This window comes from Bradyrhizobium sp. NBAIM01 (genome assembly GCF_020194115.1).
Taxonomy (GTDB): Bacteria; Pseudomonadota; Alphaproteobacteria; order Rhizobiales; family Xanthobacteraceae; genus Bradyrhizobium; species Bradyrhizobium yuanmingense.
Window position 1 is genome coordinate 57,672 of sequence record NZ_JADYVU010000017.1, and the last position, 57,671, is coordinate 115,342.

The following is a 57,671-nucleotide window of genomic DNA, read 5'->3' on the forward strand; positions in this document are numbered from 1 at the left end:
TACGCGGTGTGATATCCGATTGGGTCAGCGCTCTGGTCACTTCACGCCCAGCCGAGATGAAGCGCGGCGCCGTCGAGGGCGAAAGACGGCTCCCGCGTGACCGGACGGATGGGATCGCCCTGAGGAGGCCCCGCGTGTAATCATGTCTCGGATCGCCAAAAATCTGTTCTGTCGAGCCATGCTCGACGATTTCGCCATGGCGCATCACGATAACTTCGTGTGCCATTTGAGATACCACAGCAAGATTGTGGCTGATGAGGATCATGGCCTGCCCGCGCTCGCGGGTTTCGCTCAGCAGATCCAGGATTTGCGCCTGGATCGTAACGTCCAGCGCCGTCGTGGGCTCATCTGCGATCAAGAGAGCTGGATCGAGTGCGATCGCCGTCGCAACCAAGGCTCTTTGCCGCTGCCCGCCTGAAAGCTCATGTGGAAGCTGCCGCGCCTTGACCGCCGGCTCGGGCACGCCCACGAGCTTGAGAAGCTCAACCACCCGTTCGGTCAAGTCTGCACGTGTCCTGATTGCAGAGTGAACACGCAGCGCTTCACCGATCTCCTTGCCAACCGGTCTCAGCGGATCGAGCGACACCAGCGCGTCCTGTAACACGAAACCGATGCGCTTGCCGCGCAAGGCTCTCCATTCCCTGTCACCGAGTCGATCGATATTCTTCCCCTGAAAAGTCAGGCGGTCAGCTCGGACATGAGAACGCGCCCCGGTCAGACCAACCAACGTCCGGGCCGTAACGCTTTTGCCTGATCCCGATTCACCGACGATCGCGACGCATTGGCCTTCCTCAACCGTGAAAGAGACCCCCTTGACCACAGCTCGCCGCGAATGCGCCGGCGCGAAGGAAACGTTGAGGTTTTGTACGGTGAGCAACGGGTCGCTAGCCAGTGGGGTTGTGGCATTTTGCCGGAAGGAGGCTGCGGGATAGGTCACGTTCATGGAAGCTCGATCCTTCCTTCCAAGCGTTGCTGCACGTACTGGCCGAGAACAGTCACTGAGAGCGCGAAGACAGCGATGGCAATACCGGGCATGACCTCAAGCCACCATGCAAAGATCACGTAGTTGCGCCCAGCATTGAGCAATGCGCCCCATTCTGATGACGGGGGTGCAACTCCCAAGCCGAGAAACGAAAGGCCGGATGCCCAAATGATGGCTTGCCCGATCCCGAGCGTGAACATTGTCGCAAGTGGGCTGATTGCGTTGGGAAGGATATGCTTGAACAGGATGTCCTTAGGCGAGTGGCCCAACGCCTTGGCGGCCTCAACATAACCGGTCGCTTTGACCCTCAGAACCTGCACCCGCACCATGCGTGCATATCCTGGCGATGTTCCAAGGCCGACGGCGATAATCAGCGTCGAGACCGAGGTGCCCAACAACGAAACGAAGAGAAGCGCAAGGAACAGTGTGGGGAGAGCGAACAAGGCGTCGAACAACCGGCTAAGCACATTGTCGATCCACCCCCCAGACAGGCCCGCCGTCACGCCGAGTATAAGCGCGATGGCGAGGCTCAGCGCAGTCGCACCCAGCCCAATGGAGAGAGACTGACCTGTCCCCGCCACGATGCGGGAATAGAGATCCCGCCCGGACTGGTCCGTTCCCAGCCAATGCGTCAATGAAGGGGCCTTGAGGGGTGACATCAAGCTCAGCGTCAAAGGATCATGCGTCTGAAGCAGTTTCGGCGCAATCGCTGCGATGAGGAAGAACGCGATGAAGAAAGCCGCGACATAGACCGCAACCGGAAACCTACGGGCGCCCGTCAGCACTCTTCCAATGATGAACGCTTTTGCATGTCCGGCGGAGCTTGTGGCGAAACTCATGCCTCTTTCATCCTGGGATCGATGAGCTGCACCGTGAGATCCACGATCAAGCTGGCAGCGACAAACAGCGCAGCTGAAACCAAAATCACCCCCGATACGACCGGGACATCGCGCGTGGACGTTGCTGCGACAAGGACGCCGCCCAGCCCCTGGCGGCCGAAGACCGCTTCGATCAATACCGCGCCGGACAGCAGCCTGCCTACAATCCAGCCCGAAAGGGTGATCCCGGGCAAGGCCGCATGGCGCAGAGCGTGACGCAGACGGACACTGAAATCGCCTGTGCCGCGCATTCTCGATGAGGTGATGAAAGGCTGATCAAGAACCCGCGTGAATTCACTCAAGACCGCTTGACCAAGGAAGCCGTAGATTTCCAAGGCCAAGGCCATCGTCGGCAGAACGAGTCCCATGAAGGTGTTGCCGCCCACCACAGGAAACAAGCGAAGCTGGATCGCGAAGACGACCAGGAGGATTGTCGCCAACCAATAGGGCGGAAGGGTTGCCAGCAAGACCTGAAAGCCCCCTAACGCCTTGGACCATATGTCGTTACGCCCGGCGAAACGAACCGTGGTTGTGATGGTGATGATCCAGGCCGTCAGCATGGCGGCGAAGGCGAGCGCAATCGTCGGTCCGATCTGGCGCACAATCAGGTCCGTGACAGGTTGATATTGAACGTAAGACTGCCCAAGGTCACCGTGCATCACATCCCATATATACTTTCCGTATTGCACGACGACGGGTTGATCGAAGCCATATTTGGCATTGATGGCGAGCAGTTGGCCCCGAGGAATCTCTCCCACGTTTCCGGTATTTGCATTGAAGATGATCTGTGCGCGTTCTCCGGGCATGAGAAACTGCACAAAGAAGGTGAATGTCGCCGCGGCCCAGACCACAATCAGGCCGGACAAGAGCCGCCGCACCAGCCAAAAGCTTCGATCGCCCATCGTCCTCACCGCATTCATCTCTTGCCGGTGAAATATGCGTCCGAGAAAACGGGCTCGCCCACCGACCCGCTGTCGAGCCAGATGTCCTTCAAATTATCGGCTACAGCGAGGGTGACGTCCAAAACCGTGTAACTCAGAGACGGCGCGTTCTCGACGATCCGCCGTTCCGCCTGCTGATAAAGGGCGGTGCGTTGCGCCCTGTCAGTGGCCTGTTCGGCCTTCTGGATGATGTCCCACAGGGACAGATCCTGATAGCGGGATGGGTTGAAGGGATTGCGTACACCATTCAGGTCAGGCTTGTACGAAATGCGATAGATCTCGGCGCCTGGCGCAACCCAGTACAGTGGAACGACCTCATAGTCATTTGGACCAAGATTCTTTCCTGCCCAGAAATCAGCCTGGTTGGTCGGCTGGAGCCGCACGTCGAAGCCTGCAGCCATCGCTTGCTGCTGGATGATCTGCAGGACCTGATCCCCGTCGGGGGGCGAAAAGGCGTTGGTGTAGGTGATGCGTATGATGAGCGCATTGCCGTTCTTGTTGCGAATGCCGTTTGCATCGCGCTCCGTCCACCCAGCTTCATCGAGCAGTTTGTTCGCCTTCTCGACGTCATAGGAATAGTACTTTGAGAGCTCGCCGACATATTCCGGAGAACTCTGGCTCAAAGCGAAATTGCCCTCATAGGGCAGCGAGCCAAGGAACGCCGCCTGCACGGCAGCACGCCGGTCGGAGGCATAGGCAAAAGCCTGTCGGACACGCGCGTCGTCGAACGGCGGTCTTTCGGAGAACAACGCAAGCCGAAGCGGCGTTCCACCCGTGAGATGACGCACGATCTTGAAGCGGGAATTGGCGGCCTGCCAGTTGACGGCCGGGATATGATAGACAACGTCGGATTCGCCGGTCAGAAGCGAGCCGTAGCGTATCGTGGGATCAGCGAGAAAACGCCACTCAATCCCTTCGACATAGGCTGGGCCTTGATGCTTAGCATTGGCCGGCGCCGAATTGTAGTTTGGGTTTCGACGAAATATGACGTTCTTGCCGCGATTCCATTTCTCCACGATGAATGGACCCGAACCAACCGGGGTTTCGCAGTTCACGGCCTTGCCACGCTTAAGCGCCGTCGGCGACAAGATACCTTGCGAGGACTGCGCAAAGACATTCAATAGCGGCTCGAAGGGCGTCTTTAGCGTGATCTTAAGCGTCAGCGGGCCAGTTGCCGCGGCGGATTCGAAGACGCCGCTGAGATAAGGACTGGCTGTGGGATTCTGCAGCTCCGGATTGTCGCTTAGCCATCCATTGATGTTATCGACGACCGCCTGGGCCTCCAGAGGCGTCCCGTCCGTGAATTTGACATCGGGCTTGATCTGGAAGGTGTAAGTTTTGCGGTTATCCGAAATGGTCCACGCGGTCGCAAGCCAAGGTAGGATCCTTCCGTCTTCAGCCCTGGCGACCAGATTGTCGCTGAATTGACGCTGAAGGTACCATTGCTGCACCCAACCGCCGTAAAGGCACGGCGGCTCCTGGAAGTGTCCGTACCGGATAATTCCGCCGGATCGCGGCTTGCCAGCCGAAGCGTCCTCCGCCTGCACTGGATCCGCTATTGAAAGGCTAGACATCGCGATCGCGATGATTGCGGTATGCGAAGTCAGGCGACGATTCAGAATTTTGAGAAGAAACGCCGAACGAACGGCAGCCGGCTTAGACATGACAAGCTCCGAATCTGAAGGGAGAAGAACTCAGGCGGCGGAGACCTGCTCGGTGCGCTCGCCTGGCAGAGGAATGCCAAGATGCTCGCGCAGCGTTTCGCCGCGATAATCCGAGCGGAACGAGCCGCGCCGCTGGAGAACGGGAACAACATGATCGACGAACGCAGGCGTGCCATCGGACAGAACATCCGGTATGACGTTGAACCCGTCGACTGCGCCAGCCCGGAACCACTCTTCGAAGGAAGAGGCAATCTGTTCCGGTGATCCAACCAGCACCCGGTGACCGTAAGCAGGCGCCTCTACGATGATCTGGCGGACTGTTTTGCCGGAGCGCACGAGAGCTTCCACAGTACGATACTGGCCGATGGAAAAAGCCGCGTCCGCATGCCGCGGTAGTAAGTTGGGGTCGATTGGTTCGTCGATCTTCAGGCTTTCGGCAGGAATACCGAAACGACCGGACAACGCATCAAGGGCAACGTCAAAGTTGATAAGCGCGTCAAGCTCTGCCTTGCGTTTGATTGCTTCCTCTTCGGTTCCGCCGACGAACGTGACGATACCCGGCAGGACAAGGGGTGCCCGTCGTCCATGTTGAGAAGCAAACGACCTGAGGCGATCGGCCACGCCCAAGGCGATTTCCAAATTGCCTGTCGATGAGAACACGGCATCGGCGCTTCGGGCCGCGAACTGAAGCCCTTGATCCGATCCGCCGGCCTGGAAAATAACCGGCTGTCCCTGTCTCGAGCCCGGATGCGTTAGAGGCCCGCTGATGTCGAAGAATTCGCCGGCATGTCTCGTTGTCTGCAGACTGCTCGGATCACCAAACCGCCCCGACGCCTGGTCCAGAATAAGGGCGCCTTCTCCCCAGCTCTGCCAAAGGGTTCGCACGGCCTCCACGAATTCTTCAGCGCGGCGATAACGGTCATCACGTGATTGCTCGTGGCCGCCAAAGCTCTTGGCCGTATAGACATTGGATGTCGTAACTGCATTCCAGGCCGCACGGCCACCACTGACAACGTCAAGCGACTGGAATCGGCGCGCGAGGTTATAAGGTTCGTTGTAGGTGGTGGATGCCGAGCCGATCAGGCCGATAAATTTTGTTTCTCGTGCAATGCTGGCAAGCGTGATCGTCGGCTCGATACCATTGAGCGGCGGATGGTTGTCGATTGCCGGATTGAGCGCTGGCGTGTCGGCGAGGAAAACCGCGTCGAGCTTTCCACGCTCGGCCAGCTTTGCGGCTCGTACGTAATGCTCGATATCGTAGAATGCCCCGGGAGGATTTCCGGGCCACCGCCACGCGGCTGCATGCCCCCCAGCGCCATGCAGGTTCAGGCCAAGGTGAAGCTCACGTTCAAACGCTGACGTCATCACGCGGCACATGCGGCTCGTGTGGAGGTGCACCGGAAGGTCAAAAATGTCATCGCCCTCTTCTCAATTTTCGGTAGCCATGAACGCGTCACGGCACTCCAACATTGTTGAGTAGTCGATCAGCGTCAACCAGGAAGGGAAAATAAGAATGCCTGTTTCAATTCGTGCCGCGGGATAATTGATTCCTGTTAGGAATGCCACACAGCGCGGAACGAATAAACTGCATGGTTGAGAAGCCCCATCTATCTGGGTTTTCGTGGCACCCGCGGGAGCGTGAGCATAGCAACGCGAAGGGCACGCGGGTCCGAGTGAAGCGACGATACCGGTTCGATAGCGGCACCCGGAACTGGGCAGTGAGAGCGACACGGCCATCCTTCACGACGGCTAGCCCCTTTCCCAAGTGCCCCCGGCGAGGAGCGCGCTCCCTGAGGCACCGGAGCTGCGATTAACAATCGCCCCCTTACTCAACTTGGGTAACGCTATGCGAGCGAAGAAGGCTTACCCGACCGTCAGCTTTCCCTATTTGCGCGTAAAGATGAGGTCTGCAGGCGTTTGATGACAATCTCGGGCATAGGGCCCGATCGTAAGCCTGTCTTTCAAGGCGACGATTGACAACCCTGGTTCAAGGACTCAACGGCTGTGGCGGCGCACTTGAGACTAACGCCTCGGCTGACGGCAGGCCGAAACGGAACTCCCTACCAGCCACCCACATACGGTGCATGATCGTCGGGATCGGAATCGAGCCGTCTCTGGACCTCCTCGACCACATGCTCATGCTCCCGGCGCGTGATGCGGCGCTCCTTGGATGGCGTACATGGGCTCTTGATCGCGCAGCCTTGGCACGCGGCTGTCGACCAGTAACAGCGCAGCGTCATTCCATGCTCGATGTTGGTGTAGTGATAGGGCAGCAGCTGGCCGGATGGGCAGCGGTAGACGTCCTCATCGGGCAGGTAGGCGAAGTCCTGTTTGCCGAACCGGCCCTCCGCCTTGGCGTTCGACGTCATGGGCTTGGGCAAGGTGACTGCAACGCCAGCCTCTGCGTAGGCCAGTATCTCCCCTCCATCGAAGTAGCCACGGTCGGCGACCGCCTCGAGTTTGTCCAGCTCGAGTACTTCTTCAGCTTGCTTCGACATCCGAGCAAGCTGCCCACGGTCGTTGCCGACGTTTATGACCTCGTAACGATCAGATGGTGTTCGGTGTCCACCGCGACCTGGACATTGTAGCCGACGACACCCGATCCGCGTCCGCTAGTGGCCATCGAACGGGCGTCCGGATCGGTGAGCGATATCTGTTGATCCGGCGTGTTGCGCATCTGCTCATCAAGCACCTCCAGACGGCTCATCTCCTGCTTCAGCCGAGCAGTCTTTTTCCTTGATCCTCATCGACTTGATGCTGATGGCTTCCGATTGCTCCTGCCGATCAGCGCTGTCGAGTTGATGCAGATATGGACCGACGCTTTGCTCGATGTGCGCCATCCGCCTCGCCATCTTGGCATGCGTGAAGTTGCGGTCGCGGTTGTTCACCGCCTTAAACTTGCTGCCGTCAATCGCGACGCTCGGGGTCTGCAACAGGCCCATTTGCCGGCATAGCGCACCGAACTTCGCACAAACCTTCCGAATCGCCGCGCCATTGTCCTTCCGGAAATCGGCTATCGTCTTGTGATCAGGAGCCAGGCGGCCGATCCGCCACTCACCTCGATATTGCGCCACGCCTGACCCGATTGAGATAGCCGTAGATGTAAAGCTTCAGAAGGACTGTCGGGTGATACGCCGGGCGGCCCGTGTCCCTGGCGATCACACGCTCAACCCCAAGTCCACGCAGGTCGAGCGGCTCGACGAACACATCGATCACATGGACCGCGTTGGCCTCGCTTACCCAATCCTCCAGACATTTCCGGCAAGAGCGTCAGCTGGGATCTGTCCGCGCCTTCAATGAAGCGTCCCATCCATATCCCCCTCGGAAACGGAAGAATCCTAGCCGAGTTGCGGCTTTTCACACAGCTAGGGTCAAACGCTGCCCTCGGCAGCCTGCACTACCTTGTCGGCTCACCTCCCGGAGGCAGATGCCGCCGCGCTCTGAGCGTAGGTCATCAACAGGCCACTTGCTGCCATTCAATCTGCAGCGATACTGTCGATCTTAGAACATATGCGGCCGGAGCCTCAATCATGAGACTGCCTTTCAAAACCGTGGACGTCTTCACGGGAACTCGTTTCCAGGGCAACCCCCTTGCTGTGGTGCTGGATGCCGGATCGCTGTCCGCCGCTCAGATGCAGTCCATTGCGCGCGAATTTAACTACTCTGAGACCGCGTTCGTGTGTCCGCCGCAGGATCTACATAACACCGCCGAGGTGCGGATATTCACGCCCACAATTGAAGTGCCGTTCGCCGGTCACCCAAATATCGGCACAGCCTTCGTATTGGGGTCATTTCCTGAATACGCGGACAGGGACGTACTTCACTTCGAAGAGCGCGCCGGACTTGTTGAGACTCGCATAGTTCGTGACCAGAAAGGCGTTGTCCGCACAGAGCTTACAGCTCCGCAAACCCTTTCCGTCTCATTGAAGTTCGAGGCTAACACAATCGCAGACTGCGTGGGGCTTGATGCGACAGATATTTGCGTCGAGCGCCATAGTCCAGTCATCGCATCTGTCGGGCTACCCTTTCTGATCGCGGAGGTACGGTCCCGCGCTGCATTGGCTAACGCCACCCCCAACGCGGTCGCATTTGCTCGGTGCGTTCCGAGCGACCGTGCTGACGCGATTTACATCTATACCCACGATGTCGCGCCGAAGGATGGGCAAGGCGTCAATCTATCCGCACGCATGTTCGCACCAGGGGACGGTCTGCCAGAAGACCCGGCAACTGGTAGCGCTACGGCGGCTGCGGTCGTTCTGGCCATCCTTGCAGGAGCAAAGTTTCCCCGCAACGGCACGGTACGTGTCGCGCAAGGCGTCGATATGGGACGACCGTGCTTGCTCGAGGTCGTGGTGGACATGCAAACGAGCGACGATCCTATCGTGCGGCTCGGCGGCCGCTGCGTCGACGTGATGGAAGGAACTATCAAACTCTAGCGAAAGACTTTCCATGTCGCGACTACGTGCCACAACCTCTTTCATCAGGAGAGTGACAGCCTAGGTGGCGTTAGCCGCGATCAAGGCCGAGATAACGCTGGCCCAGTTGGCTGAGCATTTGGAGGTGCAGACGAACCAGGTTACGCAGGGACCTCCACGAAACGAATTTGCAAGGTGTGGACGCTCAAGCCATAAATCCCACCTATCTTGAACGCCTTCAAATACAAGAAGCAGACACTAACTCGCTTAGAGGCTTGTTTACGGCCAATCACGCTTAACAGGGCACCCTAGACCACAAGGCCTTCCGCAACATCCGGCGAATGCAATAGACCTGCAACCTGCCCGGGTAGATCAGTTTTCACCCGGCATGTGATGATTGCGCAGTGGACCGTTGACCAAACTGCAATCCGAGGAGAAATGATGTCAACGGAAGCACGACACGCCAGCGGCTGAACCAGAGTACGGCGAGGCATAAGAGCAGAGAGATGAGCGCCGCCCACCATACAACCCCCTCCTTCGAAAAGCGCTTAACGGCTGCGGCCATAGTCAGCGCATACGCGAAAACAAACACCGTGCTTGGCCATTTGATCAACTCACCAATTTCGATTCCGCTGATTCCGATGAATAAATAGGTCGCACCGAATAGCACCTGAACTAATAAGAGCGCATTGAGTGGCGTCTTGCTTCTAGCGCTCAGTTTCCCTACAGATTTTGGCAGCGAACCATTTCGCGCCTGTGCGTAGAGCATGCGCGAGTACCCGGCGATATTGATGTGGAGAGCGGCAAAGGCGACAAGACACGCCAGTGTGGTTATCACTGCTAGGCCGGGCTTTCCAATCGTCCTTTCAACAAGCAGTGGAAATGCCATCACGCCGTCACCTTGCTGATATGCGCCTGTACCGATAGTCACGTACGCGAACGCGCCGTATATGATTGACACAACGACTGCGGCGATGAACATGCTCACGCGCACGTCGCGGCGTGGATTCTTAAATTCTTCAACCAGAGGCGCGATCATTTCCCAGCCCACGAAGGAAAAGAAAATGGGCACCATCGCCTCTCCCACCGCTTCCCAACCGCGCGGCGCAAACGGTGTTAGCGAATCGTGGTGTAGTAATGGCCAGGCGGCGATCACTGTCAAAACCATCAGCGCAACGACAACTCCAACGATGGCCATTTGCAAACGGCTCGCCGCGGCAAGACCGAGACCGTTCAAAAGCACCGAAAACGTGGTTGCGCCGACGGCTAGCCACAGGGGAGCATGACCGCTCCAACCGCCGAGGTGTGCAGCGTACTGCGTGCCTATTACCGCAACTATCGGAATGCCGATTGGGATAGCCCCCAGAAAGGTCCAACCCAGAGCCGTACCGCAGCGGGTCCCAAACGCACTTGAGACATAGTCGATAACGCCCCCGGCCGTTGGATTTCGTATCGCGAATTCGCTTAGCGTCCACACGATCGGAAACGAAAGCATGCCGACAAGCGCCCAGGAGACTAGGGCTGCTGGGCCCGCCTCTTGGGCGGTTACGGCCGGAAGGGCCAGTACACTGATCCCGACCACCGCGCTGACTGCTAAGATAGTCCCCTGGGCGCGGCCGATTGTACGCTCTAGCTGGGGTACTTTTTCCATCCCGGTCGCCTTGGCACCACGTTTCTCCAGATCAACACAAGCGAGGGAGCTCGGCACCCTCTAGTTCATCTAGAACCTTGATGGCGCCCATCGCATCTGCCAACCTTACTTGAGCTCCTCGAGGACTACTGAATATTTCTCCCACGATTGCCGCGTGTCGGCCGTATTTGTTTCTCCTCAGATGCTGACAAACTTCGCCGGCTCTAGCTGGCTCGACGAAAATTGCAAGGCACCCTTCATTGGCGAGATGTAGAGGGTTAACGCCTAGCATGTCAGTAGCCATCACGGTCTCATGCTGAAGGGGTAGGTCAGCTTCGTTTAGGCGAACCTCGAAACCACCGTGAAACGCATACTCGTGCATCACGGCTGCGAGCCCTCCCCGGGTTGCATCTCGGATTGAGCGCACCGTTCCAGCAGGGAACGCTTCCAACAACTCTGATACCATCCCACTTAGCGGCGCACAGTCGCTCAGAACGCGGTTCTCGAAGCCCAACCCCTCCCGCAAGGATAACAGGTGCACAGCGTGATTCCCGAGTCGGCCAGTCACGATTATTCGGTCACCTGCGCGCACTGAGGCCATACGCAGCGGCGCGCGTCGGAACACACCCAAGCCCGTTGTATTAAGGAACACGCCATCGGCCTCTCCGCGCCGGACCACCTTCGTATCACCGGCAACGATGCGCACGCCTGCCTCCCTCGCCGCATCGCGTACCGATGCGAATATCTTCTTCAGCTTTGCACGCGGGAATCCTTCTTCAACAATTGTCGCCAATGTGAGAGCTAGTGGAATGGCTCCGACAACGGCAAGATCATTGACCGTTCCGCACACAGCAATTCTGCCAATATCACCATTTCCAAAGATAACGGGATCGACCACAAACGAATCTGTCGTCATTGCGAGTTCTTGACCATCGACCGTCAAGAGTGCGCTATCCTCAAGTTCGCCGACATATGTTTCCTGGAGCGTGCCGATGATATCCCCGATCAACAATCGGCTCAGCTTCGCCCCCGTACCGTGATCAAGAACCACGACATCATCTGGATTCGGATTCAAGACGCATCCTTTCGTGCCGGGGCAAGTGTCAGCAGACAGAGTAGCTCAAAAAGCAAATGTGCCGCTACCAAGCTAGTCTGTTGGCCGACATCAAACGGCGGGCTCACTTCGACTACGTCGGCTCCCACGATCGTCAGTCCACGTAATTCGCGCAGCAGACGAAGGCAAAATTTCACGTCCAATCCTCCGATTTCCGGAGTGCCGGTGCCAGGACAGTATGTGGCATCGATGCCATCAATATCGAATGACACATATACCGGCAAATCGCCGACAACCTTCCGGATGTGCCTTGCCACAGCTTCCGCACCGATCGCTTCCGCTTCCTCGGAGAAGAACAGAGTGAGCCCCTGCTCACGAGCAAAATCGTATTCCTGAACGCCATAGGTTGTACCTCGAAGGCCTATCTGGAAAAACGCTGTGGGTGAGACGAGTCGCTCCTCAATGGCGCGCCTGAATACCGTGCCATGGTTGTAGCGCGAACCAAAGAATTCGTCTTCCGTGTCCGAATGTGCATCTAGATGCACTACGGCATAGGGGACCGAGTCAGATTTTCCACGTAGCACTGCAAGAGAAATTAGGTGGTCTCCGCCGATGGCGAGCACGCGCGAGCCGCGGCGCCTCCAGCGGCTCACCTCATTTTCAATGGCGCTCATCGAGGCGGTGAAATCAAGAGGATTCACGGCAACGTCGCCGCCATCGGCCACGAGGATCTGCGAAAATGGGGATATGCCATACGCTGGGTGAAATGGCCGCAGCATCGTCGAGGCGTCGCGTATAGCGCGCGGGCCAAAGCGGCTGCCCGGCCGAACCGTTGATCCGTTGTCGAACGGCACGCCAATAATCACAACATCAGGCGGAGCAGTTGCGCTGGCCTGTTCAAGCTTCATGAACGTGGGCAACCCTGCATACTTTGGCACTACATTGCCGGAAGGTGGGAGCGCGTGGGACATGAGCTAATTCTTCATGCAACCTTGATGACCTTACGTGTGAACGACTCCCCCCTATTCAATTGATCAATGATATCCTTCATTGGCTGAATGGTTGCGCAGTAGGAGCCGAGCCAAGCAATCGCCCGTTCAACATCTTCCTGACGCGTCGAAACAACTCCATCTGGAGGGACGATTACGTTGTAACCGCGAAAGAACGCGTCAGCAGCTGTCGTTTGCACGCAAATTTGCGCCTGCATACCAGTAAGGATCAATGTGCCGACACCATGCCGCCGCAGCTGATCGTCAAGATCTGTTTCGAAAAACCCGCTGTCGCGGGGCTTTGGGACCACAATATCGCTAGGATCGAGTACGTCTGCTAGAATATCAGCGCCAGGAGTGCCTTTCCGCGCGGGAAGGAATTCTCCAAACCATTCGACGTTTGGATCGGCAGGATCGCAGACAAGCTGAAGGTGGAAGACGTGAACGCCATATGACCTGACGCTGCGCAAGAACTGTACCATACACGGCAAGAACTCATGCACGGCACGCTCCCGCGCTTCATGTTTGCGAACGAGATCATACTGGAGGTCGTTTGTGAGCACAGCGACGTTTTGCATTTGACTGCTCCGTTACACGTGTCGGATATCCATTGTTTGGCCGAGATAGTTGGTCACTCGATAGCCGTTATCGTTGGAGCTCACGTACTCTTCGGTCAACGGAATCTTTCCGAGACGCGTCGTCAGAACGTACTTAGGTGAAGAAAATCCTGTAGAGTACCCAAGCAGGCCACGCAGGATTTCGCGACCTTTCGCTATCGTCGTCATGAAATGCGAGACCCCCACTACATTGTCACAGTGGAATAAGTAGTACGGCAGCACACGAATTCTTTGAAGCCCAGTCATCAGCGCGCGCAGCGTGTCCATGTTGTCGTTGACGCCCTTCAGCAAGACGGCTTGATTCTGAACTGGAATACCGTGTGATAAAAGTCGATCACATGCAGCTGCAGCGTCCTGGGTGATTTCCTTCGGGTGGTTGAAATGGGTCTGGAACCATATGGGGTGATAACGTGAGAGCATTTCACAAAGCTCTTTAGTGATACGCATTGGCAGAAACACCGGGCACCGACTTCCGACGCGAATAATTTCGACGTGACGTATGGACCTTAGCCGTTTGAGGATCTTTTCAAGCCGGCGATCTCCATAAGTTAACGGATCGCCGCCAGAAAGAATAATGTCACGGATTTCAGTATGCGATTCGATGTAGGCGTAGTCCTTTTCGAATGACGCGCCCTCCGCTTCCCCAAAATACGATCCTTCGAGATGGCTAGTGTGGTACTTCCGGGTGCAGTGCCGACAATATACCGGGCAAATTGAGGTGATGAGAAATAGTGCTCTATCAGGATACTTGTGAATGATCCGGTTTGTTTTTCGGTAATAGGTGTCGCCGACTGGATCAACTTCAGCATCCGGGAATGGAGCCATCTCAGCGCCAGCCGGAACGGCCTGTAAGCGAATGGGGCACCTAGGATCCACTGGATCCATCAGAGATGCGTAATACGGTGTAATGCGCCATTGATATTTTCCCTTTATGTTGTCGATGGCCTTTCTCTCATCGGGTGTTATCTTAATCCAGGACTCAAGCTGGTTCGCTGACTTAATGCAGCGCTGCATCTGCCAAGTCCAATCGTTCCATTCCAGGCGATGCCGGTACACGTCGGCATCTATGCTCTCATCATTGAGCATTGCTCGTCCTTTCCGAGCACCACGATGGCTCTGCAAACCGGTATCGCACCGGTGACAATTCCATTGACCACTTGGTGCTTATTATTGAGCGCAATGCATAGGAGAGAGACGCAATTGCTCGCGCAAGTTTCTCACGGATTCTTTGCGCTTTTTCTGAGGTATAGTCTTGGAATTCGGTCGTCATAGGAGAACTCCTGGAGATGGCTCACGTCACATTGACGGCAGCATTAGCCGACACCTCGAACCTCAAGTAACGTCGCAACGCGACAGCCACCTGCCCTACCGCAATCCCCCCATCATTCGGTGGAAACACACTGTGCCGATAGACAGCAAATCCGGCGTCACGCAAGGCGTGGAGTACATTCACCGTCAGGAATTCATTGCAGAAAACGCCACCACTAAGGACGATTGCGCTGAACGCATGCAGTTGCCTTAGCAATTGGCACATCTGGGCCACCATTTCTACCAGCGTGGAATGGAATCGCCTCGAGATATCGGCAGCCGGCCGGCGCCCCAACACCTCATGTGTGATGGCGCGTATCATCGCGCGGTAGTCAAATCGGGGGACCCCTGCGGTATGCTCGAATACTACAGGATATGGCTCTGTCATCTCAAAATTGCGACGCAGGAGTCCCTCGAGCTCGATCGGCCCCTGCGCTTCATACTCCGCGCGATATGCCATACCGCCGAGTGCGGCGACACCATCGAACAGACGCCCCATGCTCGTACACAATGGAGAATTGACATCTTTGCAGTACATCGCTGTCAACACCCGGAGTTCATCTGGCGTGAACTCAGCGATAACTGGCAACGTGGCGCAGGCAGTCAGATCGCCTTCGTACGCGTCGAGCAATAGTGCAAGCGCGGTGCGCCGCGGCTCTCGTACCGCTTGGTCGCCTCCGAGCAAGCGGAGGGACCGAATTGATCCGACTTGTCTAACTGCGCACAGATCTCCCACCAAAAATTCTGCGCCCCAGATGCTACCGTCTTCGCCGAGACCTGCGCCGTCGAAGATCACGCCGAGCGCAGGTCCCTCGAGTTGGTTTTCAGTCATGCAGGACGCCATATGCGCGTGATGATGTTGAACTTGAACCAGGGCGCGCCCAGCTTCTTGCAAAGCCATTTGCGTCGAACGAAAATTTGGATGTAGATCGCACGCAATTACTTGTGGCGGTGACTTTAGCAACCGAGTTAGATGCTTTTGAAGCGTATAGTGGCTTCCGAGGGTCTCGTCGTTTTTCAGATCGCCGATGTGTTGGCTGACAATGATTTGGCCGCGCGCATATATCGCAATCGCGGTTTTGAGCTCCGCCCCCAGGGCTAAGACCGTCGGCGCAGTGTCGGTCACACCATGCAGGTCGAATGCATAGGGGGCGTAACCGCGCCCGCGCCGGAGGAATAATAGCTCGTTCTGATTGCCGTTATCGACTGGAAGTCTACGCAACACCGAGTCGTCCACGCGAACTTCGATATCACGATTGTGCATAAGAATTAGGTCGGCGACTACCGGCAACTCTGCCAGAGCGGTCGCGTTGTCAATAACAATTGGGCGACCAGAGATATTCCCGCTCGTAGCCACGACTATTGGCGGCGCACCACGATCAAACATAAGATGATGCAACGGCGTGGAAGGCAGCATGATGCCAAGCGTTGGGTTATTCGGCGCAATGTTACCAGGAAGTGGACAACTTGGATGCCTGGGCATCAGTACAACCGGACTGGCCCAGTGGCCTAACAGTCTGGCCTCGTCAGGCGCGATGATAGCGTGGCGCCTTGCAGTTTCGAGATCGGCCGCCATTAGTGCAAACGGCTTTGAATCGCGGCGCTTGCGGCGTCGAAGTTCGGCCACAGCCGTCGCGCTGCCTGCGTCCACGAGCAGATGGAATCCTCCTAGCCCTTTGACTGCTACGATCCTTCCAGCGTGGAGGGCATCTACAACGGCCACCAATGGATCACCAGCGACGACCTGACCTCCTCGGTCGTACAAGGAGAGCCTTGGACCGCATTTCGCACATGCGTTCGGCTGCGCGTGGTAGCGACGATCTGCTACGAGTTCATACTCCGCGCGGCACTGCGGACACTGTTCAAACCCGGACATGGTAGTGACGCGCCGATCGTACGGCAGGTCACGAATGATCGAAAAGCGCGGCCCGCAGTTCACGCAATTAATGAAGGGATATCCGTAACGCCGATCGCCAGGAGTGCGCATCTCTGAGAGACACTCTTTGCATGGCGCGACATCAGGGGAGATCGTGAGACGGCGCTCGTCCAACTGCTCGCTATGGGCCACCTCGAAACTGTCGCAACTCGGATCCGGGGTAGACGCCGTCACCGAAACGCGATCAATTCTAGCCAGATTCGGTGCTTTGTCCTGCAAAGCAGCAACGAATTGCGCAACAACCGCATGGGAACAACCATGCAGCAGAATGTCGACTGAAGCGCCGCAGTTTCGGACAAAGCCCCGCAGACCCAGACTCCGCGCTTGGCGAACGACGAAGGGACGAAACCCCACGCCCTGTACCAAGCCAAAGACCTGCAGTTGCCAGCTAAGCGGCGGATCTACGTTATCCTCGGACCTGATGTGAACGCTCTTCCGGTCGAGGGGGGTGGTCTCTTCGATAGAACGTGGTGTTACCATCCGCCGCCCCTAGCACCACGAGTAAGAAAGTCATCAGCTACGTGACCGAGGCTCGGATGCATCGATATTGCACGCATGAAGATACCGAACCGGTAGTGTGTGCAGCTGTGTTGCTGTCTTCTTTTTGATTGTTGTTCATCGGGAGTCCTGGTTTACCCGCCTGCGAAGTGGAGTTGAACGGCGAATATTCGCGCAACATACCGCGTGCAGTGTGGACACTGACGGCACACCTGACCTTTACCCGACTGAATTGCTATCAGGTAAGTCGACCGGGCCGCACCTACCGGGATCGGTAGGCTCGGCCATTCACATGCTGTTGGCAGGTATCCGACTCGCTGCCAAGGCTACGATGTCGGCTCCGCTAGTTTGGTCGACCAAGGAAGGCCGCTGCGTGTATTGGGACCGCGTGGCAGCAGCGTCAGATTCGTGACCGTGCAGGCTGCTGCCCTTAAGTCTCAGGTTGCGCGGCCGGAAGATCTATCAGGTCGGCCAGTGAGCTCTGGCCCGGCGCGTAAACTTCTAGACCGCTACCTGCGCTCGCATCCTCCAAAAAATGCTTCATCAGAACTGGCGTCCACCGTCGGCGTACATCTCCTCGATCTTGAGGCCGCTATTCTCCGGCCGACTGCGGAAGCTGCAAACATTATTACCGAACGTGGTGTGGAGGCAGCCAGGATGCAGGCGATACTGGCGGAGGTCGCGCAACGCTTCAGCGACCCAATCTCGATCTGGACAATGTCGCCAGGACACTCGGAATGTCGCGGCGATACGTGAAAAACTGCTTGAGGGGACCGGAAGTCGTTCACCGAGCACCTTACAGGACGCCGACTGGAGCGCGCCCTCGCGATGTTGATGGACCCGCACCGCTTGCATTTGCCGATCCTCGAGTTGCGTTCGAAGTCGGCTTTGACGATGTTTCCCATTTGAATCGCATGTTCCGCCTGCGGTTCGGCGAGACGCCATCAGGCGTACGTGCCGGATCCACCGTGCGGGAGTAGTATCCCGCACTCCTCCCAATCCGCGGGCGATGCCGCTAAAAGCCGGGCATTCGTGGGCTTTGCGAACACCTTTGAGCAGGATGATCGTTTTCGGTCAGAAACAGCGATTGACGGTGAGCGCCGGGTCTATCAAGCATAGCTCCGTCAGCTGGCAGGCTGAGACCTGAGCCGCGGTTCGGCTGACGGCCAGGAGGCAAGATCCCTGCTGCGGTGCTATGGGTTATGGCTATGGGCCAAGGGCTCCCTCCGCGCTCCCTCCGCGCTCCCTTCGCGCTCCCTCCGCGCTCCCTCCCGACCTGCCAGTTCGAGAATGCCGGTGCATTCCCCCCCTGTCGATTGCGTCGACCGAGGCTGAAGCGCGCGCTTATTAGTCGCGTTTAAAAGCCTCCCTACGATTACCATTACTAGGATTCCGGCAAGACTGAACGCAATCTGCAGAACCGCCAGATCTGAGATGAGGAGGGGAGTAAGATGGCTGGCGAGCGCCAGGACAACGCCAAGACAATAGATCGGAAGCGAGTTCTCCCCACACAACTTTGCACAGTGCAGCACCGGGCTCGACAGTCCTTTCCAACTCCGAGGAACGAGCCATAACACCACCGTTGCAAGAGCCAGAAAATGGAGCAGCCGCAACGGACTCAGATTCGATTTATCTAGTGGAAATACCGAGTCAGCCAAAGTTTGGAAAACCAGCGGCTTGATCTCCCAACTCAGTGAGAGCATCAGGCTGAAAACTAGATAAAGAGCGGCAACAACAAGGGCCGTCCGCGACGTCAGCCACGGTCGGCACTTCCCCCCATCGATGACGCACCACCCGCCTAGCACGATCAGAAGCTGCCAAGCCAACGGATTGAAGAACCAAACGCCGTTGGGCCAGGCCGGAACGCTCCAGCCGAAGACGTGCACGAACGCATAAAGCAACAACGAAAGGCCAAGCGTCACGTTTGGCGCTCGCATCAACAGCCACAACAACGGCGCGAACAATACGTGGAAGATCGCAAAAATCGGCAGGACATCCGTGTTGACAGGGCGATATTGCAGGATGGCGGCGTGGGCAATCGTTGCGCCCGGACGTTCGAACAGAATTCTGGTGTTGCTCACATCTGCTAGGTGGTCGGTACCTGAGAGGTAAACCAAGATGGTACAAGCGAGCGTAAGCAGTAGAAACGCGGCATAGATATCCCATCCCCGCCTCAGCGAACGGCCGATCATCCCGTTCCAGCCTTCGCGCCGACACGCCCTCCCGTAAGCCAGGGTGCAGGTCACGCCCGAGATGAACATGAATATCTCGGCGGCATCGCAGAAGCCGTAGTTGCGCGGAGTTAGCCAGCTCCCGAGGTTATTGGGAACATGATCAAGAAAGATCCACCACAGGGCGATCCCGCGACAGACATCGATGCGCAGGTCACGGGGAGCTCCATTCACTTCGGGCGCTGTGTCGCCGATCAATCTCTTCGAGGCGTGAGTTCGATCAAGCATTTGTTCTGCCGCATCTGCCGTGCAGAGGCCCTTCTATGCTCGGTGACTCGGGGCGGCGAGCGCTCTTCAAGAACCCGCTGCCGTTATTAGCCGACCCACTTCTGGTTGGGGCTCATTCATCCCCCGGCTGTTGTCGTGATGACCTCGCGCGGAAGCATCGTCGCTCTGCCAACAAACCTGCGGTATGTCATTGCCAGCAACCGGTACCAAAAACTGCTTCCGCATCTCGGCGAGCCAGGCGCGGCAGTACTCACAGTAAAGCATGTCGAGTAGTGTGGACATGATCGAACCCTCACTTGATCGTCACCGTCGATGACAGATTTCGACCATTTCGACCGGCGGTAAAAGCCAACAGTACCGGAGCAGTTTCTGTCCGACGAACTCAGATAACGATCTGGCCGACGAACGACCCAAAATCGGTATCAGAGGAAGTCTACTCCTGCAGGACAGTCTACCCGCGGATCGTTGAGTTCGACCAATCGCGAGAACCACAGTCATAAAAGCATGCTGGCCAGCATGGTAAAATTGAATGCGATAGCAGCAATTTGAAATTGAGCCATCATGACTACCTCCTCTTAAAGGAGATTTTCGGTGCACGGCCTTCGTAATCACTCTAGACGCAATTTTCTGGCTGTTACGTGAACACGTTCACATCAAGATCGAACATAGGTGAATGAGATTAGCAGGCCCGTGGTTAAGCTTCTTGGACTCTTGCGTACAGCTTAAGACGAGGTCGGTGCGCGAACTGCAAAGTTCAGATACCGGTGAATTTTATCGCATTGGTCCTGACGTCAAGAAAGGCTGGAGGTCCCCATGTCTGTGGACGCGGCCGAATTCCTATCGCATCGATTCTCGACACGCGAGCTTCCGGAACGGATGCGAATCCCGCTGTGGCGTGAGGACTTTGGGAGAGCCATAGTCCATGCGGATATTGAGCCTCTATCGAACGTTCCCTTCCAGGTTGACGCAACACTGCAAGCGATTCAAGGTTTGCGCCGGCTCGCGCTGAAAGGCTCCACCATGCGTTTCAAGCGCTTGCAAGCAAGTATCGCTGATGGTGATGACTCGATCGGAATTATCGTCTGCTCTCCCGGTAGAAGCCATCTGTCGCAGCGCTGCCTGGATATCGAGCTTCGCGCCGGCGATGCCACCGCACTTTTGCATTCCGAGCCCGCCACTGTCACCTATATCGACGGCTTGTTATGCGGCCTGGCCGTGCCGCGCGATGCGCTGGCACAGCGCATGACGAACGTCGAAAGCGTCGCCATGCGCCTGATTCCACACCGAACTGAAGCGCTCCGACTCCTGATGGCTTATCTCAAGTCGGCATTCAACAAGAGTGTTTTATCCAGCCCCAATCTGCGTGATGTGGTCGTGGCTCACATCTACGATCTCGTGTCGCTCGCAATCGGCGAATGCGCTTGCCTGGGCGAGAGCAGTGCGAGCGCAGTCATGGCGGCCCGCCACAGCGCGGTCCTCAACTACATCTCAACACACTTTCAAGAGCCAGAGCTTAACGTCGAAATGGCAGCTCGTCGCCAAGGCATCTCACCTCGCTATCTGCAGCGCCTCATGGCCTCATCGGGTTCATCGTTCACCGAGAAGGTAAATGAGTTGCGTCTCCAGCGCGCCCTCAAGTTGTTGACCGATACTCGGGCCAACGCGCAGCGAATTTCGGATATCGCCCTAGAGGTCGGCTTTTCGGATGTTTCGCATTTTAATCGCTTGTTCAGAGCGCGTTTCGGCATTTCGCCCCGTGGCGTTCGTTACGCCGACAGAGCCACGTGCGCGCAAATCGGCTCCAGGTCATTGGCAACGAAATGATTGCCCCGAATTGAAACGTAACGGTCAGCTGCCGCGGTGGATTTTGCGTTCTTGATCGGCCGCCACCGCATCGGTATGATGTGTGGTAGCCAGTCACAGTCGCCGTGGAGTGGCACCAGGGCACGTAACCTCATAGTCCTGTGTGTGTCGTAGCCTTAAATTATCATGGCCTCCATTGGCTTTCCCCAAAGCACCGAATGTTGGAACGGCACGTGCTAAAATATTGGCGGCACGGGCACACGCTCATCGCCGAGAGCCCTGCGATCCGCTAGCCCGTACATATTAACCGCCGCCCCTCGGTGCGCTTCCACAATCATAACGCGCTGTGGCTTCCGCGAGATGCGAGGCAACCGATTGATCCATGCCGATGACCTTGAGAGGATCGGCGGCGAACGGCTGCGGCGTCGGACGACATGCAGGAGCGTGTCCTTGCTTACCGGCAGCGTCCGCCGTTTTGCGAAGCCCGCCGCCGGTCGACCACCGAGCGCCAGACCCAGGTGATGGAGGATTGAGTCCAACCTCGCCGTGCGTCGCGCCGATGGAGCCAATATCCCGTCGGCGAAACGCTCAGTGAAGATCTGGCGTCCGTACAGGACGGCGTCGCAGCGGAAGCGGCGGGCGATCGCTAGGAGCTGCACCACCTGGCCGGACAGCGGCACATCAGTCACACGTCGCCGATACCGACTATGGATACGCCGCGAAACTGTCCCGCACGATGGACACAAGCCGACACTTCCGGATGCCCGGACCGCGATGACCGCCTTATCATCACCCTCGTAACACGCACACTCTTCAACAAGCCCACGTGGCACCAGAACTGGAGCGGTGGAGTGCTTGCTGCATGGCGCCGATTCTCCTCCAATCAAAGCTCAGACATCCCTCGAACTTCATCAAAAGTGAGTCAGAGCCAATATTGCAAGCCGAATGACAGCCTGAGTGCGGCAGAGCGTCTTCCAAGTTTTCGATGGCAAGGGGCCCGCACGGGCCGCTTTTCGTTTTTAAAATTGCCGCGCCGGTCTCGTCAGCTTTTAGTAAGCAAACCCGAATAACAGAGCCTTTGTCGCTAGCGGGATGTGGCAGGGACAGCGCTATTTAACCAGAACGGTCGGCGCCGAGTCATTTTCCTCGCCAGCCTCACCAGCAGTGCGGATGCGGCAGGGACCGTGCCTTCAACTGAGCCCCCCAGGCCATTAGGCGCCGAGTCGCGCCGCACTGCTTCTAAATCACGGGCCAATCACCGTTCTAGTAGATACGCTCGCTCTGCGGGCGGTGACCTCCCGTCAGCTTCTTCCGCTGCTTGAGGCTGGCTGTGTGGAGGTTAACCGAGCCGCTCCAACTGGAGCCGGATTACGATCATAGAGCCTGATTACGATGATAAAATGAGCGGGACCCGGGGCCTTTGCGGAAGCGCTCGTTCAAGACCACAAAACATTTGCGTCCCAACTATCCGGGGAACTCCTGATCGATCAGGGAGCGCACAAAAACTTGGTGGCGGAAAGCGCGTGAACCTCAAGAAGCAAAACCACACTGCTTCGTTCATTAAGGACAAGAAGCTGCCCTTGCGAGCAAGAGTTTCCGATGCCCTGGTAAACCCAAACCAGCTTGTCGGAGACTGCTTCTCGATCCGCCCACAAGTTGAGATCGGTCGGTTTGTCCCTTGAGGTAGCCGCTGGACGCGAATACCCCCGGCTGCAATTCGTGTCTCCATGATGCGCCGTTGGACCCGTCATTGCGACTGTATTGAACAGGCGATAGGCTTGTGTAGTTGCGCCATCCTGGGAGCACCGATACGTCCTCGCATTATCTGCTAACGATGTGCGAGAAAGGAGCACGGAGGCGAGGAGAGCAACAGCCCACGCGAGAAATGTTCGGTAACTGCCATGAGAGATCATGCCGTCAGTATTGGGGCTATGCCTCGGCTCAAGCGAAGCCGACCAGAGGTGAAGAACCCGCTACAGTGCGGCCGTTCCGTGCATGACTCGCATTGCTCAACGTAGCCATTTTTCCAATCAGAGATCCACTGTATGGGTAGGGACCTCGCGAGCACGCAGCGCGGCTGGTTATAAATGGAGACCGTAACGCCCCCTGATGCGAGCGCCTCCACTGCCTTCGCAAGGTCCTCTTGGTAATCCACAGGGTCAATCCAGAGCGACTCCGCATTGGCAAGCGCGAAGCCCCGAGTGCACCGAAGGCCAGCGAAAGGATGAGGTTACGGACGGGCTCGGTCTTTTCGGACAACCGTTCACACGAAGACGCTCGTCAGTGACGAGGTCAATGAACCGAAGCCTGATAGAGTTCGGGTCCCCGGCGGCTCCAGTTGGGGTCAGGTGGCAGACGTACTTGGCGCCAACCTTCTCGATTTGGCAGCTCGCAATACCAATCATGCGGTACGCAGCCGCGTACAGAGCGTCCGACGAGTGCAGCGCCTCGTCGAACTCCAAATGTAGGGTATCTTCGCATTCCTCACTTCTGAGCCTAACGCCGAGGTAGCCCTCGCCCATCCCGAGGCGATGCCCGTGATACTCACGACTACCGAGGAGTACGACACCTGGATGCGTGCGCCGTGGGACGAGGCCAAGACGCTGCAACGTCCGCTTGCCGACGGAGAATTGCGAATTGTTGACCGGCGAAAAGGAAGACCCTGCGGTTGCCACCTGATCTTGTGCAGAGGATTGGCGGAATACCGGAAATGCCTCGCCGAGCAATTTGGAATCTCTGCTCTGTGCCAGCAGCACGGAAGGAACGGGCTGCCGCGAGGATTCGCCTCAGCGGGAGCAATATGATGCTGAAAGAGCGGAAGCCGGCGATCCAGACGTTACGAGGATGGGCCATCGCTTCGCTGAAGGAAGCCGGAGCCATTCGCGACTGTGAGGAACACGGCTGGATGACGGACCGAGCCGATCCACACGCGCGCGAGCGGGCTTTCGATACCGCTCGCCAAAATCCACCGCGTGGCGTCTCGCCAGAGGCTGCTGCCGTTGCGATCGCCGATGAACTGGATTCGATCGGCGACACTTGTCCAGAGTGTCCGTCTGTCGACTTAACATAGCGACTACGGACACATCCGTGGCAGCCTCGCATCAGATGAGGGCAGTGGCTTCCAATGAAACGACACGTAGTTTGGGCGCGTAGCGCGCCCTGTGATGGCTAGGCTCCCAACGCATCCAGAATGTGTTTAGCCACCTGGGGATCGTTCAAATAGCCGACAATTCCATGCCGATTATCTGTTGCATTGAGAACGGATGCATAGTTTTCGATAGAGGGATTTACTGGAAAATTCGATTCGTCGAGCGGATAGAGCGCCACCACATCTCTTGGGTCGAAAGCATTGTACCAAGCTTTGGTTTTCGCTGGAAATCCAATTGGCCGGAAGCGGTCGCGAATTGCCCTGATCCCAAGCGGAGAGCCGACCGTTACGAAGGCCCGCACCTTGAGTGCTCGTCGGTCGGTACGCAAAATATGATAGGCAACGACCGTCCCAAGTGAATGGCCAACGACTACGCACGGAGATTCGTCGATCTTTTCGGCGACCAAGTTGTCGATTGCGTCCTGAACGCCAGGCTGTGATGTGTAGAGGTAGACATCCCTCATGAACTTTTCGATGAAAGATTGGCTAACACTGCCGGCGTTCCGATCTATCGCCCTGATAATCGCTTGAACCCAAGCCCAATTCTGAGGGCCCTTTTCTGTCGGATTTGTCCCAAATTGTTCTTGCACCTCAACATCGCTGATACCTGCCTTGCTTCGCATTTGCTCAGCAACTTCGGCTTGGAAATTCAAAAAGTCGGTGTCGACGCCAGCCCCCTTCGTTTGAATGTCCGTCATGAGAGGAATTTCGTACTTTCGGGCGAAATCATCGAGCTTGTCGCCGTAAAATGGGAAGGCGACGTCGAGCTGAGGCGGAAGAGTTCGATTGTTTTTAGCAGCCCCTTGCCTCAAGGTGTCGAGCCAACTCGCCTTCAGGACATTGGGATCCAAGCCCTGTTGGGAGCGGCCATGGACGAATACGAGCCGTGCTGGGCGATCGTCTCCAGCAAAGCTTTTCGTTCCGACAACCGTCGCGAGGCCTGCACCTGCGATAGATAGAAATCGTCGCCGGTCCATGTGACGTACTCCTCGGTTGAAAAACGCAAGGGATGAGCAAGCTAGCCGCTATTCCTAAATCCGTTCTGCTGCATGTAGCTGAACACGAGCTCCATTCCTTTCGGCCCAAATGTCGTCCATAGTCCGTCACGCAGTTCGGAGCGCGCCTGTTCTATCGGCTTTGGGAGGACAACGTTCTTTACGCGCAGCAGCTGCCAACCCTGCGACAGCATTGGACAAATGGGTGTGACGCCGTCCGGATTCTCTATGTGCTTGCCCGACAGTGCATTGGCCAGAAGGGCGACGTCAAATAGATCACCCCTGAGATCACCCCTCATAAATTCCCGCACCGATTGCACCTGGTCAATTAAATTAGCGTCTGCATAAGCGTAAGCGGCATAGATACCAAGCGTGGGATCCACCCCCTTCATGACTCTAATCTGGTCCGCAAGGCGCTCTGCCGCCCGCGCCCTGCTTTCTTCATTTCCTTCTATCCGGAAGGCGCCATATTTTGCGGCGGCTCCAACCAACGCATGCAGTTTATCTAGCCGCTCTTTCTCATCATAAGATCCGTACGACCGGCTTCCGCCAACTGACGGTGCGTATGTGACGCTCGAGACTTTCCCTGCTGCGACGGTGATCGTGCCGACAAAACCGGGTAGCGCCGCAATCACCGTGCCAGACCCATCTTCGAACATAAGCGCAACGGTCGCAGGACGCCCATCGCCAGGGTAGACTCTAACCAACGCGGGATCCTCGTACCGGCGAAGTATCTCCACGTCATTTCGACTCATGGCCCGAATAACCCGGGCACCGTTAATAGCGAGGCCCATCTCAGTCTCGAACGAGCGAGCGCCCTTTGCGGTTGAGATTGAAGCCTTCGCGTGGTCGAATCCCGATTCGGTCGCGACTTGCTTTAATGTCTGCTCATAAATGTTGTGCAGTGGGCCCAGCGTCCCAACTTGTGTGGTCGCGAGCTCTCTGTTCACCACATCGGAGATTTTTGCATTCTGCTCGCCAAAGACTGCGCCTGGGCCAGGTGGAGATGCAGGCCGCAAGGCGCGCCCGATATAGAAGTTGTCGCGGCACTCGAGCCGAGTGTCGGGAATTTGCCTGTGCTTTAGATCTATTTGCATAAGCCGAAGAGGGACCTGAACGCGCAGGTAGTCTTCAAGAATAGAATTTGGTACAACCAAATTCCCGTCGATGGTTTTTACCATCTCTTCGCTAGGGTGCTGAAACGCTTCCAAGAAGACTGCCGTATAGATACCTGCATAAGCGTCCGCCGCGACCTTTGCTTCGATGGACGACTGCCCAGGTTCGGTAGCAAGAAATCGATCAACTTTCCCACTTCTTCCAGCTGGCGTCGGCGAATTAGGGAAAATGAGCGTCCCGGTCAAAAGACTCGCATTGTATTCGGGAATTGAGCGGCACGCATCGGATATGAAGACAACGTTTGGGATCCCACTCCGGTGAGCAAGCTCCCAACTTTCCCTCAACGTCACCGCTTCATTGGGATCGTCCGGTGCTCCGCTCAATAGCCAGTATTCGTTGAAGCCCACGCACACACCATGACCGGAGAAATAGATTACCAAGTGAGTGAGTGTTGAGCGCCCAACAAGTTCGAAGACAGCATCCTTGATCATCCTTGCCGTCACCGGACCGGCAACGTCTACGATGAGCTTGACTTCGAAGCCCTCTCCACAAAGCCAATCGGCAACCGACTTAGCACCAGAGATCGCCGCCTTTAGGACGGGCAGCGTTCCAGCCTTGTTGACTCCTATTGATACAGCCGCGCGGGTGTTCGGAACGCCGCAATCGGCGCGGCTCTTCGCTGCCCAGAGCTGCGCTAGAGTAATGCTTCCGCCAACAAGCAAGTCGCGCCGTCTCATGCGGTGCAACCTCCGTGAGCCTAATCAGCTTATGGTAGTATCTTTTTTGCGAATTCCAACAAATTTCATCAAGGAGGATTGTCACCCGGTTTTACGGCGCTACTCGCACAGTCGGCCATCATTTTAGCCCACTGCTTGAGATAGAAAATCGGCACGTAGTGATGCTTGCCATCTTTCGACATAGGCAACCATATACCATACCGGGAACAGAGATGCGCCCCCCCCGGGAAAGAGCCGTTGTTAGCCCTTGCCTGGGAAGCACTCGCTGCTGCACACGTCTCCTTAGCCTCGCGGCCCAGGTTCGGTCGCCGCTACTACTGGTGGCCGTCGCGGCCTCCGGATTCGGCACGTCACTGTGTTTTGCGCGCCATTGTTTGCGCTTTCCTGCGGACGGCGTTCTCAATCAAATTGTCGGCTTCCGTGAGCAAGAGCGTGCTTTGTCGCTTACCATCGAGACTTCGCCACATAAGACGAGATACGAACGGCTTCGAAGGCTGAAAGTCAGCCGTCGGCTCGAACCGCTCGACGCTAAAGTCAATTGCGGAGTTCGTGGCCAGATTATCCAGAGCGCAACGACATTCACGCCGCGATAAGGAACGCCGTTATGACGCAGGGGGAGGACTACCCTGCCCGCCATATGATCGGCACTCCACGGCTGACGCCAGGGGCGCACGCCGCGTTCCAGTTCTTCAATGATTTGATCCGTGATGGTTTGATAGACGTCACGGCGCGGATGGGCTTGGGCTTTCGTCATCGTCGCCCCCTCTACTCTTCAATGCATCCGAGGCGCTCGGCCTCGGTCGCGTAAGCCGACAGGGTCTTGTGGGCGGCGAAATGAAGATCGCGCTCGATGGTGAAACGGAAGGGCCCGCGAAGGCTTTCGAGTTCATCGAGGCTGACGTTTCCAAGCTCGGGGCTGCCCATGCCGAGATCGCAAAGACCAAAGGCGATGTCTGGATTTTCGGGATCAAGCTCGGTGAGCAGCCATGTCGCCGCGCCCATGGGCAGAAGTGTTTCACAACGGGTTTGAAGTCGAGGGATTCTTCGCGCCCGGCGTTGGCCCTGCCGTTCGCGAGCAGTGTTTCGCGGATTTCGTCGGTGAGTAATTTCATCTTCGCCTCGTTGCTTTCTGGGTGCAGCTGCTGCTGCACCCCTGCCCGTTGGCGAAACCCGGGGGTAGCAAGTGCAAGGACGGTCCGAACGCGTAGCGCCGAGGGTCCGCACGAGGGCCCCGCCCTTGCGGGAGACGTGCGGAGGCGGCGCGGAGCGTTTGGATGCCTTGCGCGCGCGAGGGCCGGCAGCCCTTAGCGACTGAAATAAAGAAAGCGAGCGGCTGGGCCGCTCTCCATAGTTCTGCGCAAGCGTGATCGAAGCCGGATGGCCGAGACGCCCTATGCGGCTCGGTTTACGAGAGCACCGGTGCGGCAACGCCGCATGCGCTAAAGGCTATCTTTGGTCACGGCTGTTTCTGGAAGGGGCGAATCACTTAACCCGGCGTACCACCATCGCCGCGGCCGTTGCGGCTCCTAAACCTCTTAATATTAAAGCCGCCTTGAAGGGCGTTTCAAAAGCCTTTCAAAGACATCCATGACAAGAATTCCGCGCGTGGTTGACGATCGTCTGAAAAACGGCGACAAAAAGAAATCCCCCCGCAAGGCGCTTCTCGGAATTCTTAATGGAGAATTGCGCCATGCGAGAGCCAAGGCTCGAAGTCAGTCTGTGGGGTTTCAGGATTAGCGCGGTCGGCGCGCTGGCGGTTTGCGCCGCTGTGTTGATCTTTTTTGCGGCTCTGGCGGCATGGCGATTCGAGCCATAGCCACGGGCCGAATAGCTAAATCACCCGAAGGTACTGCATGCCGAAGAGCGAAAGCACAAGACCGTTGCACTGCGTCGAGCTCGTCACGGGGAAGAATCTCACAGGGACGGTTCTGATCTCGGACAATGAGCTCCGCGCCGATATCTACAGCTACACCGATCACTTCCATATCGAAGGCGAAGAGCCGGTGTTCCTGCAAACCACGAACGAAATCGTCTCGCTTCATTCGAACGTCACGACGATCGCCGGAACCTCTACGCGCAACATGCCGCCGCAGCGGCGCACCTACCATCAAGAGATCCTCTCCAACCTCGCGGTCACCGGCCATGCCGCTTGGGCGGCGGAAGACGGGGTCAAGCAGGTCTCGTTCAACGTGAAACACACAAACCAACTGATGCGCCACAACGGCAAGGTCAAGACGATCGGCCGCACGCCGTTTCCGGGGGAAGATGAGCTGACGATCTTCAACGATACCGCACAAGGCATGACGGTGCGGGCCTGGTACGGCGCGACCTACGGCATGGAGCTGGAGGGGCCGAAGGAGATTTGGCCGACCTTTGGGCTCGAATTCGAACAACCGCAAAACATCCGGGACTACATCGGGTTCGTGTCGGATTACGTGAATTTCCTGTCGTTCTGCTTCGGCGTGCCGCTCACGCCATCGGCGATCCGGATCGACCGCCTTTCTTTCGCAGGGATGATGGAAGCCATCGAAAAGCACGACTATCCCGGTAACCACAAAGTCCACTACGTGTGGCCGGAAGCCGAGGTCGACAATCGCGATCTTTGGGTCGGCGGTTCGCCCGTGCGATGTTGGGACGATCAGGAACTTGGTGCCTTCCGCGCGTGCCTTGTGGCGTGGATGAACCGGGCATCGGCGTGGCGGCGGCCCAACGCGCTGATGATGACCGCCTTCGGCTTGAAGAACGTGGTTTCCTCGGAGCGGCTGCTGAACGCGTGTCGATGGTTTGAAGATATCCCGATTGGGAAGGCGCAGCCGGTGCTCTCCGCTTCGGATGTCGACGCGATCGCCGCCGTCGCTGCGGCGAAGGCGCAGGAACTCGGGCATGACGCAGCGATCGGCGAACGCGTTGCGGGCGCGGTCCGCTGGATCCGATCGGAAACCACCGAACAGCAATTCAAGCGACTTATCGCGACCGTCGAAGCCAAATTCGGAAAGGGCGCCATGCCCAAGGAGGCGGTCGAGCATTTGAAGCGCGCGATACATTTTCGCGGCAAGAGCGCGCATGGTCACTTTAACCCGGAGAGCGACGCCGAATTCCGGGCCTTCTCGAAATCGACGCATGCGATGGAGTCGCTCTGCTACCTCCTGACCGCGCTCGAGTTGCCCGTCCCCGAAAAAGGCCTCTCACGAACCGGGGCGAACCGGGTCCTCCAAGACTACCGCAACGCCTACGACTAGGCTGCGGAATAGAGAACATCCGATGTACGCCAAGAACCTCGCCCGCATTTTAGGCCTTTTGTGTCAGGACAGCGATGTCTCACACAGCATCCCGCAAGAATTCGACGATCGTTTCGACTCTTTGCGGCGTTACGGAAAGCTTCCGCGCGGGCGCGAGCGGCGCGAAGAGCAACTGACCCCGCACCATATCGCCGCTGCCATCTTTGGTCTTGTCCCGCTCCATCCCGGATGGGCAGGGCACGTCGCCATCGTCCTCGGCGGCCTGCGCCCGGTCGGCGGCCCCGGCGCGTCGTTCTTCGGGGCCGAGACGATTAGCGACGTGGTCGGCATTCTCCTCGCTGTGGAAGAAGCGCGGAAGAGCTTTATCCGCATGACGCTCACCGTGGCCGAGACAGGCGTGAACAGCAACGGCGGCGCGGAGGTCGTTTACCTGCATGACGGGCAAAAGCGGCGAGCCTATTTCGTGCCGGACGGCGCGATTTCGCTTCTCTCACCCGGGGCCGAAAACGGCTTCGATCCCGATCGCAACCGGATGAACGCGCCCGCGATGCGCGAGATGTCATTCAATCAGGAATTTTTTCGACGCCTTGCGCGCGAATGCGCGCTGGCCGAGCGCTTTGCGGCCCCGCCCGAGGGCGACGGCTCGGAATACAATGTCGAGGAAGCCGAGCGCATACGGTACCAGAAGCTCGGCGTGCGCAATAACTCCCGCTACCTTCACATCGGCGTCGATAACCAGGTCACATGGCCCAAGGAAGAGCAGCTTATCACCTTCGATCGATACCAACTCGTCCTCATGCCAAAGACAAAGGAGCACGTGCAATCGGTGCATATCGACCTCATCGGAAACCGGGTCGACCAGCGGACAGCCTTAACGGTGATCAACCGCTTCCTCAGCGTCATGGCGTGGTGCGACGATAACTTCGCGATCGCGGGATTTGGATGGTCGGGCAATCCCGTACCCGTTCCGGTGACCAAGCGCGACCTCGCCTTCACAACGGCTACCCATTACATCTTCGATCGGAAGATCCCTGGCTCCGAAGAAGCACGGCGCGCACTTGCCCTCTTTCGCGAGGCGCGCAACGCGCAGCAGAATGGATTCGTGAGCTACGCGGTGCTGAACTATTACAAGATCATTGAAATTCGGAACTACGGCAAGGAAGCGGTACGGAAATGGTTTCTCACCAACTTCGAGGCATTGCAAGCAGCCTCAAAGAAAAACGATGACATTACCCGCTTCCTCGCCCTGTGTGGCAGCGAACCACCGCATAAATACATCCACGATTCCTGCCGCATTGCCGTCGCGCATGCTGGCAAGCACTCAAAGTCCGATCCCGACGACGCCCACGAGATCGTCCGCCTGCACACGGCCGCACGCGTCATGCATCTCTTGGCGCGCCGCTTCATCGAGCAGGATTTTGCGATTTCGGACCTGATGTACTCGGGCGACTGAGTTGATCGACAGCGGTTGAGTCGCTACCGGCCCTGAGGCCGACGCCCGGTCGGGCCAAACGCGGGCGATCCGCACATGATCGCTCTCGTTACATACAAGGTATGTATCTGCGGCAAGAGCACGCATGGTCATTTCAAACCGGAAAACAACGCTCAATTCCGGGCCTTCTCGAAATCGGCGCTCGCGATGGAATCGCTTTGCTACCTCCTGACCGCCTCGGGTTTGCGATACTGAGAAGGGCCTCTCGCGGAGCGGGGCGAACCGTCTCCACCGGGACATGGCATTGCCTACGATTAGGCGGTTGCGATAAAGCATGGCTCAATCCACCGGGCGACTTCCCCGTCGCACCGATGCGCCGCTCGTTCCGCTAACCGACGAGGCGCGTGATAGCTTCCGGCGCGTCGATGAATGCGTAAGGATTGAAGAACTGGCGGCGCCACAGGAAATTCCGGTCGACCTCGCTGAGCCCGGCCTCGTCGCACACCTGCGTCCAGCGTTCCTTGATGGTCTTGATTTGCGCGGTCACAATGAGGATCGCCTCTCCCTCGTTGAGCAGGAACAACGGCGCGGCTTTCAGGCAGAGCGCGATTTGGCTCGCACGCTCCTGCCCCATGATTAACATGGCCTGCGATGCCTCACCGCCCGTGCGGTTCTGCGGACAGACGTCGTAGGCGGGCGTGAGCGCAAGCTCCGCTCCATTCCAGAACGCCGCGTGGTTTCGCGCGTGGTCGTCGGTGTTGCCGGACAGGATGTTGAACACGAGCCTGCCAAAGAGTTCCTTCAAGGTTTCTTTGGGCGACGTGAAGCGGTGACGAATGACGGTCGCAAGCTGCTCGTAGCTCGCGTAGCGGGCCATCATTTCGTCGAGCTCCAGCAGCGTGAGCGCCGACACCATGGCTTTGCGGCGCCAGCCTTCCGGGGCTTTTTCACGGTCGAAGCGCTCGATCAGCAGCACGTCCTTTCCGGCGGCGCGCTTGAGTGCCACCGGCGCGGCGATGAGACCGATGATGGACGCAAGGCGCATCGCGACGAATTCGGCTTTCACCACGCCGAAGAGGTCGTTCTGGGACGAGAACTTCGCGACGAATTTCTTGTGGCCGGACGTAATCATGGCTTTTGGCCGCGCGCCGCCGATGGAGCTCCCGTGGAGAAGGGCACGGTCGAGTTCGGCCGTCAGCGGCACGCCTTTTTCGACCAGCGTTGCGGCGTTCAGGAGTTCATCGAGCGACACTTCCGCGCTCTCGCGCGGTACATAGTTCGAGGCCGACGCCTGAAAATCGAGCGCGCCGATACGGTCCGATCCGGACTCCAGGAGATAGGTCAGTTCGCCAAGGTTGCCGGGATCGACATCTTTGCCACCTGAGCCGAATTTGCGGTTGATGATGATGCGGCGGCCCCACGCGTCGGGTGCCGCGTCGCGAATGCAGTTGGGCATGTTGAGCCCATTTAGGAGCGGAAGGACGCCGCTCTTGAGCGGCAATTCCGGCTCATAAAGCGGGATGGCATTGTTGCGGCGGAGATAGCTCTGCCCGTAATTGTAGACGAGTTGCTTGCCACTTGCGGACAGGAGACCCGCGACGACAGGCTGCGTGCTTTCCGGCAGCCAGACCCATACATAGGCTTGGGTATGTTTTTGCTCAGAAGTCATCGTCGGGCTCGGTTCGGTGGCTGCGGATTGCTTTGGGAAGTAAGTCCATCACTTCGCGGGTGGATTCGACGTCGCGCGACATCGTCACCTGGCCCGCATCGAACAGGCGCACGCCGACAATCGCGGCGGCCTCGAACACGGCACCAATTGTGCAGCCGGTATCGCCCGCCTCGATGCGTTGGATGAGGCCGCGCGAGACCCCTGCCCGTTCCGCCAAGGCAGCGACCGTCATATGGCGGTCAATGCGTCCCCGGCGAATGAGCTGCCCCAGCCGGGTCGCGGCATCCGCAGCATAGGGCGAGACAGGGCGGTTGGTCTTGGGCACGTCTGATCCATAAATAAGTCATAAGCCGCTTTATGATCTATTTATAGGCCAAATCAGGGCTGATGTCAAGAGGGTGATCTATAAATAGATCATTTCCACCTTTGTGATCTATTTATAGATCATTGAATTTGAAGGGATTAGCTGGAATGTCCCCGTCGCAATGAGTCCGGGCTATCATCGAGCCGGAACTGAGGTTTTCCCATCATGCGCGATGCGAGCGAAATGGCGAACCAAGCATCCTTGCTTAATATGTCGCTGGTGTACCGCCCGGTTGCCATCGAGCGCCGGTGAAGGCTTCGCTCGTCATCCACATTCCTGAAATGCGTCAGTGGCTTCCGAAGCGCGACGAGGTTCTTCAACTCGGTCACATCCTCATCGTTCAAAATACCCGCGGCCCTGCAACGCTTCAGCGTTTCGTCAAACTGAATGCGCGAAGGCAACTCATCCAACAATCCACCATGCAGGAACGCGGCCAGAAGATTTTCAATGAGACTCTGGCACAGCAAAACGGTCGCCACGTAGTTTCCATGGACGAAAGATGAGCGCGCCTCGACCCAGGCGTTATGCGTGACGTGACCGCCGAATAACATCGTCCGGCGGCCACGCTGTTCGCCGAGATCGTGCAAGTAACGGAAGAGGCTGAACTTTCCCCAAGAGGTCGTCATGAAGATCCTCGAGCAGGAACCTCATGAGGGAAACATCGTCGATACCGGACAGCAAGTCCCCTTGATCATCCCCGCTCATCTTGAGTGCCTCCGCTGGAGCTGCGCGTAGATCATTGCGACGTTACGCTTCACCCGAAGATCGGTGGCGCCGGCAAGGTGTCGGAAGTGTATAGCGGGCTCTTTCCATGGTGCGCCTTTAGCCACCGTTCATAGCTGGCGATCTCCGGCTCTCCCATATTGATCGCAAACTCCTCTCCAAAAATGCACACGATGGCATAAAGATCGAGATGGCCGGGCTCGGGCAACGGTTCGCATAGGATCGTGAATTCATGCAAGACTTGGTAGCCGTTATCGCCTTCGCGCTGCACATCCTCCTCGCCGTAAATCCGGCGGCGCGAGAAGGGCCATTTCTCCGGCAGGTCGCCGATCCGGGCGAAATGCCGAAGCTGATCGAGACCCGCCTTGTCCACGATTTCTTCGTTCCAGCCCTCGACGGTCAGCAGGCGATGCGTCAGCACCTCCAGTGCTACCTTGGCCAGGAAACGGGACATCAGGCGGGCATCAATCGCTTCAACGACCGGAATGTATACGGTGTTGGCATGGCCGCTCAGGATGGCGCTGGTAAGGGCTTTTTTCCTCTCGTTCATTGCGCCCTCCAAGAGTTAGGTTCGTGCCGTTCAGCCATACATTCGCGGGCATGCGGGCGCCCGGTACAACACCTCGCATCGGAGGTATTAACCCACGCTTGTTAGGCACCCATTGCCGCGAGCGTGCACGCCGCAACCAATGCGTATCCAACAACGGCCCTTCGAGCTTGCGCGCAAAATAGTTGTTACAGGTATCGCAGACGGCGCCGCGCGGAAGCACGTGATCGACATTTCCGAGGGACTCGGGGGATAATGTGCTCTATACTCCTACTTTTGGTTGAGTCCCCTTTGCAGAAGATACAGCGCATAAAGTTTGCCCTATGTGTTGCCGCCCGGGTAATTGCCTATGAGTGATCATGGTATATCGCAGAAGCCGGTGAACCGCTTCATCTATCGCACCGAGACTGATCCCGCCGTCGTGTCGCAGCATTCGCGGCCATTCGCGCATTGGCCGATAGCGAGAAGGAAGCGCTCGGCTTCTTGCCGGAGGCGGCTTATCGCGACGCTATCATGCAGAAGCGGCTAAGGGTGATGCTTGCCCGCGAGAACGGCACATCGCAGGTGGCCGGCTTCATCCTGTTTAGTGGTGTGTTTGCCAATGCCCGCATACAGGCTGTCGCGGTCAGCCCGGAGCATCGCCGCAGCGGCGTTGCGTCGGCGCTGGTTGGCGGGCTTGTGTCGCACCTTGAAAGCCGTGGCTACATTGCAATAACAGCGGCGGTCGCCTCCGATCTTGCCACCGCGCAAGCCTTTTACGAAAGCCGCGGCTTCGTCGCCCGGCATGTTCGCGACGGCGGCCAGGCGCGGCAACGCCGTATCGTCCTACGCTCACGGGAGCTAGATACGGCGAACTTCTTCACATTGATGGCGCCACCCACCGTCTCCGGGCAGGGTGTTGTGAACCTTGGCCTTCGCCCGCGCAGCGCCTTTGAGGCGCCCTTGTACCTCATCGATCTCAATGTCCTGTTCGACCTCGTAAAAGAGCGCGCGAGGTCGGCGACCGCCAACCGGCTTTTCGGAGCGGCGCTTGTACATCTGGTTCGCTTGGCGGTTGCGCCCGAATTCATCATCGAGCTCGAACGCACCTCGAAGGACCCTGCCAACGACACCCCCTTGAAGCTTGCGCGGCAACTGCCCAAGCTACCAACCTTCCCCAAGGAAGATGTGGAGCCGTTGGCGGCCGCGATCCACAAAGCCGTGTTCGTTGATACCAACCATGCGCAGGTGGGGATAGCGATGCGCGGCACCTCGCCGAAGCGGCTCTGATCCGGGCGTCCGGCTATATCACAAGCGACAACGCCCTGCTCAATGCCCGTGACGACCTGCTAAGGCTCATCGGCGTTGATATTGCGGGCCTCGACGAGTTCGTCGAACTGCTACCTGCGGAGGAGCCGAGCCGGGAGCGTGGCCAGCTCAAGGGGACGAAATGCGAAACCAAGACGGCCACGGCCACCGAGGCGAAAGCCTATCTCGCCTCCCAGAATGTCGCTGATGCGCTGATTGCCGATTATCTTCCGTCGGCGGCGGCATTCCAGCGGGCGAGCACGCATGGAATCTTCGAGGATGGGGACCTAGTGGCGGTCGGGATTTACCGGGCACCGTCGACCGTTGATGCGCCCGCCCGCCTGCTGGTGCACGTCCGGCCCGACCACGTATCCTGCGAGACCTTCGCCGAGCATCTCCTCGACGAAGCGATCCGGGAGTCTTGTCATTCGGGCCCTGTCACCATTGAGCTACGGGCCATTCTGGGGCAGTCAACCGTCAGCCGTGCCGCCAAGCTTCGCGGCTTTTTGCCCGCAGCCAATTCCGACATCCTGATCAAGGTAGCGTTAGGGCGACCTCTCACGCCCTCGACCTGGACTGCCATTGCACGGCAGACGCGCCGCCGGACCGGCCTCGCCTTGCCTGAAGCCGTACCGACCGCCAGCGCGGTTCAAACCGGCCTTTCGGTCCGTGGCGCCGATGGAAGCGAAATCACGGTCCAACTTGCCGCACTGGAAGCCGCGCTCGCCCCAACCTTGATCGTCTGGCCAGGCCGGGATGGCGTCATCGTTCCTATCGCAAAATCATTCGCTGACGACCTGCTGGGGACGGCCGATCAGCTTTACATGTTCGGCCGCCCGAACGCGGCCTTTGTGAGCCTGCGGACCTATTTCAACAGTCCGCGCACCGCCCCCTGATGCGGTCCGGCGTCCCAATCCTTTTCTACGAGTCCAAGCGCTCCGGCGGCCGCGCTGCCATCGTGGCGGCTGGCCAGATCGTGGACGCCACTATCGTGTCTAAGGAGCGCGTATCGGATGAACTCCTCCAGCGCGCGGTTGTCGAGGATCTCGATCCCTTGACGACATCATCGGACGTTCTGGCGACGTCGTTCGATAGCCTAATTCGGTTCCCGAATCCCGTCACACTCGGTAGCTTCGGCAACTCGGCGCCGAGGGATCGTCGAACCTTCAGACAACAACTCCGCTGCCCAACGCCCAGTTGGCGGCAATTCTCGATCGTGGATGGTCAATTGCCTGACGCAAGCGACGCAATTGTTTCGATCCATCCCGATTATGCGGATGCGATCCTGGACGGAACTAAGACAATAGAATTGCGACGCCGGAGTCCTGAACTCGCCAATGGCACACGGCTCTGGATTTACGCGACCCGTCCGACGGCCGCGGTCGTTGGGGTCGCGACCATCAGCGATGTCAACCGGGCCCATCCCCGTACGATCTGGCAGAAGCACCGCGATGGTGCTGGCGTCGACCATGCTTCCTTCATGGAGTCAAGCGGGTCGGCCCGATCACGATAGAAGAGCTACGCGAAATCCGGAATCGCTTCCATCCGCCACAGGTTTTGCTGCGTCTAACGAATGCGGAAGCCAAGGCCCTGCAAAGGCTGGCCAAGAAATGACCGCCGTCGCCCCCACCGATTTCTGGTCGCAGCGCGTCGGGGTAATATCGCCGAATCTGGCTTATGGCCTTGATTGGCTGCCGGACGCTGATCACGGCGACGCGGTCTGGCCCCTTGAGAGCGTGGTCAAGAGAGCCTCGCTTCTCTTCGATCGCATCTACCTCACGCATGATCTGGACGTGACCTGCGAGATCGTCGGCGGCTACGAGGAAAACACCGAAACGGCCACCCTGCGCTTTCTGGTCAAACGCGGATTGCTGTTGACCCCTCAAGACATGGGTTACGATTCAGGCGAAGCCTTCGTCTCTGCCCATACGCGGGCGCGGCGCGCGCGCTGCATCGGCGTCTTATCCGGGTAGGAAACCCCTATATAAACGAAGAACTCGGCGAAATGAAATATATCGGCCAGCCCGATATCGGCGACTTCGATGCGTCAAACGGCTGGCATCCGCGATCGCGCGTAGGCTGGCGCCACCCCAAGATCAAGACGCGCAAGATGCTCGACGAAACGCTGCTCATGCAACGCAATGTCGCGATGCTTCATGCTGCCGGATTTGAAAACGTCGCGATTGTCGGTCGCCAGTATGAGAATCTTCCGCGCGGCAAGCGGTGCCACCCCGTTTGAAGCGTGGTGCTCAAGGAGCTTCCGCAGCTCGACACGCGCGTCCCTTGGGAAGACGTCTTTGGATTCCGTGAGGAAGAACGCACACAGCATTTCATTCGCAGCATGCGCCGTTGGGTTCGGAAGATGACCGCTTCTTTGCGCTGACGTTGCCTGAGGTCGGGATCGTTGCCGCTCACAAGAATGTACATCTCGACGAGGGCGCCGCCGAAGCCGTCTTGCGCTACGCGCTCAAAGACATTCCTCGGAAGATGCTCAAGCAGGCCCTTCAGAACAACGAAAGGGCATGTTGGACGACGAGTTTTGCCCTAAACCACGCGCTTGATGTGCTCGCGATGACGCGCCTCATCTCGCTTAGCGAGAGCGTCTGCAAGACGCCGCTGCTTGGCTCTGGTCCTCTCGTCGAAAAGGCCGAGGAATGTTTGAAGCAACAATTTGCCAACGACAAGGCGCCCACATGCGCGGTCTGGCGCGATCCAAAGGAGGACGTTGCCGACTTCGTCCGTTCCGCCTTTTCCGGTCCGACTATCAGGCTCCCGGAGACCGTCGCCGTGCGCGCTACTGTGCAAAGCCTTCCTGCAAATAGCGGCTCAGGTGGAGCTTAGGCATGAGCGCCGACCCGCCCACTATCTTCGATAACACCCATCGACCGGGCACCAAGGCGCGGGGCAATGCGTCTCTGCCCGAGAGCGAGGATGCTGTACGAAACCTCAAGGCGTCGGAATCGGTCCAATCCGCTTTTCTTTCGGTCGGTATTCCGAGCCCGCCCGGCGATGTCGCGGCTCTGATTACTAATCACGTCAAAGAGGCTGTTCAGGGAATATCGCTCAGCCAGGTCGCCAATATGTCGCCCGGCAGCGGCGAGCTTGGCTTGGCAGCCGTGCAAGGCGTCAACCAGTTCATGAACTCGCTCACTCCCGCGCAGCTCGCAGCGGTGAAGGCAGGCGTCAAGTGCCGCGCACCTCTGCATCATTGAATTAGACCGACATACCCTTTGGTTTTGCTGCCGCGCTGGCGGTTGTCTGGGGTTTGGGTTTGGCCGCACCGTCTTTCGTGGCCGTTGCCGGAGTCTCCGCTGCGGTCGTAGGCGTGGTCGCCGCCGGCTTTGCGTCTGATACCTTATTCGCTGGTACAGAACTTGGAGAATTGAGGGATGCAAGTAAGTCATCGTTTCCTTTAGCATCGGCCTCCGCCTTCACCATCGCTGCTTGATCCCTCTTTTTCTGCGTCCCAATCAAATCTTTCTCGCGCTCGATATGCTTCTTTGCGGCGGGATTACGCTCGCCGATCTCATCCGTCTTCTTGTTGAACTCTCTCTTCGCCGCTTCTTCTTCGACGGGCGTCGGTGCCTTCTCGCCACCAACGGACTTGAAGTAGCCATCGACAGCGCGGGCATGCGCGCCCTGATCGTTGGCCGGAAAACGCTTGTCCGTCTCCTCGAATGTCTTGCTGTACTCGTTGATGTCGCCGCCTGCCCGTTTGAAGTAACGTGCGCCACCGACAATGCCCTTGTCAGTCAAGCCGCCACGTTTAAAGCGTTCGTAGCTTTCCTTTTGCAAATGAACGTCGGCCAACGCCTTCATGGCCGAAGGGCCAAGGCTCAACAATTCGCGGTTATCGGCGGCCCACGACAGGCCATGTTTGATTGCGATGTCACGTGCCTGTAGCTGGACTTGCGTATAGTTGCCGCTTCCCATGCCATCGTAGCGGGCGCTGCTACTGCCCGACGTGTCACGTCCGGCAGGCGCGCGAAGTTATTCGCGCCGGAATTGAGGGCAGAACCGAACTTCATCATCGCGGCGGAATCGAGCGGGTTAGCGGCAACTTCACACGCGTTCTCACGCGTGATCGTACCGAGCCTTGCGAATTCGGCCGGCTGCGTCTTCTTAAAGTCGGCAATTTGAACCAGGCACTTCTTCAGGGCCGCCTCGACCTGAATTTTTGTGTTCATTTCCTCCGTATGCTTCACAGACTCGCAGAATGCGCGCTTGCCGATGTTCTCGATGGTCGAGCAGTCAGTCGGGTTGCTGCTGATGAGGTTTACTTGCTGCGCGGCTGCGGGAAATGTCGCGACTGCTGCAAGGGTCGCCAAACCCGCGCCGAAGGCGGCTGTCCGAAATTTCGTTTTGATCGACGGGCGAAAGAGCATGAGCAAGTCCGTGTATAATGTAGCACAGACGCCAGCTAAGTGCTTATAGTTACTTTACTTTCATGACTACACTACTGCGCATATTGTTGCTTTGACCTATAACTACTTGTACCCTTTACCTTATATTTCTAAGGCGCCGCTCTTAACCAAGCGGAGCAGGGGAGCGAGTTATTTGAATCAATTGGCAAAATCCGCTTGCAACAATATGCGCAGGACTGTTGCGGCTCAGGGCCACGGCGGCGGCATGTACAGCTTCAGCCTTTACGGCCCCGAGGGCGGGCGGAAATATCTGAACCGCGATGAGCGGCGTCCCTCCCTCTCCGCAATGGAGGCTCTTGAACCGGACGACCGACTTCTCGCACTGACGCTCGCATGCACGGTCATGCGCATCAGCGAGGTGCTCAGCATCGTCCCTCTTTCTTTTCAGGTCGGAGCTTGCATCGTCGCCGTCCTGACGTTGAAGAGTCGTTCTGTTGTCTGGCGCGAGATCCCTATTCCGCGCTGGCTCATGGCCGAGCTCGATTCGCATTTTGACATCGCGGAGGCGCAGCGTGATCCAGTACGTTCGCGCCAACGCTTATGGCCGCAACACCGTGTTACGGGCTGGCGCGCGATCAAGCAGGTCATGATGTTTTCTCAAATCGTAGGGCGCGCCGCCTGTCCGCGCGGCCTTCGCCATTCTTTCGGCGTCGGTACGCTGAAAGCGGGTGCACCTTTAAGCATGGTGCAGCGATGGCTTGGCCACTCGCGCATGAGCACTACGGCAATCTACACAGCCGCGTGTGGCCCGGAGGAGGTCGCATTTATAAAGGGGTTTTGGCGTGACGCCGGACTAGATCGGAGGCCGGACGATGCGGCGGGCCAATGAAATCGACAGGATCATCGGCGAAAATCTACGCTTCTATCGGCTTATGCGCGAGATAACGCAAGAACAGCTTGGCCTAGCCGTTGGCCTCAGCTTCCAGCAGATTCAAAAATACGAGAAGGCCACGAACCGCATCGCCGTGAGCACCCTCCTCGACATCTCCAGGGCGCTCGATATACCCATGGTGTTATTTTGGGCCGAGCGACACAGCGCACAAAGCGGGACACTGGAAAGTCGCGGGGCTCAATTGCCCGATGCTTTCTGAGCCTCACTTTTAGGAAGCGGAGCCTCTCAAAGGCTCTGTTCATGCATCAGTTGGGTAACTGCCGATGAATGCGATGGCGAGCTACCACGTGGCCGCGCGCATCCACGACGGATAGTACGGTGTCCGGGTAATCACGGTCCTCTTCGCCAATATCACGAGCGACGCGCGCGCCGTAGAGATCTGCCTCGCGCGGCGTTGCGAATTCCATCCCCTCGTCATCTACCGATACCCGGTCGCCATCCCGGATATGAAAAAAGTAACGTTCGCGCATAGTCACCTTTCTTATAGACTTCATTCCAGAAGCCAGGGAGCACCCCGAAATCGGCTCAAGCCCAATGCGCCTCCACGACCCCGAACAGGTAATGCGAGCGCGCTATGTCAAAACTCGTCCGGCCGGGCGCTATGAAGCGCCGGCCAAAGGCAAAGCGCGCTTTATCCTTTTGCAGCGAGCCCGCGTATATCGGTGGCTTCCCCGGCCGGTCTCGTGCGCCTTACCGATAGGAAGGCGGCAGGCCGTTAATAAGGTTGCAGGCGATCCGGTAAATCTCATAGGTGCCGATCTTTGAGAAGCGCTCATCGATTGGTTCGGCCCAGAAGCGCGCTGCGGGATATCCTTGGCGATGCCAGTAGGATTCAAGCAATCTTGCCAGCGCTCGCGCACCCTGCTTGCTCAGCCAGTCGGCTCCGCGACCGAACACATTTACGTTTGTCGCAATTACTCCCGTACACCCGCCAGTACCTACCAGTGCCTTCATCTGCTGCTCCCCCGAAGTTGTTGTGCGACGCAGCAGATATTGCGGCACGGAGCGATGCGACTGAAACTCATTCTTGCTAATTAAAAAGCAATTGCAGCGTTCATACGCGGAGTATGTCGGCGCGCTTTGTGATGCGAAAATGGGTCGCTCGCCGGACGAAAATGGGTCGCTCGCCGGACGCAGCTTCGTGCCACCGCTATTAGAGCCCGTCGCGCGGGTGCCTTGTTAACCCGTCTTGCGACTGCACTCGCTTTCGGGCCCCACCGTCATTCCATGACGGCGTCGCTATCACTGTCCCGAAAGCGGGTCCCTCTCTTAGAGGTGTTGGTTGCGGCACAGGCCTGCAGCGGGTGCCGAGCTGCCGCAGGCTCATAGTTCGACGAGCGGTGACGGCTATTTGCTTACGCGTGCACCGGAAGTCCATTTAGCGCTATGCTTGTACCTTGAGAATCAAACAAGCCCGGCCGAGGTTGCAGCATGAACTTCACGCATTGGTTAGCCGTCATCTTTGCGCTCACCGGTTTAGGCACTGCCATCGCTGCGGCCGCCTATTGGTGGAAAGCCAGCCGTGTTCCGATCCAGCAACCGACCGCCTCGATCTCGGACCTCCCCGAGCTGCACATCATGAGCGGCCAAGTCGCATTCTACGAATCCTCTCAGCTAAATAGCACAGCCGCCGTGCTTACGGGCATCGCGGCAGTATTGAGCGCCGTTGGCTCCGTACTTGGCGTGCTTTAAATAAGCTTGATGATCCGCCACGAAAAACATCGCGTCCATTGCAATGACCCAAACATTCGAAGAGTTGCAAGCTCTATCTTCGTCCTTGGCGCACAACGACCACGTCTGGAACAAACACCACTTCATCTGGAAGAAACCGATGAGCTGGATGCCACAGCTCACTGCATGGCTTGGTCCTCGCATGCGTGCCGATGTCTTGCGACGATTGAAGCCGGGCGTTTTTCGTGACTTGTGCTGGGATGATTCCGAATGGTTGCGCGTTCTCGAAATGGGCCTCACTGCGGATATCGAATACCACACGGCGACGCTTGCTGAAGCTATCGAAACGGCGACGATCCGAACCTATCACGGCTGCCGCACTGCAGATGCCGGGGTGTATCATCGGGAAGGCCTGCGGAAACACAATCGTGCCGCACTAAAAAAGCAACTCCACGCTATCGTCGAAGCTCATTCCGAGTTGCAGTATCTCAGAAAGCGTCTTCCGGATGCCATCGCGCAATTCGACGACAATCACGAGGAGGGCCTCCTTTACGTGGTGGCCGACGATCAGGCCTTAGTTAATGAAGCCAATCACTACCTCATCTATGGCAGCGAATGGATATCCGCCGTGCTCGGTCGCACTTACCGGCATGTTTTAAAAGAGACAGGCGTGCCAACCCTTCTAGAGATAGATTTGCCACTGCGAATAGTCAGCCTTGCCACGCGTACGGAATTAGCCGCCAAGATGTTACGGGAATGGACCCGCTTAGCATGCAATCGGCCTGACTGGTCCGCGCCGATCGATTTCACGTTTATGCTCCGAGCTAATATCCCGCCACAATGGATCGTCGGCCATTCTCATCCGGAGACGCTCAAAGACAGCCTTGACTTTCACAACACTTACCGCTCGCCGAGCACCCACTGCGAACACTGCAAACCATATTGAATGCTACTGATGGCGCGAAGTCAGCTTCTTCGCTCATTCGAAACGGTTGTTGCGCTGCTTGTCCTCGTCGCGTTCGCTTAACCGCTCCGCGTCAATGGTCTTCTGGAGCCGCACATTTGCGGCTTTAACAGCGGCTTCCAAAGCTGGCACCGTTGCGCCCGGCAAGGCGTTAAGCAGTTTTTGCCTCTTCTCCAACACGGTCGCAAGCGATCCGCTCCACGACGAGGGATAAAGGCGCCGGACAATCTCGTTCAAGACAAGCGCAGGGTCAGGCGCCTTCTTGAGCAACTCACCAACAAGGGGCTTCCATTCAATCGCGGCGTTTTCATCGTTGCCGCTGAACAGGATTGCAACGGAAGCCATAAGCGGATAGCGGAGCACAGGCTCGCGATCGCACCATTCCAGGATACAATCGTCCGTAACGCCGCCAAAAATATTCTGACGATGTCGAGAAAGATTCTGGAAAAAACTTACGCTACGTTTGATCTCGGCTGGAGTACCGGAGAACAGTTCGTCAAGCACATCGGATGGATGAACCCGCAACAACCCGTTCATGAGATCGTCGTTGTCGTATGCGCGGACATTGTGCCTTGATGCGGCATCCATCAGCTTACGGCTAAGCCGCCGAGCCACAAGCGCACCTTCCGGTCCGGTCAGCGTCCCTCTAACCACCATGCCAAGCTCGTGATCTTCCCGATGCGCGCGGCCCGTTGTACGTCGAAATTCGAAGCGGTCCAGAATTTGCCGGCCCGCCTCGCGAACCTCTGGTGCGGGCGCGCGCTTGGCCGCTCCGTCAGAATGAAGGCGCATGGCGATGATTTCCACCGAAACCGGGATTCCGCCCGGCTTGCGCGATATCGCAAGCAACAGATCCCGAAACTCTGGTCCAGGGATGTTTTCGCACGCGCGGCCGTAGGCAAGATTGTTAAATGCTTCAATCGGCGCTTTGCCGAGCTCGAGAGATTTATGCAAGCGACCAAGGGCTGGGCCATCGATGTTTACCGACGCCTGCAACACAGGAAATGACTCGCCGAGCGTTGCGCTGGACAGCACTTCGTCAAGGATGACGTTCCCCAGCGCCTCGTCGCGCTTCAAAAGGCCCTGCAAGACCGCGCCGACCAAGGTCAGACGCGCATCTTTCGTCTGACCATATTGCTTGATGACCTCATCCCACAATGCTCGTGGGTTTTCCGAGGCTTCGGCAAGCGCCGCGCCAAACATGCGCTCCTTGTCGTTGCCATTCATAAGCTCCGGCAACAGCGTACGGAACGCGTTTTCGTCCGCAGCGACATCGTGCCCGAGCTCCCGGATCGCCGCCGCCGCACGCGCCGCGCGTACCTCGTAGCTTTCTTGTACCTTGCGAGGAGCTGGGGCCGTATCTTCCGCGACAGACTCTTCGTCGCCCTCCTCATCGTCGAAATCTTCGAGATCGAGGGCCCCGCCGCGTTGCCCGCAGACAAGGCCTCGCACCCGGTTAACAAGGTCCTTCGGGCGAAGATATTCCTCCAATTCCGTCAGACGCTTGCGAATCTCCGGCGGCATGGCGCCGCCATCCAGTCGACGCGCTTCTCGCACCGCGACCCATCCGTCGCGCCAGAATGTTGCGCCGGCAATGTCTCGGAAGAGTTGGTCAAGCTGCTCAGCCTGGCCGGAGCGGCTCCAGAGACTGCGAAACTCCTGTGAAACCGCCTTCTTCGCAGCGTGTGCAATCGGGCTATTCGAGAGAGCTACGCTTCGGGCCAATTTCAACGTCGCGTCGAACCACGACCGGACCTCGGCGCCGTTGGCTGGATGATAACCGTGATCCCGCGAACGGGCTCCGAAATCAAAATCATAGCTCGACATGAAATGATCAGTTTTTAGCAGCGACTCCAACGCTGCAACGCCAACCGCACGCTCATTCGCATCGGCGGATGACAGTAGATCTTGCGCGACCTTGATCCGCATATCGATGGGTGCGCGGGTCCCGGATAAAACGATGTAGAACAATGACGCGACGACCCGATTGGCGTCACTGTCATTTTCGCTGTCGGGGTTAAGGGCTGCAAACCTTATCAAAACAGCGATGGCACGCTCAAAGAATCTCTCCTCATACGCCAGCGACCGCAATAGACGCACAAAGTGCTTGCAGCGATTAAGTATCTCCTTGTCGCCCGACGCGACGGCACGCTCGATTGCCGTTAGGACGGCCTCGGGCGCGACAGGGGCAATGTTTGCGAAGATCGCGCACCCGAGTTCGTTTAGGTCGCTCACGTCGCCGAGAAGGCCGCCCGGGGCCAGCCAGCCATCCACAAGGGCCTTTGCCTCCTTGCTGTCATCGAGATAGCCGAGCCGCCTCGAGAACGAACGCAGCAGGCGTTCAGATGCATTATCCACCAGCAGGGACTTTAGCCGGGCCGGCGGGATATTTTGAAGCGCCATCTTGGCAAGGCGGTTCGCAATGGCGTGGGGCAGGACCGCGCGCCACTGTGCACGCGCCTGTACAAGATCGCGACGCTGCAGCTCGGCAACGCCGTGGTAGACCTCGTCCGCCGTCTTCCCGATCAGTTGCCCGAGTGTTGGGAGCTCCGCCGTATCGCCGTCAAGCATCTCTCCCTCGAAGGAATAGACCAGCGAGCAAGCTTGCGCGATCAGCAACAGCGATGGATCGGGGTCATGGCGCTGCTGGAACAGCCGCTTGAACAGCTCCTCATCCGTCAACTCAGAGACACGCTCGGTCTTTTCGATACGCGAGGCGAGCGCTAGCGCGACGCGCGCATTGCCGTCGGAGAAGACGGCGATAGTACGGGCATCGATCTGGGACAAATCCGGATAGCGCCGCGCGACCAGCTTCTCGATCAAGTCGGTGGATGAGGTATCAAGGCGAAAGACATCGGTGCCTTCCGGCTGGTCGTCACGAATGTCGTATTCAATCGTCATGACGCTGATAAACGACCCCTGCGCGCGCGCCACTTCCGAAAGCGTTCGGTGCAGCTCCGGAGGGCAGTTGTCGACCACAAGGATCGCGCGGGTGTTATTGGCGTTCAGGTCCGATGCCAAGCCGACCGGCGGCGGATTGGGCTCGTCAGCGACATTCGTGTAGATCGCAACGGAGGAATCGAGAGTGGCATCCCCCACCGATTGCTCGAACAATGCTTCGGCCAAACGGGTCTTGCCCACGCCTGACAGCCCAGCCAGTCGAACCACCCGCCCCGGCCTCGACAACACCTCGCGGATCTTATTGATGCCATCGATCGCGGAGATGCCATCGCCTTCATCTTTGTCGCCGGTGCGAATGCGCGCGTGCTCGTCAAAAAGATAGCTGCTCTCAGCCCCGCCGGGGGCAAGCGACCATGAAGCGAACGACTTCCAGCCCGGCACGGCTTTGCCGATATGCTCGCGGACCCATGGGATAACGCCCGCGTGGTCGCGAACCCACGTCGCCATGCGGTCGCGATCGAGGAAGTCCACGACAAGCTTCCCAGCGGCAACCGTGCCCACAAGTGCCTCTTCCATCGCGGCCCGGCGGTCGTTCAGGGCGATGTCTGTCACCGCCCCCTTGGAGCTGACGATGACATAAGCCCCGTCCATATCGGCTAGCTCGATAATCGAGGAGCGTAGCACCTGTGACGGCTTGGGCTTCATCTCATGGAGAATGTCGGCTCGCGCCATATCCTGTGCCTTTACCTGAAAACCGGTCTGAGGCCTGGGAATGAAACCATTGACCGCTGATCCGGCCGGCGCTGCCACGCGGACATCTAAGCCGCCGTCCTTGGCAGTCTGATTTCCGCCATAAGTCACCGCGGAGACTGAGAGGCCTCCTCGGCGTAGCTCGGCTTCACACAGGCGGCCCACGAGTGTGCGCAGGTCCGTGTCGTTCAAAGCCGCAATATCGTCGCCTGTGATCTCAAACATGGTCCAAAGCTAGGAAGCCGCGCAGGGAAGGTCAAATAGCGAGCAAAGTGCTGTCGTAGTCCACACCCAATTTCTGAAATGACGCCTGGGCAGTTCGCCAAACAACGGATTACTTCCCCTTCGATTTGAGATTCAGGTTCACGCGGCTGCACGAGCAGCGCACGGAATCCGGATGGCCGCGTGGCGTGATATATAGCCACGACTCGCATCCATCGCACCGGAAGCAACCGAGGAGTTCACGAAAGGCAGCAATCACCGGTTCAAAATCTTTGCGCCCGAAGTTGGCCCACTCGTTGTAGTGAACCGCCTTGTTCACGGCCCATTGTTCGACATTGACGGCGCCGTTGCACGTCGAAAGCAACTTCTTCCGCTCAAGCGCGGCATCCTTCTCAGCACTGTTTCCCCATGACTGAGCCGCATCGGCCGCCTTGCCGCACAGTTCGCGCAGCCGCACCAGAACGCTCGGCAGGAGTTCACCCAGTTCGTAATTTCCGTCTGATTTGAAAATCGGGCTTGCCCCAAGATTATCCGCCAAACGCCGCGCGACATACTCCAGGTGCCGGCGAAGCGTCCCTGCCGCCTCAGGCACTTTGTTCTTCGCAAGAGCCGCCGCGATATCGTCCCATACTTCTGCATTGGACTCGACGAGGGGCCCCGTTTCCACAGTCCATCCGTGAAACGAGAGCGATGTCTTGCCCGTCACCAGCCCAGCCGAGCGCATCTGCTCCGCCCACAAGCGGTCATGCGTCGTGATGACGAACTGCGTGTTCGGGAAATGCGTCTTGAGCAGCTTGCAGAACTGATACCGATGACCTGAGTCAACGGACATCACGACGTCGTCGAGGAGGGCGAGCGTGAATTTATCTCCCGAGAGACGCTTCATCAAAGCAAGGTAAAGGCAAACGCCCATGCCGTCCTGATGCCCCTCACTGTGAAAGGCCGCAGGCGGGAAGAGGCCCCGTTCGTAGAAGTTCACCGAGAAATCCAGCTTGCCAGCGGTCGGCGACAATTTTGCTGTGAATTTCTCTTCATCGCCCTCGTTGATCAGCCGATAGAAGGTGCTGAAATCTTCCTGCACATCCTGATAGAGCGCATCGAGCTCCGCTTCCATCACGGTGCAGTAAGCATCATAAGCCACCTTCGCAGCTTGGCTTGCCGTCTCGGCGCGCTGCTTCCGTCGCATTGCCTCGCGATAATCATCAAGCCGAAGCTGTGCGGCCGAGAGAAACGTCTGCGCATCCATGGTTGCCGTTTGATCCGGCTTGGACTCCACGGTGGCCACGAGCGATGCAAGGACGTCGGCGAAGTTCTTCGGAGGTGCGGCCCAGCCAGATGTCAGACGCGGCTTCAGGCCGATGATACCCTCCATTTTACCGAGGTCAGCCCGCAGCCCTTCTAGTTCCTTACCCCATCCCTCAATCGCCGATCGCGAAGCAGCATGATTCTGGCCAACCGCGACACGGTAGCCCGCCACGAGCAGCTCCCGTAGCTTGGCGCACTCGCGGGAAAGATCGCCCGCGGACGAGAGCATCGCTGCCTGCAACGTCGCAGCTTCTTGCGACTTTGCGAGTTTCGCGGCCAGGTGGCTCCGCAGATGATCTTCGTCAGCCCAGGGGTGATCGCACAGCGGGCAGAGCGGACCGTCGACAAGGTCAAGCCCGCGCTCGACCAAGGCACGATGATGAAGGGCACTGAGCAGCGATGGATCAGATTCAAGCCGTGAAATAGCCGCGAGGATGGCATCCGCCGCAGGCGTCCCGGCTTTGGGAAGTCCTGAAATCCCCTCGGACAGCGCGTTGAGGTCCCTAAGCACAGCCTGCTTGTTGAAGTCTGCACCCTTGCCAGGCTCTGACAACCCCTGATCCAGCTTCGTGTCCGCAGCGAGCTTGGCGATCTCAAGCAGATTCAGCGTTTTGCGCCGGGCATTGACCGAGGCAAGGATTTCTTCGGGCCTGAATTCGCCAATGTTGAGATGCCGCGCAAGCGTGTCGCGGCTCGACAAGGCCTGGCCCTCAGCGGCCTTCAGCGCGGTCTGCAGCCGATTATGGGCCGTATTCAGGGCACCGCGAGTTTGCCCGACCGCATCTAGCTTGAGAATTGTCTGGATCTCGTCCGACCGCTTCGTTGGCTCCACCAAAATGAGCCGCAGGATCTCACGGCGAGACAGCGTGATCTCGGGATGCGAGGCGATCTCATCGAATGCCGCCTTGATGGCAGGATCCTTTGGAGTGATTACAGGCTTCTTGGGTGCCGACACCTTACGCGTGATGGATGCGGCCTTCTTCAGGGACGGAAAATACACCTCCAGCTTAACAAAGGCAGCATCGGGAAACTTCACCTTGTCGACGTGGGGTCCATGCTCGCTGACGGAAAGGTCCTTTGTACCGGGCCCCGTCAACCGGCCAATTTGCCCGGTCAAGGCAAATTCAATGGCGTCGATGACGCCGCTTTTGCCCGACCCGTTAGGTCCCGAAATCGCGAACGTTGCCTGGTCAAGCCGGATATCCAGCTTGCGGATACCCCGAACTTCTTCGATATGAGCCGCGACAATTTTGATCATGCGACCTCACCGTCGTCGGCCGAGAACAACTGGATGAGATCGTCCGGACGCAGTTTCCCGTCGGCGATCAGCAGGCTGTGAAGCATTTTGATTTTTTCTGCGCTCAATGACTTCTTGTCGGCCAGCTCCGCAATGAGCTTCTCGACAATCTTCTCGTGAATGGTCGACATGGTGCCGTTTAACCGCTTAAGGGACGTTGCTTGTTACGTGACTTCAGAATTCGTTGTTGAAGACAAGATATCCCACATCCGCTCAAAGCGAAGGTCGCGGAATTCCTTATATGACGCATTGTCGAACGCGAGTTTCGCCGGGTCCCTAGGATACTCGGGCAAGAGAAGATGTTTGGTGACGTCCATCCCTCCCGCTTTCATACGGGCGAAATACTCGGCAGGCAGCTCAGCCCGTTTGCGGATGTTGTCCGTCGCCCCCATAAATCTTAGATTGCCCAGATGATTGATATCCGCGCTTAAGAAACCCAGTTTCGATCGCAGCATGCTCTGCGGATAGATATGATCGACATGAGGATCGTTGCCCTTGAATTTTACATCGAAAGGAGACGCGCCCATCTGGTCGACGTAGACCTGGTTCAGAAGGATAAAGCGCAACCGCGTTTCATTCATATGCGCGCGCGTCAGCTCTGTCGCCGAGCGGCGCTTCTTGAAATAGTCCTTGATCTCCGTCATCGGGAATCCGCCGGGGCTCGGCTTGCCAACGATCGTGTGGAGCGCGTTCACGACGGTGTCCGTGCCTTGAGAGTACCAGCCGAACAACTGCGCCTTGTAGTGATAGGCCTTCAGGAGCGTGCGGGCCGCCTCGTTGGGTTTGGGGTTATGATAGAGGAAGTCGAACAAGGGGATGAAGCTGTTATAGCTTCGTATGACCTTGACAGCATAAATCTTTAGGTCGTTCTGGAGCAAATCCCGCAATTCCTGGAAGGCCTGCTCCGCCCTTGCCCAATTCGTATTGATGGCGGACATCAACCCATCGCCATCCGGACCCGTGAATTTTTCGGGGGATGCTTCCGCGCCCCGGCCGTGAGCCACGAGCAGGCACTTCAATGGGAAGGTCTTGTCGAATTGCAGATTGGTGCCATTCAACATTTCGGTTGTCTGTTCGATGACCTCTTCGACGTCGGACCACGCCTCCTTCATGGCTGCGAACATGAGGTCAGACGCATCCAGCTTGGTGCCGCCCGACCCGGACAAAGATGTCGAGAATCCTGTCATACGGATATTCGTTCGCGACGCCATCGAGCTCCTGAATCCAGAAGTGCTTTTCCTCCCGGAGCAGCGATAGCAACTGGCCGGAATTCCGACGCACACGTTTCTCCCGCTCCTTGGCTTGCGGAGACGCCTCCCGCTTGTCTAGCGGGCCGTGGCATTCAGATTGTCCATGGAGGAATTGATGCGGTCGGCTACCTCCTCGGAATTTCGTTGTCCATCGCGGCTTATCGCGTCGGCGATGCGGTACCAGGGAAGCTGGAGCGGCTCCGCCGAAAACTGGACGCGGTGCAACAAGCCCCGGTCATCCGGGACGATCCCGGTCGTGATATCGAAATATGCTTCTGCCCTACGATTATCGGCGGAAGTGATTGCGCCGCAAAAAGGCGCGTAGAGCGTTTGAAGACGCTGCTGCCCGTCGAGCACAAAGACCTTCTCTACGTCCTTCTTGCTTTTGCCAGGATCGTAAAAATCGCTGAGGTCCGCATCCCATTCGACGCGCTCCATGAATTTGCGCGCCTTGATCTCGTCCTTGGTACGCCAAAATAAAAATGTCTGAATCGGGTAATTGCGCATCAGGCTATCGAACAGCCGCAGCATCTGATCCTCTTCCCAAACAAAAGGGCGCTGGATGTGCGGCAAGAAAATGCTGCGGTTGAGTTCCTCAATTAGCCTAAACAACGAACTCGGCTTATAGCTCACCTGCCCGGTTCTCCTCCCGTGGGTTGTCATTCAACCCCACATTGTGGACCTCCAGCCTCGCGTTGTTCAAGTCCTACGATGACCAGACATTCTGCGTCTTTAGACTATCAAGGAAAGCGTTGGTTGATGGCCCCGCCTTCCTATCGAGAGCCTGCCCATTACGACCACCCCAATACCGCAAAAGCAGATCCTCGCGACGCGCAGACATCGTCGATAGGTCGACGGAAAGAACAGCCCATCGATCGGTTTTAACATCGGCGTAGGAAGCTTCACTTCGACGCCACTCGGACGGGGCGCAATGTATCCTGGGCGCCACCGCGTCGCATATTCGATCGTCGCGTGCGGCGCGGGAAAAATGAGAATCTCACCGGCATCTCGTCGGAATGGCTGCGTTCGACAGTCCTCATCACCTTCACCGAAGGAATGGCTAGCCCGTATTCCGTGGAGACACTGAACGCCAATGTTCGATGGAGCGCCACCCTAAAATTCGTATCTAGAAAGAATATGTTCGCGACCTTCGTGGAAACTCTGGCACGATTTGAACCGTGGAATTGCCGGCAAAGCTTGATATTGAACGGGAAGACTAGCTCGTCCTCTCGCCTGCGGTCGACCATAATCGACCGGTTAACGAGGACAGCCTAATGGTCACAAATGAGCAGCCGAGCTTGACGCTCATCGAGCGCCGTAGAAAGGGCGCTAGTATTGCTCGCCTATTTCATCGAGTTGGATGGCGACGTGCAGACTTCGCGCCCAGTGGCGCGCTTGATCATGGCCGGGCGCTGCCAAATCAATCTTTCCGGCGATCTGCGCCCGAAAGGCCTCGAGTTCACTGTTGAGTCTCTCAGCGACCCGAAATGCTTGCCGTCCCGTTCGGTCCTTTGCGACCCGGACCTTTGTGGACTGACGAACGATGCGCCGTTTGTCATAGTGGGAGAACTCTGCGGGGACCCTGCGCACAAAGTGCCATATGCCGTCACGGCGGGTGAGAAAGCCAGGCATGACTTACCCCGCTGTTGGACGGATTGTTGGACGTTTTGTTGTACGCTTTGGGGTTCAGGGCCATGCTCCGAGCCGGATGATCCAGACAGAGCGTACCATAGCCATGCTGCGAAATGGCGGGAATATTTGGTATTTTCAATTTTTTGCCTCCGATTGGAGGCTCTTAGAAACGCCGCGCGCCGAAAAAATTGGCGGACGGGAGATGCGTCGTGTGGCGCTCCCTAGGGAATCGAACCCCTGTTTCAGCCCTGAGAGGGCACTGGTGTCATCACTCGAGAAAAGTTGAGTTCGATTAACTGGCAGATCCGGGACGATCGCCGAGGCGACTCCGTTTCCTTCTCTCGTGGTAGCTATCTGGTAGCTACAATAGTCCGTCAGCGGTGATGTTCATCTGTAAATACTTGATTCTTTTGGTACAGTTGGGTGGGCTCGAACCACCGACCTCCTGTTCCACAGACAGGCGCTCTAACCAACTGAGCTACAACTGCATCCTTGCGAGCCGCGCCTTGGGCTGCCTGAAAAGGCTTGATGCCTGAGGGGGCTGGACGGGGCGGAAACTAGGTGCAACGGCCCGGTTTGGCAAGGCCGCAATGGGGTGAAAAACCGGGTGAAATCATCGTCGGTGCGGGGAAATCGGGCGGGGTGGCGGGCTCGGAGTGTTGCGCTCCCCTGTGCCGCTAGCGCGGCCGCATATGACGCGGTTATGGCGCTTCGCCTCCACATCGTCATGGCCGGGCTTGTCCCGGCTATCCACGGCTTATGCCCGCGGCACCAAGAACGTGGATGCCCGGGCCTTCGCCGCGCCGAAGCGGCTTCGGCCGCGCAGGCGGGACAAGCCCCGGGCATGACGACCATTCTTGGATTCCGCATGGGGAAGCGGGAGAGGCGAAGAAAAAACCCGGGCCTTTCGGGCCCGGGTTTCGCATCTCACACCGAACCGCTCCGCTCAGGCGGCGGACGGATAGTACTTCGAGGCGCTGGCTTTGATCGGCTCGGCGGTCTCGTTGGCGACGCGCTGGGTGAGCTCGACCAGCTCCTTGGCCTGGGCTTGGTAGGTCTCGAGCTGCTTGCGGGCGTGGCCGGTCCACAGCTCCATCGCTTCAGTCGGTGACTTGGCGCCGAACAGCTGCTGGGCGAAGTCGAGCTGGGCGCTCGAATTGGCCTTCATGAACTCGACCAGCTTGGCGGTGTACTCGCTCGCGCCCTTGGAAGCGCAGGTGAACACGGCCTCGACGGTGCCGTTGTGGGTCTCGGCGGCGTCCTTGAACTTGGCGTAGTTCTCGCGGGCCTGCGCCGCGCCCTTCTCGGCGAACGCACGCACCTGCTCGGGAACCTCGAACGGGATGATCGAGGCAGAAAACGGATCAGTCGCACCTGTCATGTTGGTCCCTCACGCTAATTGAAAAAATGGAGTGAGCCTTTCTGGCGCGCCCGCCGGCCCCGACCATGGGCCCTGCGCATTGAGCGGGTACGAAGACTGGAAACGCGAAACAAAGGTGATGGCTCGCCCAGCGCCAGAATTATGGCTGCCTATCATGTCAACATTGTGCATCGCAACGCGGCAGAGGGGTGCGATGCGAAATTTAATCTCGGGGAGGATGAGGTTCCCAGGCGGGGGAACCGGGGGTTGAGGTAGTGGGATGCGCCCGGCAACCCACGCGCTCTTACCCTCCCCTCGAGGGGTCCGGGACGAGCGTAGCTCGCCCGTAGGTCGATCGCGCGCAGCGCGAGCCGGGTGGGGTGATCTCTCTGCTCGGGGACCGCCTGTGGGGAGAGACTGTCACCCCACCTCGGTTCGCTCTCCGCTTCGCTGCGTGCGAACCGATCTACGGGCGAGCTTCGCTCGTCCCGGACCCCTCTAGGGGAGGATGGGGACCTGAGATGCCGCGCGGGTGCGTCTCTTCGCAAGCGCCCACGCCTTGAATCCCTTGGATGCAACGTCGGCTCGGCTTGCGGGGTTGGCGGGATTAAGGTTATCGCCGCTTGGGGGACGCTTGCGGGCGTTGGGCCGTGGACCTGGTCGCGCCTTCCGGGCGATACTAACCCTTTCTTAAGGCTGTCATTCCCGGCAGCCGCCACTCGTGAAGCGTGAGATGCAGCCGGCCTGATGACGCGTTCGGATTTCCAGTTGCGAGGGGTGGGCGATCCGCGGCTGGCCGTGCATGCGACCTCTGCCCTGCCGGCCTGGCTATGGTCGACCGACGGCGCGCGCGTGCTGTGGGCCAATCCGGTCGGCGCAAAGCTGTTCGGCGCGGCCAACAGCGCCGGCCTTGCGGACAAGGTGTTCGGCCCCGCCGACAGCCATCGCCGCCAAATCGTCAGGCTCGCCCCCCAGCTGCCGGCGAACGGCGCAATGCGGCTGCAGCGGCTGCGCGGCTTCGGCGCCCGGTTAGGGGCGCTGATGACCTGTGCTTGCGCGCGGCTCGACTTTGCCGACGGCGGCCATGCGGTGCTGGTCATCGCGATGGACCCGACACTGCGCACCATGCCGCTGGTCGAGCGGCTGCATCGGCTGGTCGCCGGCGCGAAGGTGCCGATGGCGGCGTTCGCGCCGGACGGGCTGTTCGTCGGCGCGAGCGAGGCCGCGCGCCCCCTGCTCGGCTTCCGCGATCTGCTCGAGGCCGGGCTCGACCGCGCCCGCAGCGATGCGCTGGCAACCGGCCGCGCTGCGACGCCGATCGGCATCGGCCAGATGGTTCTGCAGCGGGTCGGCAGCGGCGCCGATATCGGCCTGGTCGCGCTGATCGAGCCGGCCGCCTCCACGGCGGCGCACGAGGCCGCGCCCGACGTCACGCCCGCGCAGCCTCCGGCCGCGGTGCCGGAGGACGCACAGCCTGCGCCAGACGAGGCACCGTCTGCGATTGCGCTGTTCGACGCATTCACTGAGCCGGCCGAACCGCCCGCCGAGACGATTGCGCCGACGCCGGAGCCGGTCGTCCCCGCGGCGGCCAAAACTCCGGTTGAAAACCAGCCGCAAGCCATTGTGTCGCCGCAGCCCGCGCCGATCAATGCGGGCATGGTCGAGCCGACTTCGGGCCAGGACTCTTCTAGCCACCAAGAGCCGCCCGCACCGCGTCAGCATCCGCTGCGCTTCCTCTGGCAGATGGATGAAGAGGGCCGCTTTGTGCTCGGCTCCGATGACTTCATCCGCCTGATGGGCACGCACACGGCCGCCGGCTTCGGCCGCCCCTGGCGCGAGATCGCCGAGGAATTCTCGCTCGATCCCGAGGGCCGCGTGGCGAAGGCGCTCGAAAGCAAGGATACCTGGGCCGGCATCACAGTGAACTGGCCGGCCGACGGCGGCGAGCACATTCCGGTCGAGCTCGCGGGCCTGCCGGTCTACGACCGCAACCGTGAATTCGCCGGCTTCCGCGGCTTCGGCGTCTGCCGCGATCTCGACGCGCTCAACCGGCTCGAGGCGCTCAGGCGCTTCGAGCTGCTGGTCGAGCCGCCGGCACAGGATCGCTCCACTGAGGCCGTCGCGTTCGATGCGGAGCCCGAGCCTGAAGCGGCGGCGGAAGCTGAGGCGGAGGGCGAAGCAGAGGCACCGCCGATCGCGCCATCCGAGCCTGAGCCGCAAGCCGAGCCTGAACCGCAAGCCGAACCCGACCTGCCAGAGCCCACAAGCGAGACTTCACACCCAACCGAACTGGACACGCCCGTGGAAACGCCTCCCAATGTCGTGCCGTTCCGCGTCGCCGGCGATACGCGGCCGCCGACGTTGACGCCGGTCGAGAACAGCGCGTTCAACGAGCTCGCGCGGCAATTGTCCGAGCGGCTCGAACGCGAGCGCGAGACCATCACGACCGACGCGGCCGGACCAGTGGCGGAGACCAGCGCCGAAGCACCGGAGCCGGAGCCGCCGCAGGCCGCCGCCGAATGGCTGACCGAGCCCGCACCGCCGCCGCGCGGGATGAGCGCGCGCGACCGCA

General features: G+C 58.4%; 50 protein-coding genes, 1 tRNA gene and 1 pseudogene (2 of these 52 cut by a window edge). 17 read left to right on the forward strand and 35 right to left on the reverse strand.

The annotated features are described in order from the left end of the window. The 8 genes from I6F31_RS32180 to I6F31_RS32215 form a co-directional block, all read right to left on the reverse strand. Window positions 1–943, reverse strand: the 5' portion of a protein-coding gene (locus I6F31_RS32180; RefSeq protein ID WP_225186716.1) for an ABC transporter ATP-binding protein. 791 nt of this gene lie to the left of the window's left edge; 943 of the gene's 1,734 nt are visible here — the first part of the coding sequence; the start codon lies at window positions 941–943; its stop codon lies off the left edge, out of view. Beyond that, window positions 940–1,821 (reverse strand): ABC transporter permease, encoded by an 882-nt coding sequence (locus I6F31_RS32185; RefSeq protein WP_225186717.1) that lies wholly within the window; start codon window positions 1,819–1,821, stop codon window positions 940–942. The genes I6F31_RS32180 and I6F31_RS32185 overlap by 4 nt, the downstream gene beginning before the upstream one ends. Further along, a complete protein-coding gene (locus I6F31_RS32190; protein ID WP_225186718.1) occupies window positions 1,818–2,762 on the reverse strand; it encodes an ABC transporter permease in 945 nt (314 codons plus the stop codon). Before I6F31_RS32190 ends, I6F31_RS32185 begins: the two co-directional genes overlap by 4 nt. A 14-nt stretch (window positions 2,763–2,776) precedes the next feature. Next, entirely contained in the window at window positions 2,777–4,465 is a 1,689-nt protein-coding gene (locus I6F31_RS32195; protein ID WP_225186719.1) for an ABC transporter substrate-binding protein, read from the reverse strand. Window positions 4,466–4,495: 30 nt separating this feature from the next. Then, entirely contained in the window at window positions 4,496–5,830 is a 1,335-nt protein-coding gene (locus I6F31_RS32200) for an NtaA/DmoA family FMN-dependent monooxygenase (protein WP_225186720.1), read from the reverse strand. Between the two features lie 695 nt (window positions 5,831–6,525). Then, window positions 6,526–6,963, reverse strand: a complete 438-nt coding sequence (locus tag I6F31_RS32205) for a transposase (protein WP_225186721.1) — start codon at window positions 6,961–6,963, stop codon at window positions 6,526–6,528. A 32-nt stretch (window positions 6,964–6,995) separates the two neighbouring features. Further along, window positions 6,996–7,172 (reverse strand): hypothetical protein, encoded by a 177-nt coding sequence (locus I6F31_RS32210; RefSeq protein ID WP_225186722.1) that lies wholly within the window; start codon window positions 7,170–7,172, stop codon window positions 6,996–6,998. Next, window positions 7,150–7,539, reverse strand: coding sequence for a hypothetical protein (locus tag I6F31_RS32215; RefSeq protein ID WP_225186723.1), 390 nt, complete (start codon window positions 7,537–7,539; stop codon window positions 7,150–7,152). Before I6F31_RS32215 ends, I6F31_RS32210 begins: the two co-directional genes overlap by 23 nt. Window positions 7,540–7,995: 456 nt before the next feature. Between I6F31_RS32215 and I6F31_RS32220 the strand changes: the two genes are divergently transcribed. After that, on the forward strand, window positions 7,996–8,901 hold the full coding sequence (locus I6F31_RS32220) for a PhzF family phenazine biosynthesis protein (protein WP_225186724.1): 906 nt from the start codon (window positions 7,996–7,998) through the stop codon (window positions 8,899–8,901). Window positions 8,902–9,259: 358 nt separating this feature from the next. On the opposite strand, the gene I6F31_RS32225 is transcribed toward I6F31_RS32220, so the two are convergent. From I6F31_RS32225 to I6F31_RS32255, 7 genes are all read right to left on the reverse strand, one after another. Beyond that, entirely contained in the window at window positions 9,260–10,531 is a 1,272-nt protein-coding gene (locus I6F31_RS32225) for an amino acid permease (RefSeq protein ID WP_225186725.1), read from the reverse strand. Window positions 10,532–10,562: 31 nt separating this feature from the next. Further along, entirely contained in the window at window positions 10,563–11,585 is a 1,023-nt protein-coding gene (hypE, locus tag I6F31_RS32230) for a hydrogenase expression/formation protein HypE (protein WP_225186726.1), read from the reverse strand. After that, complete coding sequence (gene speB / locus I6F31_RS32235) at window positions 11,582–12,472, reverse strand: agmatinase (protein WP_225186727.1); 891 nt, start codon at window positions 12,470–12,472, stop codon at window positions 11,582–11,584. The genes hypE and speB overlap by 4 nt, the downstream gene beginning before the upstream one ends. 74 nt (window positions 12,473–12,546) lie before the next feature. Continuing rightward, window positions 12,547–13,131 (reverse strand): isochorismatase family cysteine hydrolase, encoded by a 585-nt coding sequence (locus I6F31_RS32240; RefSeq protein WP_225186728.1) that lies wholly within the window; start codon window positions 13,129–13,131, stop codon window positions 12,547–12,549. 12 nt (window positions 13,132–13,143) lie between these two features. Continuing rightward, window positions 13,144–14,256, reverse strand: coding sequence for a KamA family radical SAM protein (locus I6F31_RS32245; RefSeq protein ID WP_225186729.1), 1,113 nt, complete (start codon window positions 14,254–14,256; stop codon window positions 13,144–13,146). A 205-nt stretch (window positions 14,257–14,461) separates the two neighbouring features. Beyond that, window positions 14,462–16,894 carry a carbamoyltransferase HypF gene (gene hypF, locus I6F31_RS32250; RefSeq protein WP_225186730.1) on the reverse strand — a complete coding sequence of 811 codons (2,433 nt, stop codon included), beginning with the start codon at window positions 16,892–16,894 and terminating at the stop codon, window positions 14,462–14,464. Window positions 16,895–18,105: 1,211 nt separating this feature from the next. Beyond that, entirely contained in the window at window positions 18,106–19,371 is a 1,266-nt protein-coding gene (locus I6F31_RS32255; protein ID WP_225186731.1) for an OpgC domain-containing protein, read from the reverse strand. An 813-nt stretch (window positions 19,372–20,184) separates the two neighbouring features. On the opposite strand from I6F31_RS32255, the gene I6F31_RS32260 reads away from it, so the two are divergent. After that, on the forward strand, window positions 20,185–21,195 hold the full coding sequence (locus I6F31_RS32260; RefSeq protein WP_225186732.1) for an AraC family transcriptional regulator: 1,011 nt from the start codon (window positions 20,185–20,187) through the stop codon (window positions 21,193–21,195). A gap of 215 nt (window positions 21,196–21,410) precedes the next feature. Here the strand turns inward: I6F31_RS32260 and I6F31_RS32265 are convergent, their stop codons facing one another. Continuing rightward, window positions 21,411–22,007: a transposase family protein gene (locus I6F31_RS32265; RefSeq protein ID WP_225186769.1), complete on the reverse strand. Its 597-nt coding sequence runs from the start codon at window positions 22,005–22,007 to the stop codon at window positions 21,411–21,413. 1,967 nt (window positions 22,008–23,974) lie between these two features. Here I6F31_RS32265 and I6F31_RS32275 point away from each other — a divergent pair. Next, window positions 23,975–24,244, forward strand: coding sequence for a hypothetical protein (locus I6F31_RS32275; protein ID WP_225186733.1), 270 nt, complete (start codon window positions 23,975–23,977; stop codon window positions 24,242–24,244). A gap of 98 nt (window positions 24,245–24,342) precedes the next feature. Here I6F31_RS32275 and I6F31_RS32280 read toward each other — a convergent pair whose 3' ends face one another. The 4 genes and pseudogenes from I6F31_RS32280 to I6F31_RS32295 form a co-directional block, all read right to left on the reverse strand. Next, on the reverse strand, window positions 24,343–25,299 hold the full coding sequence (locus tag I6F31_RS32280; protein ID WP_225186734.1) for an alpha/beta hydrolase: 957 nt from the start codon (window positions 25,297–25,299) through the stop codon (window positions 24,343–24,345). Window positions 25,300–25,340: 41 nt separating this feature from the next. Continuing rightward, window positions 25,341–27,170 (reverse strand): caspase family protein, encoded by a 1,830-nt coding sequence (locus I6F31_RS32285; RefSeq protein ID WP_225186735.1) that lies wholly within the window; start codon window positions 27,168–27,170, stop codon window positions 25,341–25,343. 403 nt (window positions 27,171–27,573) lie between these two features. Next, entirely contained in the window at window positions 27,574–27,924 is a 351-nt protein-coding gene (locus I6F31_RS32290) for an ArdC-like ssDNA-binding domain-containing protein (protein ID WP_225186736.1), read from the reverse strand. Between the two features lie 11 nt (window positions 27,925–27,935). After that, a pseudogene (locus I6F31_RS32295) lies at window positions 27,936–28,282 on the reverse strand (DUF2958 domain-containing protein). Window positions 28,283–29,023: 741 nt separating this feature from the next. Here I6F31_RS32295 and I6F31_RS32300 point away from each other — a divergent pair. Both I6F31_RS32300 and mauJ read left to right on the forward strand, forming a co-directional pair. Beyond that, window positions 29,024–30,409 carry a hypothetical protein gene (locus I6F31_RS32300; protein WP_225186737.1) on the forward strand — a complete coding sequence of 462 codons (1,386 nt, stop codon included), beginning with the start codon at window positions 29,024–29,026 and terminating at the stop codon, window positions 30,407–30,409. A 22-nt stretch (window positions 30,410–30,431) separates the two neighbouring features. Beyond that, window positions 30,432–31,862, forward strand: coding sequence for a methylamine utilization protein MauJ (mauJ, locus tag I6F31_RS32305; protein ID WP_225186738.1), 1,431 nt, complete (start codon window positions 30,432–30,434; stop codon window positions 31,860–31,862). Window positions 31,863–32,229: 367 nt separating this feature from the next. Here mauJ and I6F31_RS32310 read toward each other — a convergent pair whose 3' ends face one another. From I6F31_RS32310 to I6F31_RS32325, 4 genes are all read right to left on the reverse strand, one after another. Next, on the reverse strand, window positions 32,230–33,510 hold the full coding sequence (locus tag I6F31_RS32310) for a HipA domain-containing protein (protein WP_225186739.1): 1,281 nt from the start codon (window positions 33,508–33,510) through the stop codon (window positions 32,230–32,232). After that, window positions 33,500–33,835: a helix-turn-helix transcriptional regulator gene (locus I6F31_RS32315; protein ID WP_225186740.1), complete on the reverse strand. Its 336-nt coding sequence runs from the start codon at window positions 33,833–33,835 to the stop codon at window positions 33,500–33,502. Before I6F31_RS32315 ends, I6F31_RS32310 begins: the two co-directional genes overlap by 11 nt. Before the next feature lie 137 nt (window positions 33,836–33,972). Continuing rightward, entirely contained in the window at window positions 33,973–34,500 is a 528-nt protein-coding gene (locus I6F31_RS32320; RefSeq protein ID WP_225186741.1) for a hypothetical protein, read from the reverse strand. A 128-nt stretch (window positions 34,501–34,628) separates the two neighbouring features. Then, window positions 34,629–35,147 (reverse strand): hypothetical protein, encoded by a 519-nt coding sequence (locus I6F31_RS32325; RefSeq protein WP_225186742.1) that lies wholly within the window; start codon window positions 35,145–35,147, stop codon window positions 34,629–34,631. 447 nt (window positions 35,148–35,594) lie between these two features. On the opposite strand from I6F31_RS32325, the gene I6F31_RS32330 reads away from it, so the two are divergent. The 7 genes from I6F31_RS32330 (at window position 35,595) to I6F31_RS32360 (ending at window position 39,643) form a co-directional block, all read left to right on the forward strand. Next, window positions 35,595–36,413 carry a GNAT family N-acetyltransferase gene (locus tag I6F31_RS32330; protein ID WP_225186743.1) on the forward strand — a complete coding sequence of 273 codons (819 nt, stop codon included), beginning with the start codon at window positions 35,595–35,597 and terminating at the stop codon, window positions 36,411–36,413. A gap of 308 nt (window positions 36,414–36,721) precedes the next feature. Further along, window positions 36,722–37,327: a hypothetical protein gene (locus tag I6F31_RS32335; protein ID WP_225186744.1), complete on the forward strand. Its 606-nt coding sequence runs from the start codon at window positions 36,722–36,724 to the stop codon at window positions 37,325–37,327. Then, window positions 37,327–37,944, forward strand: a complete 618-nt coding sequence (locus I6F31_RS32340; protein ID WP_225186745.1) for an ASCH domain-containing protein — start codon at window positions 37,327–37,329, stop codon at window positions 37,942–37,944. The genes I6F31_RS32335 and I6F31_RS32340 overlap by 1 nt, the downstream gene beginning before the upstream one ends. Window positions 37,945–38,041: 97 nt before the next feature. After that, window positions 38,042–38,404: a hypothetical protein gene (locus I6F31_RS32345; protein ID WP_225186746.1), complete on the forward strand. Its 363-nt coding sequence runs from the start codon at window positions 38,042–38,044 to the stop codon at window positions 38,402–38,404. Window positions 38,405–38,436: 32 nt separating this feature from the next. Then, on the forward strand, window positions 38,437–38,670 hold the full coding sequence (locus tag I6F31_RS32350; protein ID WP_225186747.1) for a hypothetical protein: 234 nt from the start codon (window positions 38,437–38,439) through the stop codon (window positions 38,668–38,670). 110 nt (window positions 38,671–38,780) lie between these two features. Further along, window positions 38,781–39,272: a hypothetical protein gene (locus I6F31_RS32355; RefSeq protein ID WP_225186748.1), complete on the forward strand. Its 492-nt coding sequence runs from the start codon at window positions 38,781–38,783 to the stop codon at window positions 39,270–39,272. 2 nt (window positions 39,273–39,274) lie between these two features. Then, window positions 39,275–39,643, forward strand: coding sequence for a hypothetical protein (locus I6F31_RS32360; RefSeq protein ID WP_225186749.1), 369 nt, complete (start codon window positions 39,275–39,277; stop codon window positions 39,641–39,643). 1 nt (window position 39,644) lies between these two features. Here the strand turns inward: I6F31_RS32360 and I6F31_RS32365 are convergent, their stop codons facing one another. Then, window positions 39,645–40,250 carry a hypothetical protein gene (locus I6F31_RS32365; protein WP_225186750.1) on the reverse strand — a complete coding sequence of 202 codons (606 nt, stop codon included), beginning with the start codon at window positions 40,248–40,250 and terminating at the stop codon, window positions 39,645–39,647. A 17-nt stretch (window positions 40,251–40,267) separates the two neighbouring features. Then, window positions 40,268–40,816, reverse strand: a complete 549-nt coding sequence (locus I6F31_RS32370) for a hypothetical protein (protein ID WP_225186751.1) — start codon at window positions 40,814–40,816, stop codon at window positions 40,268–40,270. Between the two features lie 172 nt (window positions 40,817–40,988). On the opposite strand from I6F31_RS32370, the gene I6F31_RS32375 reads away from it, so the two are divergent. Both I6F31_RS32375 and I6F31_RS32380 read left to right on the forward strand, forming a co-directional pair. After that, window positions 40,989–41,684, forward strand: coding sequence for a tyrosine-type recombinase/integrase (locus I6F31_RS32375; RefSeq protein ID WP_225186752.1), 696 nt, complete (start codon window positions 40,989–40,991; stop codon window positions 41,682–41,684). Further along, the gene (locus tag I6F31_RS32380; RefSeq protein WP_225186753.1) at window positions 41,668–41,946 is read left to right on the forward strand and encodes a helix-turn-helix transcriptional regulator; all 279 of its coding nucleotides are present in this window, start codon (window positions 41,668–41,670) and stop codon (window positions 41,944–41,946) included. Before I6F31_RS32375 ends, I6F31_RS32380 begins: the two co-directional genes overlap by 17 nt. Window positions 41,947–41,992: 46 nt before the next feature. On the opposite strand, the gene I6F31_RS32385 is transcribed toward I6F31_RS32380, so the two are convergent. Both I6F31_RS32385 and I6F31_RS32390 read right to left on the reverse strand, forming a co-directional pair. After that, window positions 41,993–42,217, reverse strand: coding sequence for a hypothetical protein (locus I6F31_RS32385; RefSeq protein ID WP_225186754.1), 225 nt, complete (start codon window positions 42,215–42,217; stop codon window positions 41,993–41,995). 220 nt (window positions 42,218–42,437) lie between these two features. Next, window positions 42,438–42,701 carry a hypothetical protein gene (locus I6F31_RS32390; protein ID WP_225186755.1) on the reverse strand — a complete coding sequence of 88 codons (264 nt, stop codon included), beginning with the start codon at window positions 42,699–42,701 and terminating at the stop codon, window positions 42,438–42,440. Window positions 42,702–43,178: 477 nt separating this feature from the next. On the opposite strand from I6F31_RS32390, the gene I6F31_RS32395 reads away from it, so the two are divergent. After that, complete coding sequence (locus I6F31_RS32395; RefSeq protein ID WP_225186756.1) at window positions 43,179–43,439, forward strand: hypothetical protein; 261 nt, start codon at window positions 43,179–43,181, stop codon at window positions 43,437–43,439. A gap of 43 nt (window positions 43,440–43,482) precedes the next feature. Then, window positions 43,483–44,364, forward strand: coding sequence for a hypothetical protein (locus I6F31_RS32400; protein ID WP_225186757.1), 882 nt, complete (start codon window positions 43,483–43,485; stop codon window positions 44,362–44,364). Window positions 44,365–44,397: 33 nt separating this feature from the next. On the opposite strand, the gene I6F31_RS32405 is transcribed toward I6F31_RS32400, so the two are convergent. From I6F31_RS32405 to I6F31_RS32435, 7 genes are all read right to left on the reverse strand, one after another. Further along, a complete protein-coding gene (locus I6F31_RS32405; RefSeq protein ID WP_225186758.1) occupies window positions 44,398–48,258 on the reverse strand; it encodes a hypothetical protein in 3,861 nt (1,286 codons plus the stop codon). Window positions 48,259–48,367: 109 nt separating this feature from the next. Then, window positions 48,368–50,818, reverse strand: a complete 2,451-nt coding sequence (locus I6F31_RS32410; protein ID WP_225186759.1) for an AAA family ATPase — start codon at window positions 50,816–50,818, stop codon at window positions 48,368–48,370. Continuing rightward, entirely contained in the window at window positions 50,815–50,988 is a 174-nt protein-coding gene (locus tag I6F31_RS32415) for a hypothetical protein (protein ID WP_225186760.1), read from the reverse strand. The genes I6F31_RS32410 and I6F31_RS32415 overlap by 4 nt, the downstream gene beginning before the upstream one ends. A gap of 33 nt (window positions 50,989–51,021) precedes the next feature. Continuing rightward, window positions 51,022–52,044, reverse strand: a complete 1,023-nt coding sequence (locus I6F31_RS32420; protein ID WP_225186761.1) for a hypothetical protein — start codon at window positions 52,042–52,044, stop codon at window positions 51,022–51,024. 138 nt (window positions 52,045–52,182) lie between these two features. Next, on the reverse strand, window positions 52,183–52,740 hold the full coding sequence (locus tag I6F31_RS32425; protein ID WP_225186762.1) for a DUF262 domain-containing protein: 558 nt from the start codon (window positions 52,738–52,740) through the stop codon (window positions 52,183–52,185). Window positions 52,741–54,150: 1,410 nt separating this feature from the next. After that, window positions 54,151–54,227, reverse strand: a tRNA-His gene (locus tag I6F31_RS32430). A gap of 458 nt (window positions 54,228–54,685) precedes the next feature. Continuing rightward, the gene (locus I6F31_RS32435) at window positions 54,686–55,120 is read right to left on the reverse strand and encodes a phasin (protein WP_109145285.1); all 435 of its coding nucleotides are present in this window, start codon (window positions 55,118–55,120) and stop codon (window positions 54,686–54,688) included. A gap of 726 nt (window positions 55,121–55,846) precedes the next feature. On the opposite strand from I6F31_RS32435, the gene I6F31_RS32440 reads away from it, so the two are divergent. Beyond that, on the forward strand, window positions 55,847–57,671 hold the 5' portion of the coding sequence (locus tag I6F31_RS32440) for a PAS domain S-box protein (RefSeq protein WP_225186763.1). The gene runs 1,502 nt beyond the window's last position; only the first 1,825 of its 3,327 coding nucleotides appear in the window; the start codon lies at window positions 55,847–55,849; its stop codon lies off the right edge, out of view.

Excerpts from the sequence above, each read along its gene's own strand:
- hypF (WP_225186730.1), bottom strand. The coding sequence starts at position 16,894 with ATGGTAACACCACGTTCTATCGAAGAGACCACCCCCCTCGACCGGAAG.
- I6F31_RS32435 (WP_109145285.1), bottom strand. The coding sequence starts at position 55,120 with ATGACAGGTGCGACTGATCCGTTTTCTGCCTCGATCATCCCGTTCGAG.
- I6F31_RS32280 (WP_225186734.1), bottom strand. The coding sequence starts at position 25,299 with ATGGACCGGCGACGATTTCTATCTATCGCAGGTGCAGGCCTCGCGACG.
- I6F31_RS32195 (WP_225186719.1), bottom strand. The coding sequence starts at position 4,465 with ATGTCTAAGCCGGCTGCCGTTCGTTCGGCGTTTCTTCTCAAAATTCTG.
- speB (WP_225186727.1), bottom strand. The coding sequence starts at position 12,472 with ATGAAGCTTGAACAGGCCAGCGCAACTGCTCCGCCTGATGTTGTGATT.
- I6F31_RS32260 (WP_225186732.1), top strand. The coding sequence starts at position 20,185 with ATGTCTGTGGACGCGGCCGAATTCCTATCGCATCGATTCTCGACACGC.
- I6F31_RS32245 (WP_225186729.1), bottom strand. The coding sequence starts at position 14,256 with ATGCTCAATGATGAGAGCATAGATGCCGACGTGTACCGGCATCGCCTG.
- I6F31_RS32380 (WP_225186753.1), top strand. The coding sequence starts at position 41,668 with ATGCGGCGGGCCAATGAAATCGACAGGATCATCGGCGAAAATCTACGC.
- I6F31_RS32285 (WP_225186735.1), bottom strand. The coding sequence starts at position 27,170 with ATGAGACGGCGCGACTTGCTTGTTGGCGGAAGCATTACTCTAGCGCAG.
- I6F31_RS32350 (WP_225186747.1), top strand. The coding sequence starts at position 38,437 with ATGAAATATATCGGCCAGCCCGATATCGGCGACTTCGATGCGTCAAAC.
- I6F31_RS32200 (WP_225186720.1), bottom strand. The coding sequence starts at position 5,830 with ATGACGTCAGCGTTTGAACGTGAGCTTCACCTTGGCCTGAACCTGCAT.
- I6F31_RS32325 (WP_225186742.1), bottom strand. The coding sequence starts at position 35,147 with ATGAACGAGAGGAAAAAAGCCCTTACCAGCGCCATCCTGAGCGGCCAT.
- I6F31_RS32255 (WP_225186731.1), bottom strand. The coding sequence starts at position 19,371 with ATGCTTGATCGAACTCACGCCTCGAAGAGATTGATCGGCGACACAGCG.
- I6F31_RS32345 (WP_225186746.1), top strand. The coding sequence starts at position 38,042 with ATGACCGCCGTCGCCCCCACCGATTTCTGGTCGCAGCGCGTCGGGGTA.
- I6F31_RS32385 (WP_225186754.1), bottom strand. The coding sequence starts at position 42,217 with ATGCGCGAACGTTACTTTTTTCATATCCGGGATGGCGACCGGGTATCG.
- I6F31_RS32220 (WP_225186724.1), top strand. The coding sequence starts at position 7,996 with ATGAGACTGCCTTTCAAAACCGTGGACGTCTTCACGGGAACTCGTTTC.
- I6F31_RS32390 (WP_225186755.1), bottom strand. The coding sequence starts at position 42,701 with ATGAAGGCACTGGTAGGTACTGGCGGGTGTACGGGAGTAATTGCGACA.
- I6F31_RS32300 (WP_225186737.1), top strand. The coding sequence starts at position 29,024 with ATGCCGAAGAGCGAAAGCACAAGACCGTTGCACTGCGTCGAGCTCGTC.
- I6F31_RS32405 (WP_225186758.1), bottom strand. The coding sequence starts at position 48,258 with ATGTTTGAGATCACAGGCGACGATATTGCGGCTTTGAACGACACGGAC.
- I6F31_RS32365 (WP_225186750.1), bottom strand. The coding sequence starts at position 40,250 with ATGAAGGCGTTGGCCGACGTTCATTTGCAAAAGGAAAGCTACGAACGC.
- I6F31_RS32320 (WP_225186741.1), bottom strand. The coding sequence starts at position 34,500 with ATGACGACCTCTTGGGGAAAGTTCAGCCTCTTCCGTTACTTGCACGAT.
- I6F31_RS32225 (WP_225186725.1), bottom strand. The coding sequence starts at position 10,531 with ATGGAAAAAGTACCCCAGCTAGAGCGTACAATCGGCCGCGCCCAGGGG.
- I6F31_RS32370 (WP_225186751.1), bottom strand. The coding sequence starts at position 40,816 with ATGCTCTTTCGCCCGTCGATCAAAACGAAATTTCGGACAGCCGCCTTC.
- I6F31_RS32240 (WP_225186728.1), bottom strand. The coding sequence starts at position 13,131 with ATGCAAAACGTCGCTGTGCTCACAAACGACCTCCAGTATGATCTCGTT.
- I6F31_RS32410 (WP_225186759.1), bottom strand. The coding sequence starts at position 50,818 with ATGATCAAAATTGTCGCGGCTCATATCGAAGAAGTTCGGGGTATCCGC.
- I6F31_RS32275 (WP_225186733.1), top strand. The coding sequence starts at position 23,975 with ATGATGCTGAAAGAGCGGAAGCCGGCGATCCAGACGTTACGAGGATGG.
- I6F31_RS32420 (WP_225186761.1), bottom strand. The coding sequence starts at position 52,044 with ATGACAGGATTCTCGACATCTTTGTCCGGGTCGGGCGGCACCAAGCTG.
- I6F31_RS32205 (WP_225186721.1), bottom strand. The coding sequence starts at position 6,963 with ATGTCGAAGCAAGCTGAAGAAGTACTCGAGCTGGACAAACTCGAGGCG.
- I6F31_RS32400 (WP_225186757.1), top strand. The coding sequence starts at position 43,483 with ATGACCCAAACATTCGAAGAGTTGCAAGCTCTATCTTCGTCCTTGGCG.
- I6F31_RS32360 (WP_225186749.1), top strand. The coding sequence starts at position 39,275 with ATGAGCGCCGACCCGCCCACTATCTTCGATAACACCCATCGACCGGGC.
- I6F31_RS32210 (WP_225186722.1), bottom strand. The coding sequence starts at position 7,172 with ATGAGCCGTCTGGAGGTGCTTGATGAGCAGATGCGCAACACGCCGGAT.
- I6F31_RS32415 (WP_225186760.1), bottom strand. The coding sequence starts at position 50,988 with ATGTCGACCATTCACGAGAAGATTGTCGAGAAGCTCATTGCGGAGCTG.
- I6F31_RS32395 (WP_225186756.1), top strand. The coding sequence starts at position 43,179 with ATGAACTTCACGCATTGGTTAGCCGTCATCTTTGCGCTCACCGGTTTA.
- I6F31_RS32185 (WP_225186717.1), bottom strand. The coding sequence starts at position 1,821 with ATGAGTTTCGCCACAAGCTCCGCCGGACATGCAAAAGCGTTCATCATT.
- I6F31_RS32290 (WP_225186736.1), bottom strand. The coding sequence starts at position 27,924 with ATGACGAAAGCCCAAGCCCATCCGCGCCGTGACGTCTATCAAACCATC.
- mauJ (WP_225186738.1), top strand. The coding sequence starts at position 30,432 with ATGTACGCCAAGAACCTCGCCCGCATTTTAGGCCTTTTGTGTCAGGAC.
- I6F31_RS32310 (WP_225186739.1), bottom strand. The coding sequence starts at position 33,510 with ATGACTTCTGAGCAAAAACATACCCAAGCCTATGTATGGGTCTGGCTG.
- I6F31_RS32340 (WP_225186745.1), top strand. The coding sequence starts at position 37,327 with ATGCGGTCCGGCGTCCCAATCCTTTTCTACGAGTCCAAGCGCTCCGGC.
- I6F31_RS32190 (WP_225186718.1), bottom strand. The coding sequence starts at position 2,762 with ATGGGCGATCGAAGCTTTTGGCTGGTGCGGCGGCTCTTGTCCGGCCTG.